Raw genomic sequence first — 57,671 nt, 5'->3', positions numbered from 1 at the left:
GATGCCGCCTGGTCCTTCGAGCAGGTGCTCAACACCTGGCTGGCTGACCAGCGCGACGCCACGCCCGACCTGCTCACCGGCACCCGCAAGGCGCTCGAGGAGTTCAGCCAGTGGGTCGAGGCCATTGCGTCCGGTGCCCAGCACGGCTGGCAAGCGGCGCATTTCAGCCGCGTCGCCAACGCGCTGCTGGCGGGCGAACCCGTGCCCGCCGCCCCCACGTGGGTCGCCGATGCCGACGCCCTGGCCGTGGCCGCGCGCCACATTGCCGCGGAGCCGCAGCCGGCCGCTCCCGCGCCGGCGCCGGAACCCGCGCAACTGCCGGAACTCGCCCAGCTGCCGGAGCTTCCGGAACTGCCCGACCTGTCGCTTTCCCCCGCAGCGCCGGTGGAAGCGGCACCCGCCGCGGAATTCGAACTGCTGCCGCCGCAAACGCCGCCGGCCGCGGCAAAGCCCGAAGCCGACGACGATTTCGCTTCCACCGATTTCCTCGACTTCGAATCCCGGCCGACGCCGGATGCCGACGCGCTCGAGGCCTTCGACCACAGCGCCGACTTCGATTTTCTTGCGCCCGCGAATGCGCAGGCGCCGGTCCAGTCGATCGCCCGCTTCACGGCGGAACCCGCCGTCGAGCCGGCACCGGCCGCCGATACGCCCGAATCTCCAGCCCTGGACGGGCTGCCCGACCTCGACTGGGCGACCGAGATCGTGCCAGCGAAGGCAGACGAGCCCGTGGCGCTTGCCGAGGAGCCCGCACCGGTGCCGGCGGAAGAGCCCGCACCAGCGGTGCCCGCCGAAGAGCCCGTGGCCGCGCCGGCCCTGCTGCTGGAGCCTGAAGAAGCCGCCGTTGCCGATGAAGCATCGGCCCAGGTTGCGGAAGCTACGCCCGCCGCCGCCGAAGAAACCGCGGCGCCGGTCGAGGCCGAGGAAACCGCCGAAGCCGCCGCTGCCTCCGGTGCCGAAGACCAGGTGAAGGTCATCGGGCCGCTGCGCATCGGCATTGCGCTCTACAACGTCTACCTCAACGAGGCCGACGAGTGGTCCAGGCAGCTCGCCACCGAAGTGGGCGAGTGGGCGCTCGAATCGCACGAGCGGCTGTCCGACTCGACCGTTGCGCTCGCACATTCGCTGGCCGGCAGCTCGGCCACGGTCGGCTTCCACAGCCTCTCGGGCATGGCGCGCCTGCTCGAAGCCGCGCTGCAGCATCTGCAGATGCAGGGCAGCGGCTCGCGCGAACAGGGCGTGGTGCTGGTGGCCGCGGCCGACGAGCTGCGCCGCCTGCTGCACCAGTTTGCCGTCGGTTTCCTGCGCGAGCCGTCCGAAGGAACGCTGCAGGCGCTGCGCGACATTGCTGCCGCGCCAATGCCGGCCGAGGCCGCCGCGCGCGTCGAGACCCGTCCGCTCCAGCACCTGGTGGCGCAGGGCAACGTGGCCGACGTGGCGCTGGACGATTCCGAAGACGCCATCGACATGGCCGATGCGGTCGACGTCGACCTGTTCCCGATCTTCGAGGAAGAAGCGGCGGAGCTGCTGCCCCAGCTGGGCCAGGCGCTGCGCCAATGGGCGCACCACCCCGACGACAGCGCGCCGCGCGCCTCGGTGCTGCGCACGCTGCACACGCTCAAGGGCAGCGCCCGGCTGGCCGGCGCCATGCGCCTTGGAGAGCGCGCGCACCGCATGGAGTCCGAGATCGAAGTGCTGGGCACCCAGGGCGGCGCCGACCGGGCCGAGATCGAGAAGCTGCTCATGCGCCTCGATGCGCTGCAGGCCACCTTCGACGCCCTGCGCGCCGCGGACGATGCCACCCAGGCCGAAGTGGCCCAGCTGGTGGCGACGGCCTCGGTGACCTCGCCGGGCGTGCAGCTGGTGCAGGTTCCTGCCGAATCGGGTGTGTCCGCCAACGACGAGACACTGGCCGCCGCCGACGAGAACGCCAGCGCGTCCGCGGAAACCGCCGCCGCGCCATCGCTGCTGCCGCGTCCGGCCCCCGCGCTGCTGGCACCGCTGCGTGCGGTGTCGAGCCAGGCCGTGCGCATCCGCACCCAGCTGCTCGACCGCCTGGTGGCGCAGACCGGCGAGGTCATCATCACGCGATCGCGCCTGGAGGCCGAACTCGGCCAGCTGCGCGGCTCGCTCTCCGACCTCACGGGCAACCTCGACCGCCTGCGCCAGCAGCTGCGCGACATCGAGGTGCAGGCCGAAAGCCAGATGCAGTCGCGCCTGGCCCAGGCCAAGGATTCGCAGCAGAGCTTCGACCCGCTGGAGTTCGACCGCTTCACCCGCGTGCAGGAACTCACGCGCATGATGGCCGAGTCGGTGAACGACGTGGCCACCGTGCAGCGCACGCTGCAAAAGACGGTGCAGGCCACGGAAGACGACCTCAGCGTGCAGGCGCGCCAGACGCGCGAACTGCAGCGCGGCCTGCTGCGCACGCGCATGGTGGAGTTCGAGGGCATCTCCGACCGCCTCTACCGCGTGGTGCGCCAGGCCTCCAAGGACACCGGCAAGCAGGTGCGCCTGGACATCGTCGGCGGCTCCATCGAAATGGACCGCGGCGTGCTCGACCGCATGACGCCCGCCTTCGAACATCTGCTGCGCAACTGCGTGGCGCACGGCATCGAGGACCCGGCGGCGCGCGAAAAGGCCGGCAAGGACGCCAACGGCCTGATCGTGATCGACCTGCACCAGGAGGGCAACGACGTCTCGGTGAGCTTCCGCGACGACGGCGCCGGCCTCGACCACGGCCGCATCGCCGAGCGCGCCCGCACGCTCGGCCTGCTTGCGCCCGGCCAGGAACTCTCGCCCGAGGAAGCCACCGAACTGATCTTCAAGCCCGGCTTCTCGACCGCCGGACAGGTGTCCGAGCTGGCCGGCCGCGGCATCGGCATGGACGTGGTGCGCGCGCAGATCGCCGCGCTCGGCGGCCGCATCGAGACGCGCAGCGTGGCAGGCCAGGGCACCACCTTCAAGCTGGTGCTGCCGCTCACCACCGCGGTGACGCACGTGGTGATGCTGCGCGCCGGCGAGGTGTCGATCGGCGTGCCGTCGAACCTGGTCGAACTGGTGCAGCGCGTGAGCAGCGCCGAGCTCGAGGCCGCCTACCTGCACAACAGCCATCCGTTCGGCAGCGAGCAGGTGCCCTTCTACTGGGCCGGCGCATTGCTGCAGGCCTCCGCGCGCAGCGAGCATCCCACGAGCAGGAACAACACCGTCGTGATCGTGCGAAGCGCGGCGCAGCGGGTCGGCCTGCATGTGGACGAAGTGCTGGGCAACCAGGAAGTCGTGGTCAAGAACCTCGGGCCGCAGCTGGCCCGGTTGCCGGGCCTGGCGGGCATCTCGGTGCTGGCTTCGGGCGCGGTGGCGCTCATCTACAACCCGGTGGCGGTGGCCGCGGTGCATGGCGAACAGGCGCGCGAGCGCCAGGCCGCTGCGCTGGCCGCGCCCGCGCATGCCGCCGGCGCCGACCATGGTGCGCCGCAGGAGCCGTTGCCGATGCTGGCCCCCGCGGCGCCGCAGGTGCCGCTGGTGCTGGTGGTCGACGACTCCATCACCGTGCGCCGCGTGACGCAGCGCCTGCTGCAGCGCGAAGGCTATCGCGTGTCGCTCGCGGCCGACGGCCTGCAGGCGCTCGAACGCCTGCAGCAGGAGCGCCCGGCCGTGGTGCTGTCGGACATCGAGATGCCGCGCATGGACGGCTTCGACCTGGCGCGCAACATCCGCGCGGACGATTCGATGGCCGGCCTGCCGATCATCATGATCACCTCGCGCATCGCCGAGAAGCACCGCGACTACGCGCGCACGCTGGGCGTGAACCACTACCTCGGCAAGCCCTACTCGGAAGAAGAACTGCTGCGCCTGGTGCGCAGCTACACCAGCGAGCCTGCCGCCACGCTGGCAGTGGCCTGAGCCGGGGCCGCGGCCGGCCGTCCTGAAGCCTAGGACGCAAGCAGCGCCTTGCGCACCAGCTCGACCTGCCGCGTGCAGCCCATCTTGGCCATCAGCGAGCCGAGCTGGCTGCGCACCGTGTGCACCGACACGCCCTGCGCGCCGGCATGCTGCTTGGGCGACTGGCCCGCGACGAGCGCCGCCAGCACGCGCGCCTCGGCAGGGGTGATGCCGAAGGCGCCGCAGAGGCTGTCGATCGAGGGCGTCGCCTGCGAACGGCCGAGGCGGATGCGCACCAGTACCAGCACCTCCTCGCCCAGGCTCAGTTGCGGCGCGGCGCGTGCCATTTCCAGTTCTTGCAGGCCTGCCGGTCCGCCGGAGATGGGCAGGCAGACCCGCTGACGCGATTGCGCCGCCAGCCGAAGGCCGGCCGCCAGCGCCTGCTGTGTCTGCGCATCCGGATGCCAGAGCCGCTGGCCGCGCGGGCGCAGCGAGCGGCTGGTGCCGAAGAACTCCTGCGCGCCGGCCGATGCGCGCAGCACTGTGCCCGCGGGCGTCACCAGCAAGACCGCCTCGCCGAAGGCCGCAAACGCGGATTCGGCGCCGCCGAGCCACAGCCGGGCGCGCTCGTCGCGGCGCGCCAGCCCCTGGCGCAGCGCCTGGGTGACGCGGCGGATCCGCGTGCTGTCGAGCAGGCGGCGCGCATGCGCGGCCGTGCTGCGCTGCACCGTGAGGCCGCCGCGCCGCTGCGGGCCCTCGTCGAGGATGCAGGCCAGCATCTGGCGCGCGCCATGGCGGCACATGAAGTCGGCGTAGTAAAGATTCTTCGAGAGAAAGGCCGGCGAGAACATCTCGTGCGTGTCGAACCAGCTTCCAGGCGCGGCGCCGAGGGTCGGCGGAATCAGGATGTCGTGGGCGCAGAAATGCTGCATGTATTCGCGCTCGGCGGCCGGTGAAACATTGACCTGCTGGAAGCTCAGCAGCTCGCTGCCGCGTTCCAGCAGGATGAAGGTGGCGCTGTCGCCGCCGATCACCTGCTGCATGCCTTGCAGCAGGTCGCGCCATGGCGGCTGCGGATCGTCCAGGTGCGCGATGGCGTCGAGCGTGCGGCGCAGTGCGAGATTCCGGTTCATGTGATGCCTCCCTGGCCTGCCGGTTTTTCCCGCGGCCATGATGCGCGCCCGCGCCGCCGGGTGTCAACGCGCAAGGGGTACCTACTACCGCTTCGCCGGTCGCCGCGCATCGTGCATTTGCGTGATGCGCCGTGCAGACCGCCCTCCCACACTGTTGAGAACGAAGGTTCGCTTTTCCGGCAAACCCGGTACCCGACGCAACCTGGAGGAAAGACCATGCACATTCGATTCACCAGAGCGGCCGTTCCGTCGGCCTGCGCAGGCCTTCTGCTGGCGCTGTCCGCCTGCGGCGGCGGAGGAGGTGGCGGGGGCGGAGGTGGCTTTCCGCCGTTCGGTCCCCCGGGCGGCGGCAACCCGCCGTCGTCCCCATCGCCGGTCACGGTGTCGGGCAAGGTGATGGTGCTCGGCCCGGTGAGTGGGGCGCTGGTCTGCGTGGACCGCAACCGCAACGGCGCCTGCGACGAAGGCGAGCCCGCGGCCGCCAACAAGACCGGCGAGGACGGCGCCTACAGCTTCGGCTACACGCCGGCCGATGCGGCCGCGGCAGCCGAGCTTGCCGCCGCGCCGCTGCTGGCGCAGGTGGACGGCGGCAATCCCTCGCTGCCATCGTTCTCCCAGCCCTTCACCATGAGCGCGCCGGCCGGGCACCGCGGGCAGGTCAATCCGCTGACCACGCTGCTGCAGGCGGGCATGGCGGCGGGCCTGGCGCCCGAGCGGGCCGAGGCGCTGGTGCTGCTGCAGCTGGGCCTGCCCGAGGTTGCCCAGCTGTACGACTACCAGGGCGTGGCCGTGGCCGACCCCGGCCGCCTCGAGGACAACGCCTTCACCGCCGCGCTGGTCACGGCCGATGCGCTGCACAGCGGCGTGGCCTTGCGGCTGGTCGATCCGGCGACCGTCACGCCGGTGGCCTCGGACCAGCTGGCCCGGCTGGACTTCGCGCGCGCCGACCACTACATCGCGCGGACCTACCCGACCGATGGCGTGCCCGATCCCGCCACCGGCAAGCTGAAGCTCACCGACCGGCGCGAAGGCCTGACCAACGGTGCACCCACCGCCCACGACACGCTCTACGGTGTCGTGCAACTGGGCGCCAGCGGCTGGGTGCGCTGCGACGAGAACGCGGCCTTCACCAGCACCTTTGGCACGCCGAGCCGCAGCGACTATTGCGGCGGCACCACGCGCAGCCTCGGCCATGCCGCGGTCACCGACATCTCCGGCCGCAAGATGGCCGAGGTGGTGGCCGAGATGCAGGCGGCCGATGGCAACAGCATCTTCGGTGTGGTGCCGGCGGCCGCTTTCGCCAATCCGGACGCCACCTTCCCGGCCGGCTCGCAGCTGCGCTACCGCCTCGGCGTGGACCTGGCGCAGCCCTATTCGATCAACCTGGCCAACCCCCATGAGACGACCGGCTTCACCACGCTGGAAGCATTGATCGCGGCCTTCCCGGCCTCGGGCGCCACCCTGCCTGCCGGCGCCGGCACCATCAGCCTGGGCGTGCTGAACGAGCAGCAGACGCGCCTCTTGCGCGCGGCCTTCACCGGCCCCGGCACGGTGCAGTACTACGCCTGCAACTTCGATTCGGCCACCAACGCGTACGACACCTGCGCGGCCACCGAGACCGGCACGGTGGAGCTGCGCACCGAGGGCGGCGCGCGCGTGCTGGCCTTCGACGGCGGCCATCCGCCGGCCGGCGTGGGATCGCTGCGCACCTTCGGCGAGTACGGCGGCAAGGTCTATGTGGTGCGCGCAACCAAGTCCGACGCCAGGTACAACGTCAACACCGCGCGCCGCCTCAACGGCGTGGCCTGGGAGGCGATGAAGCCCCAACTGGGCATCGGGAGCGCGGTATGAGGCGCAGCTCTTGGCGCGCCGCGGCCTGCGCCGGCATGTTGGCCACGGCTGCCGGGCTGGCCGCGGGCCAGGCGGCCGACGGGCTGGAAGGCGAGTGGACCGCGCGCATCACGCTCAAGAACGGCCGCCAGGTCGATGCGCAGATGCAGCTGCAGGCGGCAGGCGGCACCTGGCGCACGCTGGCGCAGAACCCTGGCGACCCCTGCGTCGGCATCCCGACACCGATGCTGTGGCGGCGCGTGGAAAGCGGCGTCTACGAGCTGCACTTCCAGGGCAGCAAGGCGCTCACCGGCTGCCGCGACAACCTCATCACCTTCCAGCAGCTCGACGCGGGCACGCTCAGGGGGCGCTCCGACGCCGGCGCGGAGATCGTGCTGACGCGCCGCTGAGCGGCGGCTGGTCCGCGCCGCGCACCGCACCGTAGCGCCGCAGCGTCTGCTCGCGCGCCTCGGCATGGTCGACCACCGGCCTGGGGTAGGTCTCGCCGAGCTTGATGCCGGCGGCTTCCAGTTCCACCGGCGATGCCGTCCAGGGTGCATGGATCGCGGCATTCGACAGCCCCGCGAGCTGCGGCAGGTAGCGCCGGATGAACTTGCCCTCGGGGTCGAAGCGCTCGCTCTGCGTCACCGGGTTGAAGATGCGGAACCAGGGCTGCGCGTCGCAGCCGCTGGAGCTGGCCCATTGCCAGTTGCCGTTGTTCGAGGCCAGCTCGAAGTCGTTCAGGTGCAGCGCAAAGTAGCGCTCGCCGCGCCGCCAGTCCAGCCCCAGGTCCTTGCAGAGGAAACTGGCCACAACCATGCGCAGGCGGTTGTGCATGTAGCCGCTCTGGTTGATCTGCAGCATGGCCGCGTCCACCAGCGGATAGCCCGTGCGGCCCTGGCACCAGGCCTCGAACAGCTGGTCGGCATGCTTGCCGTGGTGCCACTGGATCTTGTCGTACGCGGGCCGGAAGCTCTTCGACTCGCCGCCCGAATGCACGTGCGGAAAGTGCACCAGGATCTGGAAATGGAACTCGCGCCAGATCAGCTCGCCAAGCCAGGCGGCCGCGCCCGCGTCGCCCTGCAGGAAGAGCTGGTGCGCAACCCCGGCGAGCTGCCGGATCGACACGGTGCCGAAGCGCAGGTGCACGCCCAGGTAGCTCGGCCCCCGCACCGCCGGAAAATTGCGCGCGGCATCGTAGCGGTCGATGCGCTGGAAAAAGTCCTCGAACAGCGCCGCCGCACCCTGGCTGCCGGTGGGAATGTCGAGCCCGGAGAGATTGCTCCGGCCAAAGCCGAGGTCCTCGAGCGAAGGCACCGGGGTGCGATGGGCCGCGGGCGGCGGCGCCAGCGCGTCGGCATGGCTGCGCACCGGGTACGGCTTCAGGAAGAAGGCGTCCACCTTGGCGAGCCAGGCCCGCTTGTAGGGCGTGAACACCGTGTACGGCTGGCCGGTCTTGTTGAGCACCTCGTCGCGCTCGAAGACGGTGCAGTCCTTGTAGGTGTAGAAGCTCACGCCCGCGTTGGCCAGGGCGCCCAGCACCTGGGCGTCGCGCGCCAGCGCGTCGGGCTCGTCGTCGCGGTTGGCGAAGACGGCCTGCACGTCCAGGCTGTGCGCCAGCGCCGGAATCTCCTCGATGGCGTGGGCGTGCCGCACGATCAGCCCGCCGCTCAGCGCCCGCAGTTCTTCCTCGAGCTCCACCAGCGATTCCCGGATGAATTCCACGCGCCGGTCGACCCGGGGCAGCGGGTCCAGGATGGCCCGGTCGAACACGAAAACGCACACCACCTGCCGGCAGGCCCGCAGCGCGTGGTACAGGGCCGCGTTGTCGTCCACGCGCAGGTCGCGGCGAAACCACATGAGCCCTTTGGGATAGGTCTTGTCGACGGCCAGTAAAATCGGCGGCATATGGCTGCCGATTCTGCCCCGATGAACCTTACGCATCACTTCCTGATCGCGATGCCGGGGATGGAAGATAAAACTTTCAACCGCAGCGTCGTCTACCTGTGCGAACACAGCGAGCGCGGTGCGCTCGGGCTGGTGATCAACAAACCCAGCGACATCAACCTGAAGGTGCTGTTCGAGAAGATCGAACTCCACCTGTCGCGTCCCGAACTCGGCGACGCCCCCGTCTTCCAGGGCGGGCCGGTGCAGACCGAGCGCGGCTTCGTGCTGCACGAGCCGGTGTTCACCCATGCCGAGAAGCCCGAGGAATCGGTCTACGCCTCGACCATGACCATTCCCGGCGGCCTCGAAATGACCACCTCCAAGGACGTGCTCGAGGCCCTGGCCACCGGCGCGGGCCCGCGCAAGGTGCTGGTTTCGCTCGGCTATTCGGCCTGGGGCGAGGGGCAGCTCGAATCGGAACTGGCCGAGAACAGCTGGCTCACCGTGGGCGCCGATCCGGCCGTGATCTTCGATACCCCGGTCGAGCAGCGCTACGACAAGGCGCTGCTGCTGCTGGGCCTGGAAGCCTGGAAACTGTCGCCGGAAGCGGGACACGCGTGATGGCCGCTGCCATGCCAGACGTTCCCGCCCCTCCCGCCGCTCCCTCCGCCACCCCTGTCGCCGTTGCCGTTCCTCCCCACTTCCAGAGCTTCCTGGCCTTCGACTTCGGCCTGAAGCGCACCGGCGTCGCCAGCGGAAACCGCCTGCTCGGCGCCGCGACGCCGCAAGCCACCATCAAGGCCGAGGGCGACGCCCGCTTTGCGCAGGTCGAGGCCCGCATCAAGGAATGGCAGCCCGACGCGCTGGTGGTCGGCGTGCCCTTCCACCCCGACGGCGCCCCGCACGAGAACACCCGCCGCGCGCAGAAGTTCGCGCGCCAGCTGCGCGGCCGTTTCAATCTCCAGGTGTTCGAGGTCGACGAGCGCTACAGCACGACCGAGGCGCTGGCTTCGGGCGCGCGCGACGCCGATGCGGCCTCGGCCTGCATCATCCTGGAGCAATTTTTGAGGAGCCTCCCGTGAGTTCAATACCCGATGCCGAAGCGCTCTACACGAAGCTGCTGGCTGGCGTGAAGACGCTGATGCGCCCCGATACCAGGCTGGTGGGCATCACCTCCGGCGGCGCCTGGCTGGTCGAGCGGCTGCAGAAGGACCTGGGCCTGCCTGGTGCGCCCGGCGTCATCTCGTCGGCCATGCACCGCGATGACTTCGCGCGCCGCGGCCTCTCGGCCAGCGCACAGACCGCGCTGCCCTTCGACGTGAACGGCGCGGACGTGCTGCTGCTGGACGACGTGCTCTACACCGGCCGCACCATCCGCGCCGTGCTCAACGAGCTGTTCGACTTCGGCCGCCCGGCCTGCGTGCGGCTCGCGGTGCTGGTGGACCGCGGCGGGCGCGAGCTGCCGGTGGCGGCCGATTTCGCGGCCGCGAAGCTCACGCTGCCCGATACGCAGCTGCTCGCGCTCGCCCGCGCCGACGACGGCGCCTTCAGCCTCAAGGTCGAGGAGAACCGTTGATGCTCTACAAGCGAAATCCCCAGCTCAACAAGAACGGCGAACTGATCCACCTGCTGTCGATCGAGGGCCTGCCCAAGGACATCGTCACGCACATTCTCGACACCGCCGCCAACTTCACGAGCGTGAGCGACCGCGAGGTGAAGAAGGTGCCGCTCCTGCGCGGCAAGAGCGTGTTCAACCTGTTTTTCGAGAACAGCACGCGCACCCGCACCACCTTCGAGATCGCGGCCAAGCGCCTGTCGGCCGACGTCATCAACCTGGACATCGCGCGCTCCTCGGCCACCAAGGGCGAGTCGCTGCTCGACACCATCGCCAACCTGAGCGCGATGGCGGCCGACCTGTTCGTGGTGCGCCACAGCGAGTCGGGCGCGCCCTACCTGATCGCGCAGCATGTGGCGCCGCACGTGCACGTGGTGAACGCCGGCGATGGCCGCCACGCGCACCCGACGCAGGGGCTGCTCGACATGTACACGATCCGCCACTACAAGAAGGATTTTGCGAACCTCACGGTGGCGATCGTCGGCGACGTGCTGCACTCGCGCGTGGCGCGCTCCGACATCCATGCGCTCACCACGCTCGGCTGCGCCGAGGTGCGCGTGGTCGGCCCCAAGACGCTGGTGCCCGGCGACATGGCCGGCATGGGCGTGCGCGTGTGCCACACGCTCGAAGAGGGCATCAGGGACTGCGACGTCATCATCATGCTGCGCCTGCAGAACGAGCGCATGAGCGGCGCGCTGCTGCCCTCGTCGCAGGAGTTCTTCAAGACCTACGGCCTCACGCCCGAGAAGCTGCAGCTGGCGAAATCGGATGCCATCGTCATGCATCCGGGGCCGATCAACCGCGGCGTGGAAATCGACTCCGCCGTGGTCGATGGAAAGCAGAGCGTGATCCTCCCGCAGGTCACTTTTGGTATCGCGGTCCGCATGGCCGTGATGAGCATCGTGGCCGGGAACGAAGCATGAGCAGAACACTGATTACCAACGGGCGAGTGATCGACCCCGCCTCGGGCACCGACAAGAAGACCGACATCGCCATTGCCGACGGCAAAATCGCCGGTATCGGCCACACGCCGGCCGGCTTCAAGGCCGAGCGCACCATCGATGCGGCGGGCTGCATCGTCGCGCCCGGCCTCGTCGACCTGGCCGCGCGCCTGCGCGAGCCCGGCTACGAGCACGAAGGCATGCTCGAAAGCGAAATGGCCGCGGCCGTTGCGGGTGGCGTCACCAGCCTCGTGTGCCCGCCCGACACCGACCCCGTGCTCGACGAGCCCGGCCTGGTCGAGATGCTCAAGTTCCGCGCCGAGAAGCTGCAGGGCGCACGGCTCTTTCCGCTCGGCGCGCTCACGCGCAGCCTTGCGGGCGGCGTGCTCACCGAAATGGCCGAGCTCACCGAGGCCGGCTGCATCGGCTTCAGCCAGGCCGACGTGCCGCTGGCCGACACCCAGGTGCTGCAGCGCGCGCTGCTCTACGCGAGCACCTTCGGCTACACCGTGTGGCTGCGCCCGCAGGACCGCGACCTTGGCAAGGGCGTGGCGGCCAGCGGCCCGCTGGCCACGCGCCTGGGCCTCTCGGGCGTGCCGGTGTCGGCCGAAACCATCGCGATCTTCACCATCGTCGAGCTCATGAAGAGCACCGGTGCGCGCGTGCACCTGTGCCGCATCTCCAGCGCCGCGGGCGTGGCGCTGGTGCGCGCGGCCAAGGCGCAGGGCCTGCCGCTCAGCTGCGACGTCAGCATCAATTCGCTGCACCTGGCCGACACCGACATCGGCTTCTTCGACAGCCGCGCGCGCCTCAATCCGCCGCTGCGCCAGCAGGGCGACCGCGATGCGCTGTCGGCCGCGCTGGCCGACGGCACCATCGATGCGCTGGTGTCCGACCACACGCCGGTCGAGGCCGATGCCAAGACGCTGCCCTTTGCCGAGGCCGAACCCGGCGCCACCGGGCTCGAACTGCTGCTGCCGCTGGCGCTGCAGTGGGGCGAACGCAGCGGCGCGGGGATCGTGCGCGCGCTGGAAGTCATCACGTCCGCGCCCGCCCGGCTGCTGGCGGCCGCCGATGCAGGCACCGGCATCGGCCGGCTGGCCGAGGGCGGCGTGGCCGACCTGTGCGTCTTCGATCCGGGCCTCGAATGGCAGGTGCAGCCCGAAGCGCTCAAGAGCCAGGGCAAGCACACGCCGTTCTCGGGCTATCCGCTGCTGGGGCGCGCCCGTCACACACTCGTCGCCGGCCGCGTCGTGCACGGCTAGCAATGAGCACCCCCCAGTCTTCGCGCACTTCGTGTCGCTACGCCAACCCCCTTCACCAGCGGCCCGGCAGAGCCGGCTCCGCGGTGTTCCACGAACATTCATTGAAAGCTGAGAGGCTGAGCGCTACATGCTCCACTCACTGAAGGCCTGCTGGCGCCTGCTGCATGCGGTGGGGCACGCGCTGGGTGGCTGGTGGACGATCCGCTTCACCTTTCCGGGCCTGCCGCAGGAAGAGCGCAACCTGCGGGTGCAGCAGTGGTCGCGGCGCCTGCTCGAGATCATGGGCATCGCGCTCCAGGTGCAGGGCAGGCCGCCCGCGCAGGGGCCGGTGCTGCTCATCAGCAATCACCTCTCGTGGCTCGACATCACGGCCATCCACGCCGCCTGCCACGTGCGCTTTGTCTCGAAGGCGGGCGTGAAGCACTGGCCGCTGATCGGCACGCTGTCCACCGGCGCGGGCTCGCTCTACATCGAGCGCGAACGCCGCCGCGATGCGCTGCGCGTGGTGCACCACATGACCGAGGCGCTGCGCAACGGCGACCTGATCGGCGTCTTCCCGGAGGGTACGACGAGCGACGGACGCGGGCTGCTGCCCTTCCATGCCAACTTGCTGCAGGCCGCCATTTCGTCCGGCGCGCCCGTGCTGCCGGCCGCACTGCGCTTTGCCGATGCGGCCACCGGAGAAACCAGCCAGGCGCCGCGCTACATCGACGACGACAACCTGCTGACCTCGCTCTGGAACACGCTGCGCGCGCCGCCGCTCCTGGCCATCGTGCGCTTCGGCGAGCCGCAGTCCTCGCATGGGCGCGACCGCCGGGCCTGGGCCCAGGCGCTGCACGAAGACGTGCAGCAGCTGCGCCGCGAGACGCACTAGCCGCACGGGCCGGCGCAGGCAAAAAAAAGCGCTCCCGAGGGAGCGCTTAACGACGCACGGAGGCGTCGTGAGGAGGAACCGGAATTCGTCCATCCGACATTCGCCGGGCCTGCGGCCGCCGCTTGCGGGAGAAATCAATCCGTGCGCGTGGGCGGGTGCCTACAGGGCTGCTCGCTGGCGGGCGCCGGCTATCCCGATCATGAGAATTGCCAAACCCGCCCGGGTCCAAAACCTTGGACCATGCAGGTTCTACGCTGGAGAACCTGATGAGAATGCTGAGGAAAATCGTGGGTGGCGCCATCTCACTTGCAGGGGCGGCTGTGCTCGTGGCGCGGCACCTGTGACGGCGGAATGAGCTGAATGAATACTATGGTTTGTAATTAAGCGCACAGCAACACTACTGCCCGAGGGGCCGTGCGAACCGGTCGCATTTCGGCGCTCATAATGCGCCTGCGACCCACGCCAGAGGCCGCATCGAGACCCGCGGCTGCGGTCTTCGAGACCGAGCCAGCCATATTTTTCTGGCTTTCACGGGATGACATCATGAGCGTATTGCAGATGTTTCTACCGGCATCCGAACCAGCGCGCAGCGAGGCCCTCGAGCTGATACGAAGAACACACCACTTGCCGCGACACCTCGTGAGAGGCACCGGGCGAAGAGGGCTGGGCGAATCCGGACCGGGCCCGCTGGTCGGGCCGGTGCAAAGGCAGCAGCAGGCGTCGCCGCCGCAGGACTTGCAGGCAGGAACCGCGAACAAGCTTCAGGTCGAATGAAGGCTGTTTTTCCTGAAATCGGGTGAAGCATTATTCAATGGAAATCCGTGGGCGTTTGGAGTGCGCAATTCATTTGCCTTCTGCCTTTTATATCTTTTGGCTGCCACGGGAATTGGTGGAACGCATCCGTAGTTCGTAATTATTTCCAATAGAGCTCGAATGAGGTCCTTCTAATTCAGCGGGATTTCACTTGTAGACAGTATTTAATCCGCCAATAGACACTCCGCTCCCCCGATTCGGGGGGCAACCAAGGAGTGTTGCGTGGATTCGAATCAACCTGTTTTCACCATCCTCTCATTCGTGGGAGGAGGCATTCGCGGTCTTCTGTCGGCAACCATCCTGCAGCGCCTGGCCGAAAAGCACGACCATGTGCTGAAGAACACGCTGATGCTGGCGGGCTGTTCCACCGGCGCCATCATCACGAGCGAATTGCTGGCCGGCAAGACGCCGGGAGATCTCATCGAGCTGTTCACTTCCCCGACCGGCGAGATCAAGTTCTACAACAACATGAACGACCGGCCGGACAAGCCCGCGTATCCGATTGCAGATGTGATCGCCTCCCAGGCCGAACTGCATGGCGATGCGCCGGTGTCGAAAGCGCCGCGCAGCGTGCTGCTGGTTTCGTTCAACGTCGGCGGCCTGGAAACCAGGGAGGACGGCCGCGTGGTTCCCAAGCCATGGGACACGCTCATGTTCACCAACATGCTCGGTACCGAGCAGGACAGGATCGACGGCCTCGAGGGAAATGCCGACACGCCAATCGCGATCGCGGCATCGTCCAGCGGCGCGATGCCCGGGCAACTGGGCTCGGTGCTCGGCAATGTCGACGGCGCTTTCTTCAACCACGACCCGACGGTCGCAGCCATCTGCCTGGCGGTGCGCAACGGCGTGCCGCTCGAGAAGATCGTGGCCATCACGATCGGCACGGGCCTGATGCCCGACTGGGTCGCCAGCGACACGGCCGCATGGGGCGCGAAGCAGTGGATGGACGGCGACGGCAATCCGTTCGACAACACCCCGCCTTTCCTCATGAACCAGGCACGGTCGTCGCCGGTGCTCGACATGTGCCTGAGCGGAACCTCCGCCGAGACGATGCCGCGCCTGGCCAAGATGCTGCTCGGCGACCGGTATGTGAACATCAATCCCCGGCTGCCCTGCTTCATCCCCGAAAACTCGACCAATGCGCAGGCGATCGAATTGCTCCAGCGCCATGGCAACGAGGTGAACATCGATGAAGCCGTCGCGCTCATCGGAAAGTACTGGCACCAGATCACCGGCCCGCTGACACCCATCGTCCCGCCTCCGCTGGTTCCGCCGCTGGGTCCGAACAGCGCCGTGGCCGCGGCCATAGCGAAGGCGCGCGCTGCCGCGGCGTCCGCAGCCAACGAACCACCGCCGCCCACGCCCGGCCATGGAGAGTTCTTCTACATCCAGCACAAGGAGACGAGGAAGGTGCTCGACATACGTGGCCAGTCCGCGGCACCGGGGACGCCGGTGATCCTGTGGGACAAGAAGCCGGTGGACGACAAGACGCGGGCAAACCAGCAGTGGGAGTTCGTTCCTGCGGCCGGGGAGCCGGGCTGGTGGTACCTGCAGACAGCCATGCCAAGCGACATGGTGCTGACCCTCGGAGATTCGGTCGGCGCCGCGCCGCAACTGGACATGCAAGCCAGGTCCGAAGCCTCCCGGGCGCGCCAGCTGTGGAGCCTGATCTCGACGGAAGACATCGGATGGTGGTTCATCCAGTGCAAGGCCCAGGTCGTCCTGAGCGAGTACAGCAACCCCGACTCCGTGGTGCCCACCGTGATCGCTGCCGCCGATGAGGGCCAGCCCTACAAGGTTGCGGTGGGCCTTCCGCTGGACTATGCGAAGGACGGCCCGATGTCCTGGGGCTTCCTTCGCCTGGACGACGCTCTGCTTGCGGCATCGCCCAGGCGCAGGGCTTGAATCGGAGCGGGCGGCAAGAGGGCAGCAGACCGTCCTTGCCGCCGCTCGCCGCGTTCGCCTCACTCGGCCGTGGCCGGGTCGATCACGCCGTACACCCGGTCGATCCGGTCGGCCGGGAAACCGCCGAGCTCCGCATGCTTGCGCACCAGCGCCTCGTTGGCCGCTTGGTAGATGCAGTAGATCCGGTCGTCGGTCACATAGCTGTGGACCCACTGGATCTCGGGCCCCATGCTGCCCAGCACGCCGCAGGACTTCTGCGAGATGGCTTTCAGGTCGGCCGGCGTGAACTTGCCGGCGCCGGGGATGTGCCGTTCGATGAGGAATTTGGGCATGGCGATACTCCTGTCTAGATTAAATCGGTCGGAGCGACCAAGATCCATGGTGCCGATGCGAAGCACCGTTGTATTGCCCGCTGCGCCGGACTTGTTGACCGAAACCCCGCCCTCGCTTGCCGGAGGTGACCATGGATGTCTTGTCGGACGTGCTGCGGACCATCCGCCTGGAGGGCGCGCTGTTCCTGAACGGGGACATGCATGCGCCCTGGTGCTTCAAGGTGCCCAGGGGCGCGGACATGGCGCAGCTGCTCAGGCCCGGCGCGCAGGGGCTGGCCATCTGCCACCTCGTGCTGCAAGGCGAATGCTGGGCCCAGGTCGACGGCGGGGTACCGATCCGCGCGCATGCCGGCGACGTGATCGCCGTGCCGCACGGCGACTCGCATGTGCTGGGCAGCGGCCTGCACCATGCGGCGGTGGACGTGGCGCATGTGGAGAATCCGCGGGCGCCCGAACTGGAGCGCATCCGCTACGGCGCCAGTGGTGACCGCACGGTGCTGGTGTGCAGCTGGTTCGCATACGAAGGCGATGCGCCCAACCCCCTCATGGCGAACATTCCGCGCCTGTTCACCACGTCGCTGCGCAGCAGGCCGGCGGGCCCGTGGATCAAGCAGTCCGTCGACTTCGTGCTGGGCGAAGCGGCCTCGCACACGCCCGGTTCGGAGATGGTCGCCGCCAAGGTGGCGGAGGTGCTGTTCGCCGAAGTGCTGCGCGGGTACATCGAATCCATGCCGGCCAACAACCCCGGCTGGCTGGCGGGCCTGCGCGACCCCCATGTGAGCCGCTGCCTGGCGCTGATGCACGGCGATCCCGCGCGCAACTGGACGGTCGACGCCCTGGCGCACGAAATCCACGTCTCGCGCAGCGTGCTGGCGGACCGCTTCGCCGAACTGGTGGGCGTGCCGCCCATGCACTACCTGGCGCGCTGGCGCATGATCCTGGCCGCCGGCATGCTGCGCAAGGACCAGGGCAACCTGGCACGCATTGCCGAAGGTGTCGGCTACGAATCGGAAGCGGCTTTCAACCGCGCATTCAAGCGCGAGTACGGGGTGTCGCCCGGGGCCTGGCGGCAGAACGGGGCGCGGGCCTCGATGCCGGATGCGGCGCCGTGGTGCTTCGACAGGAAGCGCAAAAGCGTGAAATACCCGCTTGGGTATTGAGTTCCCTGGATCGGAAAAAAAGATATCAACAAATGTCAACGTGTCGCGCGGGCTGGTCGACAGCAATCCGGCACATCGGCATTACCTGACTGTTTCGTCGACTCTGGCGACGACCCCAAACGTGCGTCGCGCGACGGGCTCTGACATGGCCTCTGTCCGAGGGAAAACGCCGGGTTGGAGGGGGTTGATTCCGGTAAAAGCCCGCAAGCCAAAAGGCCGCCAGCGCCCGCTTTCCCAAATGGCTGAATTTCTTTCGCCAATGTGTGAAGTATTCGACGTTCGCACACATTTGTGAACAATTGTCCGCCACGGCAAAAGCCGCGGCCTCTCCGGCAAAAGTCCGGACACCCCCCCACGCCAAGAATCCCGCCCCATGCAAGCGCAAGCCTGTGTGACCCGTGCACCGGGTCTCGCTGGCGAGTCCTCGAGAGCCGCCTGCGGCCCTCGAGATTTCCCAATGTGCGACCCGGGCTGTTCGCCGAAGGCGAAGGCTCGCCCGAGGTCCGGAGTCAAGGAGCAAGGACAAATCATGGAAGCTGTTTACAAGTCTGGTGGCGCGTCCCGCAAAGCGGCGGCGGAAACCCCTCTGGTTCTGGATCGCCCGTCGATCGTCACGCTGAAGATCGCGCCAGAGAGCGTGCTCAAGTTCGAGCGCCGCGGCGACGACCTCGTGCTCGTGCTGCGCGACGGCCAGGAAGTCGCCGTGCGCGGCTTCTTTGCCGAGTACCCCGACGGTGGCCGCAATGACCTCGTGCTCGAAGACGGCGCCGGCGTGCAGTGGTGGGGCCAGTACACCTCGCCCTGGAAAGACTTCCACTTCACCGAGATCGAGTGGGACGACGCCGGCGGCGCGTTGCTGCCTGACGGCGTGCCGGGCTGGCTGCTGGGCGCGCTCGGCGTGCTGGGCGTCGGTGCCGCTGCGAGCGGTGGTGGTGGCGGCGGCGGTGGTGGCCCGGCCTTCATCCCGCCGTTGCTCCCTCCGCAGAACCGCGGCCCCGAAGGCCAGGCCGAGCCCGTCATCACCGAGCAGGACAAGCCCGTGCAGGGCCAGGTGAACGCCACCGACCTCGACCGCGACGTGCTGAACTACACCGTCGCCAAGGGCCCCGAGCACGGCACCGTCACCGTCGACCCGTCCACCGGCCAGTTCGTCTACACGCCCAATCCCGGCTACGAAGGACCCGACAGCTTCGAAGTGACCGTCAGCGACGGCAGGGGCGGCACCACCACCGTGAAGGTGCCCGTGACCGTCTCGCCCGTCAACGACGCCCCCACGGCGCCCGACTACACCGAGACCACGCCCGAAGACACGCCCGTCAGCGGCCGCGTGACCGGCAGCGACCTCGACAGCGGCGACACGCTGACCTACACGAAGGGCAGCGATCCGTCGCATGGCACGGTCACCGTCAATCCGGACGGCACGTACACGTACACACCGGACCCGGACTTCCATGGGACGGACAGCTTCACGGTGACGGTGAGCGATGGAAATGGCGGGACGACGACGAGCACGGTCACGGTGACGGTTGATCCGGTGAACGATGACCCGAAGGCACCCGACTACACAGAGACGACCGATGAGGAAACGCCTGTCAGCGGGCAAGTGGTCGGCACCGATGTCGATGGCGATGCATTGACGTACGCGAAGGGCAGCGATCCGGCGAACGGCACGGTGACGATCAATCCCGATGGCACGTATGTCTACACGCCGAACCCGAATTTCAATGGCACCGATACGTTCACCGTCACGGTGAGCGATGGCCATGGCGGCACGACGACGAGCACGGTGACGGTCACGGTCGATCCGGTGAATGACGCACCGACGGTGCCCGACTACACCAAGACCACGAGCGAAGACACGCCCGTCAGCGGCCAGGTCGTCGGCAGCGACGTCGACGGCGACACGTTGACCTACGTGAAGGGCAGCGATCCAGCGCACGGCACGGTCACGGTCAACGCGGATGGCACGTACACCTACACCCCAGGTGCGAACTTCAACGGCACCGACAGCTTCACTGTCACGGTGAGCGACGGCCACGGCGGCACGACGACCAGCACCATCACGGTGACGATCGATCCGGTCAACGATGCGCCGACGGTGCCCGACTACACCAAGACCACGAACGAAGACACGCCGGTCAGCGGTCAGGTCGTCGGCAGCGACGTCGACGGCGACGCGCTGACCTACACCAAGGGCAGCGATCCAGCGCATGGCACGGTCACGGTCAACGCGGATGGCACGTACACCTACGTCCCCGGCGCGAACTTCAACGGCACCGACAGCTTCACTGTCACGGTGAGCGACGGCCACGGCGGCACGACGACCAGCACCATCACGGTGACGATCGATCCGGTCAACGATGCGCCGACGGTGCCCGACTACACCAAGACCACGAACGAAGACACGCCGGTCAGCGGTCAGGTCGTCGGCAGCGACGTCGACGGCGACACGCTGACCTACACCAAGGGCAGCAACCCGTCGCACGGCACGGTGACGGTGAACCCCAACGGCACCTACACCTACGTTCCCAACGCCAACTTCAACGGCACCGACAGCTTCACGGTGACAGTGAGCGACGGCCACGGCGGCACGACCACCAGCACCGTCACCGTGACCATCGACCCCGTCAACGACGTCCCCGTGTTCGTCGACGGCGGCGGCACACCTGTGGACACGGCCACCGGCTACGTCTTCGGCTACGACGAGAACCGCCCCGCGGGCACCGTGCTCGGCACGGTCCGCGCCACCGACATCGACAGCGCGAACGTCACCTACAGCATCCTCTCGGGCAACGACGACGGCTACTTCGCCATCGACCCGGTCACGGGCGAGATCAGCCTCACGCCGGCAGGCGCCGCGGCCTTCGTCAACGACTACGAAGCAGGTGCCAACGCCCACGCACTGGTGATCGGCGCGACCGACGGCACGGCCACGACGACCATCCCCGTCACGCTCAACGAGCAGAACCTCAACGAGGCGCCAGAGGCTCCCGACCAAACCAAGACCACGAACGAAGACACGCCGGTCAGCGGCCAGGTCGTCGGCAGCGATGTCGACGGCGACACGCTGACCTACACCAAGGGCAGCAACCCGTCGCACGGCACGGTGACGGTGAACCCCAACGGCACCTACACCTACGTTCCCAACGCCAACTTCAACGGCACCGACAGCTTCACCGTCACGGTCAACGACGGCCAGGGTGGCACGACCACCAGCACGGTGACCGTGACCGTCAACCCGGTGAACGACGCGCCCACGGCCACGGCGACCGACGCCGGCATCATCTCCGAAGGCAGCCTGCCCGGCGGCATTCCGGCTGCGGGCGAGCCGCCGGTGCAATCGACCGGCAAGATATCCATCGCGGACCCCGACAGCCTGGCGGGCGACCTGTCGGTGTCGCTCAGCGGCCCGACCGGCGTCACCTCCGGCGGCCAGCCGGTGTCGTGGACCTGGGACGCGGGCACGCACACGCTGACGGGCAGCGTCACCGTCGGCGGCGTCACCACCGAGGTGATGACCGTGGCCGTGGGCAATGTCACCGCCACGGGCGCGGGGCAGTTCGAGGCGGGCTACACCGTCACGCTGAAGGCGCCGATCGACCACCCGGCGGGCAACGGCGAAGGCGTGTCGAACCTGCACTTCGAAGCCGTGGTGAGCGATGGTCAGGCCAGCGGCGCGCCGGTGGGCTTCGACGTGCCGGTCAAGGACGATGCGCCGGTGCTCGTGAACGGCGAGCAGGCGGTCGACGTGGCGCCGATCGATACCAACCTCATGGTGATCCTGGACCTTTCCGGGAGCATGGGGCAGGAAACCCCGACACGCCTCAACCGTGCGAAAGAGGCTGTCCAGAATCTGATCGACGGCTACGACCTGTACGGCGACGTGCGGGTGCAGCTCGTCACCTTCAGCACGACCGGGGCGTCGCAGCAGGCCTGGATGACGGCGGCCGAAGCCAAGGCGCTGGTGCAGAACCTGCAGGCCAGTGGCAGCACCAACTACGACGCTGCCCTGGCTGCGGCGATGAACGGCTTCTCGGCCACCGGCAAGCTGGACGGGGCCCAGAACGTGTCCTACTTCCTCACGGACGGCGAGCCGACCCTGGGCGACGGCAACACGGAGCAGTTGGCGAACAGCAGCAACAGCAGTACGGCCGACAGGGGCATCCAGGCCGGGGAAGAAGCGATCTGGACGAACTTCCTCAGCACCCACCAGATCAACTCGTTCGCACTGGGCCTGGGCTCGAGCCTGAACGCGGCGGCACAGGCCTTCATCGACCCCATCGCCTACAACGGCAACACCGGCGCGAACACCAACGGTCAGATCGTCACCGACACGAGCCAGCTGAACGACATGCTGCAAGGCACGATCAGCGTGCCGCCCACCGTCAGCAACCTGCTGACCGGCGGCCTCGGTGGCTCGTCGGGCTTCGGTGCCGACGGTGGCCATGTTTCCGAGCTGACCATCGACGGCACTACCTACGCCTTCGACAGCAGCACGGGCCTGATGACGAAGACCGGCCCGGCCACCGGCAGCGACTACAGCTACAACGCGGCGACACACCAGGTCACCATCGCCACGGCGCAGGGCGGCAAGCTGGTCGTGGACTTCGACACGGGCGAGTTCAGCTACCAGGTGGCACCGCGCACCAGCACCTCGCAAAACTACGACGAGACCCTCAGCTACCAGGTGGTCGACCGCGACGGCGATGCGAGCAACGCGGCCACGCAGACGCTGCATGTCAACTACACGCCTTCTGCGGGTGCAGCGGGGGCGGCAGCGCTCTTCAGCTCGCCCGATTCGCTGGGCCTGGCCGGCGTCGACGAAGTGACGGTGTCGCTCGAGCAGCAGCAACAGCACGAGGCGCCGCATTTCCCCTTCGGCGACAGCCCGGCGTGGGAAGGGCTGCAGCTGTCCGACATGCTGCAGGGCTTCGGCGCCGCCGAGTCGCTGCATGCGCTGCTGCAGGCCGCGTTCCCGCCGGCCTTCGGGGGCACGCAGGCGTCTCCCTCGGCGCTGTCGCTGGCGTCGTCGCCCGATTCGTTCGCGGCCTACGCACCGCCCGTGGCGCCTTCGCTCGACGACGAGCTTCACATGGGCCTCGCGCTTCACCACTGACCGACCGGCGTGCCGGCGCCGCTTGCGGCGTCGGCACCTTGTTCGTACGTCTTCACGCATGCTTTTTTCTCCTCATCTTCCGTCCGCTGCCGCGGGCCTGTTCTTCATGCTCGCCGGAACGGCTGCACTCGCACAGGCGAGCGCTCCCACCCCGCTGGGCATGGCCGAGGCCGTGCGCCTGGCCGCCACCTCGCACCCGACCGTGCGCAACGCCGTCGGCCAGGCGCTGCAGGCGGGCGAGGGCATAGCAGCCGCGCGCTCGGGCTACTACCCGCAGGTCAGCGCGGGCCTCAGCGCGCGCACGGGCAACCGCCAGCTCCAGGCCGACGGTCGCCGCCAGGTGCACCAGGCCTCGCTGTCGGTGACCCAGCTGCTGTACGACTTCGGCAAGGTGTCGAGCGCCGTGAGCGAGGCCGAGGCCTCGGCCACGGCCGCGCGCGCCAAGCTGCTCGTGGCGGTCGACGACGTGGTGCGCGACACCGCGCAGGCATGGATCGAAGTGCATCGCCAGCAGGCGCTCGGCGAGATCGCGCAGGCCCAGGTGAAGGGCGTGCAGTCGCTGGCCGGTCTCGTGGGCGAGCGCCAGGCCAAGGGCGCCACCAGCCAGTCCGACGTGGCGCAGGCGCAGTCGCGCCTGGAAGCCGCGCGCGCCCAGCAACTCAACACCGCGTCACAGGCCGAGCGCTGGCGCCTCAACCTCATGCACCTGACCCAGGGCCGCACACCGGCCGACATCGCGGGCGAAGCGCCCGTGCCGCTCGCGAGCGCCTGCGCCGCGCAGCCGCAGACGGCCTTGCTCGTGCCGGCCGTGCAGATGGCGCAGGCCGAGCGTGACATGGCGCAGGCCGCACTGCGCGGCGCCGATGCGCAACTGCTGCCCACGCTGTCGCTCAACGCCGCCATCAACCGGGGGCTCGAATCGGGCGCGCGGGCCGCCGGCCAGTCAGCCAACGAAAGCACGTTCACCGTCAACTTCACCGCGCCGCTGTACGAAGGTGGGCGCAGCCAGGCCCGCCAGCGCGCCGCCGCGCACGCGGTCGAAGCGGCAGAGGCCGCGCTGGGCTATGCAGAACTCAGCGTGCGCCAGCGGCTCGAAGACGCGCGCGTGCAATCGCAAGGCCACGCGCAGCGCCTGCCCGTGCTCGCCGCGCGCGTTCACAGCACCCAGCGCACGCGCGACCTGTACCGGCAGCAGTACCTGCAGCTGGGCACGCGCTCGCTGCTCGACCTGCTCAATGCCGAGCAGGAGTTCCACGGCGCGCGCTTCGAGCAGGCCGAGAGCGCGCACGAAGTGCAGCGGCTCGCGGTCGAGTGCCTGTACCAGTCGGGCCGCCTGCGCGAGGCCTTCGGGCTGGTCGATGCGGGCGAGCTCGTCGCCGGAGGCCAGCCATGACTGCGACCACCGTGCCCGAACTGTCCGCCGCGCGCGGCCCCGAGCTGCTCGCCGGCTGGGTCGATGCCGTGCTCGCCGTGGCCGCCCACTACCACCTCGACACCTCGCGCGAGCGCATCCGCGGCGCCGCCGCATGGAGCGACCACGAAGACATCGGCGAGCGCGTGCGCCAGATGGCCCGCCAGGCCGGGCTCACCGTGCGCCAGGTCGCGCCGCGCCTGGACACCCTGAGCCCCTGGCGCCTGCCCGTGGTGCTGCAGCTGCGCGGCGGGCAGGTCGCCGTGGTCACCGCCATTTCCGAGCAGGGCCTGCGCGTGATGCTGGGTGGCGACCAGGGCGCGGAAACCGTCTGCACCGTGGACGAGCTGCAACCCGCGCTCGAAGCCATGGCTGTGCTGCGGCCCGCGCAATCGGCGCCCGACTCGCGCGTCGACGCCTACATCCGCCCGGTGGAGCCGCACTGGCTGCGCCAGATCGTGCTGGCCGACTGGCGGCCCTACGCGCACATCCTCGTCGCGTCGCTGGCCTACAACCTCATGGCGCTGGCCGGCACGCTGTTCTCGATGCAGGTGTACGACCGCGTCGTGCCCGCGCAGTCGCTGCCCACGCTGCATGTGCTGTTCGGCGGCGTGCTGCTGTCGATCGCGTTCAGCTGGGTCATGCGCGGCGCGCGCATGCGCATCACCGACGTGGTGGGCAAGCGTGCCGACCTGCGCATTTCGGACCGCGTGTTCGGCCACGCGCTGCGCGTGCGCGGCTCGGCTCGCCCGCGCGCCACCGGTACCTTCATCTCGCAGCTGCGCGAGCTGGAGCCCGTGCGCGAAATGCTCACCTCGACCACCGTGGCGGCCGTGGCCGACCTGCCGTTCTTCTTCGTGTTCTGCGTGCTCTTCTGGTTCATTGCCGGCTGGCTCGTGCTGGTGCCGCTGGCCGCGTGCGTGCTGCTGCTCGTGCCCAGCCTGCTGGCGCAGCCGCGCCTGCGCGCGCTGGCCCAGGCGGGCATGCGCGAATCGTCGCTGCGCAACGCCATGCTGGTCGAGGCGGTGCAGGGCATCGACGACATCAAGGGGCTGCAGGCCGAGCCGCGCTTCCAGAACCAGTGGAACCACTACAACGCGGTCAACGCCGACTCGGGCCTGCAACTGCGCGCGCTGCTCAACACCCTGAGCAACTGGACGCAGACCGTGCAGGGCGCCGCCTTCGCCTTCGTCGTGTTCTTCGGCGCGCCGCTCGTGATGGACGGCCACATGAGCACCGGCGTGCTCGTGGCCGCATCGATCCTGTCGACCCGCATGCTCGCGCCGCTGGCCGGCGTGACGCAGGTGCTCAACCGCTGGCAGCAGGCCAAGGTGGCCGGCGAAGCCCTCGACCAGCTCATGAAGCTCCCGGTCGACCACCCGCCCCACGAGACGCGCGTGCATCGGCCTGCCGTGCAGGGCGACTACACGCTGCGCGACGCCGTCTTCAGCCACGACGGCCAGACCACCGCACTGCACGTGAAGGCGCTGCACATCGGCGCCGGCGAACGCATCGCCGTGCTCGGGCGCAACGGCGCGGGCAAGTCGACGCTGCTGCAGGCGCTGTCGGGCCTGATGGAGCCGCGCGCGGGCAGCGTGCTGCTCGACGGCGTGTCGATGGCCCACATCGACCCCGCCGACGTGCGCCGCGACGTCGGGCTGCTCGCACAAGACGCGCGCCTGTTCCACGGCACCCTGCGCGAGAACCTGCAGATGGGCACGCCCCACGCCACCGACGCCGAACTGGTGGCGGTCCTGCAGGCCACCGGCGCCTGGGCTTTCGTGCGCCGCCTGCCCACCGGGCTGGACCATCCGTTGCTGGAAGGCGGGCGCGGCCTTTCGGGCGGACAGCGCCAGAGCCTGCTGCTCGCGCGGCTGATGCTGCGCCGCCCCGGCGTGCTGCTGCTCGACGAGCCGACCGCCTCGCTCGACGAAGTGGCCGAGCGCGAAGTGATCGAACAGCTGCGCGCGCTGGCCGCCGGCCGCACGCTGGTGCTGGCCACGCACCGCCCGGCCGTGCTCGAGGCGGTGGACCGCATCCTCGTGGTGGACGGCGGCACCGTCGTGCTCGACGGGCCGCGCGACCAGGTCATGGCGCGGCTGCGCCAGGGCGCGGTCGCATCGCGCGAGGCGATGGCCTCCGCAGGCGGTGGCAAGGAGGGGCAGGCATGAACGCCGTGACATTGACCAAGGCGCAAGTACAGGCGCAGACGCGGGCACCGGCCGCATCCACCGCCACCGTGTGGGGCCCCGGCGGCGCCGACGACTTCGACGAAGCCCGCGCCAGCGGCTCCGCGCGCGTCGTGTGGTTCGTCGCGCTCTTTCTGCTCGCGTTCTTCGTGTGGGCCTGGTGCTTCGAGATCGACGAGGTGTCCAGCGGCATGGGCAAGGTGATTCCCAGCTCGCGCGAGCAGCGCATCCAGTCGCTCGAAGGCGGCATCCTGGCCGAGCTGCGCGTGCAAGAAGGCCAGATCGTCGAGAAGGGCCAGGTGCTCGCGCAACTCGACCCCACGCGCGGCGAATCGAACGTGGAAGAAACCGCCGCGCGCTACCGCGCCGCGCTGGCCAGCAGCGTGCGCCTGCGCGCCGAGGTGCAAGGGCAGGGCAGCCTGCAGTTCCCCGCCGAGCTGAAGGCCTACGCGCAACTGGTCGATTCCGAAAGCGCGCTCTTCCGCTCGCGCCAGGGCAGCCTGCGCGATACCGTGTCCGGCCTGGGCCAGGCGCTTGCGCTCGTGCGCAAGGAACTCGACATCACGCGCTCGCTGCAGGTGAGCGGCGCGGCCAGCAACGTCGAGCTCATCCGCCTGCAACGCCAGGCCGCCGACCTGGAGCTGAAGATCGCCGAGGCGCGCGCCAATTACATGGTGCGCAGCCGCGAAGAGCTGGCCAAGGCCGATGCCGAGGTGAAGTCTTTGTCGTCCGTGGTGCGCGGGCGCGCCGACTCGCTCGAGCGGCTCACGCTGAACTCGCCCGTTCGCGGCATCGTCAAGAGCTTGCAGGTCACCACCATCGGCGGCGTCGTGCCGCCCAACGGGTCGCTCCTGACCTTGGTGCCGCTGGACGACCAGTTGCTGGTCGAGGCGCGCATCTCGCCGCGCGACATCGCCTTCATGCGGCCCGGGCAGGAGGCGCAGATCAAGATCACCGCCTACGACTACGCCGTGTACGGCGGCCTCAAGGGCCGCGTGGTGACCATCGCGCCCGACACCCAGCGCGACGAGGTGAAACCCGAGATCGTGTACTACCCCGTGCTCGTGCGCACCGACTCCGACGCACTCACCGACAAGGCCGGCCGCCGCATGCCCATCGTGCCCGGCATGGTGACCACCGCCGACATCCGCACCGGCCGCAAGACCGTGTGGGACTACCTGACCAAGCCGCTGAACAAGGCGCGCGAAGCCATGCGCGAGCGCTGACCCGCGCACGCTCATCTCTCCCAAGAAACCCATCTGACCCAAGAGGACGCTAGCCATGAAAAAGACCCCGCACGCATCACCCGCCGCTGCCGCCTTCGTGCTCGCCGCCGCGCTGCTCGGCGCCGCCGCCCCTGCGGTGGCCCGCGACAACCCCGTGGACCCCGTGAGCAACCCCGACAAGCTGGACTACCGCGACGTCGAGGCGCGCCGCCCCGACTTCAAGGAGCCCTTCCTGCGCGACGGCGTGGTGTCGCGGCCCGAGCGCTTTCGCGAGATCAAGCCCGGCATCACCCAGGCCCAGGTGCTCGCCGTTCTCGGGCAGGCGCTGAAGCAGCAGCGCGGCGCGCTCGGCACCGAGTGGGACTACCACTTCAAGTTCCAGATGCCCCAGTCGGCCAACTACCTCGTGTGCCAGTACAAGGTCGTGTTCGACGACAGCCAGGCCGTGCGCAGCGCCGTGTGGCGCCGCCGCCAATGCCTGGATCTGCTGCCGCGCTGAGCGCCGTCGGCAGTCGCAGTAACACCGGCCGGCAGCCCATGCCTGGCGACTCCACGCGCGCGCCCCGTCCCTACGAGGCCTTCGTGTACGGCAACTCCGCCGACGAGCCGACGCGGCTGGCCGAGCGTTGCCTGGAGGTGATCGAGGGCACGCTGAAAAGCGTCGACCGCGTCGTGGCCTGCCTGCGCGCCGCCGAGCTGGAGCACGGCATCGGCATCCCGGCCATGACGCGCGCCCAGATCGCCGACGCTGCCGAATGGCACCGCGCCAAGCTGCAGGGCCTGCTGGCCGTGAAGCTGCAGCTCACCAACCGCGGCGGCGATATCCATCTGGTGGACGACCTGCACCTGGTTGTGCGGCTCAAGTCGCGCCTCACTGCTCGGGCGCGCGGCGCCTGTGCCCCACGCCCTTCATTTCGCTGCTCCCCACACGTGCCCCCCAAATGAACCGGACGATGTTGCATCGTCGCGGGCGACTCTGGTCAATTCGCTGACGACTCGGGGGGAGATCTGCGGTTCGGCAGTGCACTGATGGACGTATTTGGACGTCAGCGTGGTGCTTCGACAGGAATCGCAGCTATGTCAAAAATCCGCATGGATATTGGATTTTTTGGTCTGACAGAAAAAAGATACCGACAAAAGTACCGATAAATTTCAATGCAAGGCTTGGATGCATCACATGAGGACGCTTCAGGCCGATTTTGTCGACGCTGCGGTCGACGGGGCTTCCGAGATCAAACTTCCGCCCGGCGGGAAGCAGCCGCCCGGTGGGCCTGCACATGGCGCCTCCGCCGGAAGAGCCGTCGCTGTCATCGGATCACGGCGATTCTATTCAACTCGAGCCGTAGCCTATTTCGCTTAGTCGACGGTCGTCCGCAACGCAATACTCAGCTAGGCTCGCTGCTAATTCTGCCATATGCCTAGCGTCGCGAACTTAAACAAGCGCTCATAAGCCATCCTCAGTCTATCGTGCCCCGGGTTCCGCTTTGAGCGATTTTCCAGCAGAAGTGCGTAGCGATTGGCAGTGCTTCTGGCTTCCGCAGCCGTGCCATGGCGACGAAGTACCTCCGTATAGCCCTCTGCAAGCGTGACTACTGGGTAGGTATCATCACTTTCGATAATGTCGTCAAGCTTTTCGAGGATTTGTTTGGCCTCATCGGCAAGGCCGATGGCAATCTGTGCCATTTCAGTATGCGCTGCGGTTAACAAAAGCTGCTGCCCTAGCGCATGGAGGGTGTGCGGCATTGGGTACGCAGAACAGGCAATTTTCAGCTTCTCCAGCGCCCCAGGGTGGTCGTGAAAATCTCGCAAGGCCAATCCGTATTGCAACCAGAAAAGGCCGTCACTCTCAAATTTTTTCTCTAGCTTGCGATAAGTTTGAATTATGCGGTCTTCGTGACCCTTAAGTGTTTCGTACAAGAACGTGTGATTTATCAGGCTCTTGTAAAGTACCGCTTCGCTTTTGGGAATGTTTTGAATGACCGGCGCCTTATAGTCGGCAAACGCTTGGAGCAAGCCATTGATTGCCTTCGCAGCAAGTGTAGGATCAATTACGCGGTCGATAAGATATTTTGCATACACCGGGTGTCGCGCCGACAACTTCCCGTAATTCATATGAATTATGCCTGCCAGATCATCTGCAAAAGCAGTGGCATTCCTTAAGATCGACATCTTATCCAGTGCACGATCTACCAGCGACACTGGTGCGTCACACCTTCGGTCAGTAGCAAGTGCAATCGTGACCAAAAAGAGCTTCTCCTCTTGCGAAGAAATGGCTGCGTATTCGCCTTCGATGATCTCCTGAAACCCGCGACCGAGCGTAGCTTCCATCAAGGCAATAAGGAGTTGCTTCTTCGACTTTTCGACGAGCTCTCTAATTCGGTTCTTCTCACTCATTTTTCCAAGGCGCGTCCACGATCCATATTTTTGCAGTTGCGCCAAGATCTTCTTTGCGTCCTCACTCGTGAATTCTCTTACCAGAACTGGCTCGAAGTACAGGTCTTTCAAGGTGTGCTTGCCTCGCCGGTTCCATGTTCCTTCTCGTTCCGCGCCGATTACCAGGGTCTTTTTCAAGCGCAACGACTTCAGAGCGTGTGCCAAGTGTTCTGTGGAAAACTCAATATTGTCGATTGCGACGATAACCTCTTTTGCATGCTTGGCAGTTTCTTCAATTGCGATCAAAGTCTCCAACAGAGACGTGGGTTCGCTATTTATGAAGAAAACTTGTCGCACAGGATCCCCCGAAAAATGGAGGCATAGCTGCATTAGCAAGGTCGTTTTGCCTGAGCCCGCTGGGCCAAGAATCGGAAGCAGCCGTGTAGTTTGCGTCGCATGTAGATTCTCCAACAGCGAGATACTAGAGTCAAAAACCTCGAGCTGTGCAGGAACTCCCCGAACAATATCATCCCAGCTTGGCTTAAATCCTTTATAGAACGCCTTGATTGTGCTGTCGTCCGTTACAGAGGGCACCGGCAAAGTGTCGCGTCGCACTGGAATAACATGCTCAAATAGATTGGCGAATTCACTGGGCTTGCTGGCCGCCATTAGGCCGCGCAACTGAGGAATATTTTCTTGCGCAATCTCGTTCACTGTGGGGGGTGACGGCAATTCCTCTTGGAGCCAGGAGGCGAAGTCTTCGATTTTTCCCTGAATAAACTCGATCTTGTATTTTTTTAAGCTCCTAATCTGAATTTCCGTCGCTGACTTCGCGATCACATAACTAATGCCGTGCGATCCATGGTTAAGGGCCTGGTATCGCTCGATGTGAAACTTCAAGAGCGGCTCATTAAGCTGTGTTCCAATAAAAAGCATCGGAGTTCTCACAAAATCAGACCCACATTGCGAGTACCAAGGAAGATGTTCATTGGTGCCGCGCGCGTATTCGGATGGTGAAAATATGATGCCATCCTGAAGCCTGTCAGCGGTTCCATTCAGCTTGATGTACTCTAGCTTCTGAAAAAATACATCCTTCTCAATGACGGGATCCTTGGATGCCAGCTTATTTACTTTCTGCTGGCTGTGCTTCGCAAGGGCGAAGTCCAGTCCATCATCGATGTTCAGCGTATAAATTCGACGCCAAACGTAGCTCGCAATCGTGTTGTATTGAGAGGAGGGCGTAACATGTCTGAACGAGTTTTCTAGCAGCTGATCCAGCCGCTTTCCTAGCTGCTCACGCCCAGCTTCGTAAACAACGTCTAGTGATTCATCCTCGTATTTCATTCCTGCTTCCGAGGCTATTAGCTTTGCAAGGTCAATAGCCCCGGGCACTGGAGCCCCTCCAGAGGTTGTGCATCCGTATGAAGCGCCAGCTCCAAGAAACAGAGTGAGATTCCCTTTCTTGATTTCTTGAAGAATTTGTTTATTCATAGTTCGCCTTTAGTCTTATTCCCGGAACTCATGTGATGTTCGTGCGGCTGAGTATGTCGCACCAAGCTTGGAGGAAACCCTCTAGGTGTCGATTGCTAAGAAATTTCTTCACCAACGCGAGTTGATAGTCAATGGCCATTCATGGTGGCGCGCGCCTCGGCGGCATTGTGTACATCGACGCTAGCCCTTCAGCCCGAGCGTGCCAATGCGGCGCGTCGGCTTGACCGTGACCTAGGCCACTCCTAGCAGCGCTTCTTCCACTCCTCGCGACGCAGCTGATGCGACGGTGCAAGCTTGCCTGAATTTTTTACGCTGATGCGTGATTTCATTCGCAAGCACCACAGCGGCGCGATCGTCGCCGTACGACATCACTACGCTATCGGGGGTGAACCCCAAGACGGCGCGCTGCGTTGTCACTTCCACCAGCGCCAAGTGACTTCCGTCTCACTCGCTCAGGGGAGGGAGGAACGCCGGGGCATCCAGCGCTTTGGCGATCAGCTTAAAGCCGAGTTCGTCTTCGCTAGAACGGCAACTTTGATCGAAGGGGGCGCGTCCCCTCCTTCTGGGTGAAAATGAACTTCATTGCACGCTGAAGGGCACCCGAAGCCTTGGTGTAATCCGAAACTGCAGCGCGAATCTCATCAAGGTGCACATCGGAAAGCTGAAGCCGACGAAGTGCCAGTGCAAGTAGAAACTCCAGAATTGCCTCCCCAGATTCCTGGGTTGCGCGGGAAAGTGCTCGCAGAACGACAGACTTCATAAAGTCACTCGCTGCATGATCGGCACGATAGTCCAGCTCGGAAGGGTATGCACATCGCAAGAGCGCCGCTTGTAGAACTCCGTCGTTGAATCGAGTGAAGTTCTCTGGAGAGAGGACTACGTGGCGGAAGCTCGAGGAGGAAAGGCGGCGCTCGTCAGGTAGCTTGTCATGCTCTCGCGCTCGTTGAAGCAATACAGCAACAGTGGCCAACACTTCGGCATGGCAGGGCTGGGGCTCAAAGTTTTCGGGCCAGTATGCGAAGCCAGCCCTAAGCCGCATCGGACTCTGGGCGTCAGGTCCGTGGGGAAGCATCGCAAGCTCATGCAAGTTCGCGATGCTTCCGAGCAGTCGCCCGCGCTGCTGCAGCTTGGATGGAAGTGCGCGCAGATCTCTGAAGGGCGCGTAGTACCTTGAAACCTCGGCGTTGAACGATTCTTCCAATTGAGTGCCGACAGCTGCTTTTCCAAACTTGGCGATTTCATACTGAACTACCTTCGAGTGGCGCAAGTTTGTGTCCAGCGATGTCAGCTCACTCCGATTCTCGGCAACTTGGAACCCGACTATATACAGGCGCGGTCCCTCGTGTTTGTCTCGCAAGGTGCGGCTTATCTCCAGCAGTTGGGAGCCTTTGCCGACAACGGCTGCACAGATGATCACACCGTCTGTGGGCTTAAGATTTCTCGTGGCAAGTTGGTCGGACGAAAGGATTAGCGAAACTGAAAGCTTCAATTTAGAAGCACAAAACTCTTGAACTTGGCTGGCTAGAGCGCGCGAAGGAGCATCGTTCTGGAATACAACGGCTTGAGTAGCAGCCTTGACCGAGTGAAGTAGTCGTGACTGGAGCCACGTTTGAAAAGCAGGATGGGCGATCAGATTTGCACCATCGACGTACAAGGCCCGTGGTCTTGAAGCACTCCTAGCGGGTCTCCGGTAGATATCGAATATCTGCTTCCCTGCGAACTCGCAGAAATGTGCGACTTCATCGTCACTGCGGTGATGCAGATCCGTAAGCAAGACCTTCTTGGAAGGCTCCTGCTCGGGTAGAAAGGTCTCGCCTTTAATCCTAATGCTAAGCTGCGCTGGACCTGAAGAAGGCTTGGTAGCTGGAACATCGAGCGCAAGCAATGCGCCGCTCTTGAGCCGCGTCGCAGTTTTCAGAGTTACCAATGTCACGACTTCATCCACAGCGACTTCCTTTTTGACGATCCACTTCTCGTGAAGTGACATGGATGTGGATGCAGAAATCAGGCAAAGGGAGGTCGCCCTCATCGGTCGGCGTACGTTGTCGAATCCTCCGTACGAATGGAAACTCTCAATATGAAATGGTTGCCTCGATCCACAAAGGATCAATAGCTCTCTCAATGCATACGCCACGGTCGAGATGGCCATGGTATCGACGAACACCGTTTGGAGTTCTGCGAAGCGTTGTGTTTGAGCTGAGAACTGCTTGAAGAAAAGAGCCAATGCTACAAAGCCGACGATGGCTGATGACTTGAGCGCAAGATCTGGCTTCAGGAAGAGCGTGTCGCGGGAGCCGGAGGGCTTTTGATACGCGTAGCCGGGCGGCGCGCGAAGTATGACTTCAGAAGGGTCGAAGACGGCCTGCAATCCGGACTCCATCCATTCCTTCACGCCTCGTTCTACGACAACCTTAAACGGCGTCTGACGGGCACGGAAAGCCGAGTCGAGTAGCGTCAAGGAAGCTGTGCCTTTCGCCAGACTGAAGGAGCAGAAGAATAGAGGAATGCGGCCCTTTATTCGTTCTTGAGCGACTTGGCTTGGTTCTGCCTTCAACTGACTGAGCAAGTCGATCGATCGATCTTCCTCAAGTCCAATCACCACTATCGCGTCCGGCAGGCTTGGTCCTTGACACATCGCGAGCATTAGCTCGTCGAGTACGCCGCGCATGATGGGCCCGGGTTGCTTGTAGGCAAAGGCAACTATCTGATCCGCCAACGAGCCAGATCTAACGGGATGAACGAAATGGAAGAATCCTGTTGGGCTCTGCATCGTCACGCTACCTTGAAACAGATTGAGTAGCTGGTACCCGCGATCTCGGCAGGGCGCCGAAGGCTAGTGAACCTGTTCTTGGGTAAAAATTCGGTCGTGTCAGAGCGAGAAAAGTCCTGATAGAGACTGAGGCGTCCTGTCCGAAGCGTCATGAATGCATTGAGGCGCTTCAATGCCTGCAGAGCCATCGACAATCCCTGTCCTTTGAACTGGCTCGCTTTGGTCGTGGCGTGCTTCTGAAAGCATGTCTGCACCGCAGAAAGTTCTTGCTCGTGAGAAATCTCGGAGTAGTCTCTACATCCTGATTGCTCCGAAAGCCAGCGCAGTCCAAGTCCCGGTCCCGTGTCGAAAACGGAGATCTCGAGCAGCCGAAATGATGCGAAGGGCGTCTGCTCTATCGCAGAGTCAGGATGTTTAGCCTTGGTAGTGAAGGCCTGTTTGATGAGGTAGGCTTTGAAGGCGGCGTCATCACCCGCGACCTCAACGAGTGACTTAACGTCGGTGACAGTGAGAACTCGAAGTGCGATTCCCCGCAGGCCCTTTTCGTATCGCTCTCCCGCTGCGTCGAAGGATCCGTGCTCATCTGCATTGAGAAACAGCTGATAGAGCAATCCACTCAGATAGTCTAGTTGTCCTTCGTTTAGCGCATCGTCTCTGATGCTCAGCTGACTCAGCACACGTGTCAACAGAACTCTAAAGTCCGTCACCTCTCGCACTTCGCCAGCGCGAGGACGTGCATACAGCGGGGCGAGAAACTCATTTTTCGCGCCGATGAAGCAGCAAAGTGCAGCGCCGTGACCTCGCAAAGTGTCCCGATAGGCTCCCGTTTGCATTGCTTGTATACGAGGCACCATAACTTCAAGTGCTTCGAAGCGACTAAATGGCTGACTTTCGCAGACTATCTCATTGGCAAAGTAGAGCGCCGCCATTCCGGTGACGGTTGAGCCGAAGCGCTCCCGCGATGCCTTTTGGAGGGCGAACGATTCCGGAAGGCGGAGTGAGCGACTGGAGTCCTCGAGACACGCCCAGGTGGCAATTACTTGAATCGCCTGAGCGGTGGCGCCCAAGCCGCCACCCCAGCGAAGTTGGATTGGCATTCGCATAGCTTGCCCTGGGGACTGTCGGACCTTCTTAAGAAAGTCTTCCAGGGGCTTGGCGAGATAGTTCGATGGAAAGATGAGCACTTGCTTTGCCAAGAAGCTGGGATATTGCGAGATCTTATCCAGTACCTCGTGGCGGCGAGTGAATATGGTGTGCGGCGGCCGCTGCTCGAGCTTCTCAAGCTTGCCGCCCATGGGCAATCCTTTGTGAGAATGTCCAGCGGAAATGTCCGCGATGAACTGTTGTCATTGCATGCATGGGCATTTACCGCTACCTCTCAGCTGCTGAACTTCAAGCACTCGGACGCGCCTCATGGCGTCGCTGCAGGATCGGCTGCCGGTCTCGGTGACGCGTGTCCGATCGAGGAAACCTGCACCTGTCGTGCGCAGCCTGTCCGCGGCGCGCATCGGCGCGCATCGGCGCGCAGGTGAGGGCACTGCGCATGGCGGCTGATGTGTCTGCCGGGGCTTTAGCGAAGGCCTCTGGGATTTCTTCCTCGATGCTCTCGCGCATCGAGCGCGGGTTGGTCTCGCCCTCGGTGGAGACCCTGGAGCGTCTCTCGAATGGTTTGGGCGTGCCGACGTCGCGGTTCTTCGGGGACCAGGCGCGCCGCACTGACTTTTGCCATGTGCGTGCAGGACATGGTGTCTTGGTCGATCGCATCGGCGCGGTGGCGGACTACCGCTATGAGCTGCTGGGCCACCTGCTGTCGGGCAACCTGTTCGTGGAGCCCTATTTGGTCACGATGCTGCCCGGTGCCGATCCCTACGTGACCTTTCAGCATCCGGGCCTCAAGTTCCTGTACTTTCTGTCCGGGGAAGTCAGCTGCCGCTATGGCGGCAGGACTGCGGAGGTGAGGGCAGGGGATTCGCTGCTGTTCGATGCGACCGCACTGCATGGGATCGAGGCCATTCAGACCCAGCCGGTCTCATACCTGTCAGTGGTGTTCACGCTGCGAGAGTAGGCTGCTCTTGGCGGCACTGCCGCGCAGCGGGGCGACGCGGATGCCCATTCGATGGTCCCTCTGTCACCTTCCGGCGTAATGGAGCCACCCATTTCCGGCATATTGGAGCCGGCTGCAACGAGGTTGAAGAGCACCATCGAAGGTCTCAAGCTTGAGCGGTTTTGGCCTCGCTGGCAAGGCGCTGGCGGATCACAGTCGGAAGTTGACGCGGGGCCCGGTAGCTCTTGCCGTCGAGCACCAGGCAATAGGCGTTGTGGCGCATGCGATCGAGCGTTGCGCTGGCCAGCAACTTGTTGGCTGGGAAGGCCTGCTTGCAAGGAGTTCGCGACAGCATGGGCGGTCGAGGAGCGCGCGGGGGAGGCGGGCTCTCTTGCCGGCGCGTTGTCATCTTCCTACCAATCTTGATACCGCGCTCGTGCGCCGCACAGCGCAATCGGCATCAGTCGGCCGGAGCGACGAGCGCCCGCCGCCGCTGAAGGTACTGGGGCTGAGGATCCTGTTTCTCTGGCGCCTTCAACTTCTTCCCGTCGTACGGTTCAAGCTGGTTCCGGAGCGCACGATCACTTCCGACTTTGTCCCAATCGATGCGAATGGTGAGGTCGTCCTCTATCAGTAGCTGCCCCTTCTCGAATGCGCGGTCGACTAGTAGTGAAAGGCAAATGCCGTTCGATGGGTCCAGCCGAATGCTTTGGTCGGCGCTCCAAGGAACGATGTGTGACGCGACGAGAAAGTCTTTCGTCACAATTCCAGTAATCGCACACTGGTGTCCATAGTTGGCCTTGACCGCTCCAGCGAACGCCTTCTGTGCGCTGCCTCTGGTCTTGATCGTCGCGGTCGAATCGGGAACCTCGTAGCTCTTCTCCTCGATCTGTTCGCGAAAGGCTTCGACCTCATCAGGGTCCGCTTCAAGTGTTTCGGCAGCCGCGTCTCCTTGAGGGACCGCGGGGAATCGCGCTTCGAGGATCTGCAACAAGGCGTCGACAGAAGCCGTGATCTGCGGCGGAAGGGGCGCGGACTGTACCCACGCGGCATGATTCTGAGTTGGATCGAAGAACAAACCATGACCGGGATGCCGCAGGTAGGCGATGAGTGCGCGACCTGTATCCATGTCAAGCGCTTCGATCACTGCCGGGTGGTCGCCGGATGCATCGAGCTGCGATAAAGCATTCGCAACCTGTGGACTCAGTGCTGTTCCGCCGCTTTGAAAGAGCGACCATGCAAGAGCAGATGTTCGAGACGTCTTCGCGGCAAGAGTTTGGACTTCCTGCGGCACGAGCCCCAGGTCGGCCCACGCATACCCACTGCTTGGATTCCTGAGATATGCGCGCAGGTGCAATTTCCTGGACTCGTCCCGAAGCTTGATTGCCAATAGGTATGGCTGTCCAGCACCGCGACTAGCGAGGAGCCCCAGCTCGTTCTCGGCATCCACAACATCCAGATGAGATGGATCACCGGGAATCGTCTCAGGCGTGGCGTCGCTCGGAGCGAGTGTCATCTTCCATACCTGGGGTGCACCCGAGCTCGTATCCCACTTCAGATGGGGACGGTCCGCGGATTTGAAGACGAATGCGCCCGAAGCGGTTTCCGCTGGCCACCATTGGTAGGTGAGTGGTATCGGGTCTGTCGCACTTGCGGAAACCGAGAACAGATTCGCCACCTCGTCCAAGAATTCCTTCTTGCGAGAAAGTTGAATGAAGTCCTTTGTATACCCACCGCCACGCACCTGACGACCGTAAGTAGCTTGATGTGCTGCGGGACCGTAGTAAACCACCAGCACCCACTCAACAGGTTGTACGGCCATTCAAACCCTCCCGACGATGATCGCTTCGGGCGACTGGTGTGCTTCGACTTCTCGTCGACTCTGGGCCGCGAGCGAGCGGTGAGTCGTAAATCGGATGATCTCTGCGCCAGGGAACAAGTCGTGAACCGATTCGGTGTCACGATTGGACATCACCCATCGCACCCCTCGACGAGACAGATCAGCGCAAATTTTTGCAAGCTCAACGAGGTCGGCCATCTCAAAGGTCTTCGCAGTGTACTTGTTGAATTTCGCGGTCGGCTCTTTCTCCACGTCCGGTCGTGAGAAGACAGGCAAGTACGGCGGGTCAAGGTAAACGAAATCGCCGCGCGTGGCGGTGTCGAGCACATCACGGAAGTCAGCAGCAACGATGCTTGCACGGGCCAAAACAGCGCCGATGGACTTCATCGTCGCGTCATCTATGCCCTTGAACGTTCGATCACCCCAAGGCACATTCATGGCTCCGGTTCGAGAGTTTTCCCGCCACAGGTGGTTCCACGAAACCGCGTTCAGGTAGAGGAAGCGCGCCGCCTTTTCAACAAGCCCAGTGGGAACGGTCGACCGTACTTCGTAGTAGAACTCCTTGGAGTCGTTCGCCAAGTACCAGTCAAGCAAAGGGCGAAGCTCAGATTGGTGGTCCCTGAGTGCGACCCAAGCCGCGACTAGGTGCTCGTTGAGGTCCGCAAGCAGCGAGCGACCGGAGACGCGGGAGGCACATGCAAGGAAGACCGCGCCGCCGCCCAAGAAGGGCTCGTAGTAGTTCCCTATGCTGGCAGGTACGTGCGGAAGAATGCGCGGAAGGAGTCGCGCCTTGCCGCCCACCCACCGAATGAAGGGCTTCATCGGCATCGCCTCGGCCTGAACAGCGTGCAAAATATTGGGCGGCATGTCCAGAGTTGGCAGCGTCATTCTCTTTGTGATTCCATCGTTCAACTGTGTTTCGATGGCTCATGATATCCTGTAAAAATTCCCAGTACTGACGCTAGTCGCTCACCTTCTCCCCGGTCCCGAGATTCATATGTCCGACGTTCAACTCATCTGGCCGAATAAAGACCTGCAGCTGCGGGCATCGGGAGAGACGGACTCTGAGTGGGTGCAGCCGGATGATCGCCGGCTGTTAATGCCACTCAAGTTCGAAGCGCTCACGCCGACCCCTTTAAACGCCCAGGCGAACGTGCTTGCCGTCGGCGATGGTCTGGACGCTCTTGAGGCGCTGACCTCGCAAACGACCGTCCTGGATGGTGGCATCCGGCTCGTGTACATAGACCCGCCCTTCAACACTCAGATCAACTTTCGTCAGTACAACGACACCATGCAGCGGCCGATGTGGCTCAGCATGATGCGCGACCGCCTGGCGGCGCTGCGCCCGCTTCTCGCGGAGGATGCTAGCGTTTGGGTGCATCTTGACGATTCAGAGGTGCACCGCGCGCGAGCAGTGATGGACGAGGTTTTCGGTGAAAACGCATTTGTCGCCTCAGTCGTTTGGCAGAAGAAGACCACACGCGATTCCCGCGCAGCCTTCTCATCGAACCACGACACGGTCTTGGTGTACGCCCCGAGCGGACCCAAAAAGTGGAAGACTTCGCGGAATCTGCTGGTCAAGGACGAAGCACATTTACAGAACCGCGACGATGATCCGCGCGGACCCTGGTCCGACGCGCCCTTCACGGCGCCTGGGTTTCGTAAAGCACAGCAGTACGACATCGTCACGCCGACCGGGCAAATATTGCGGCCTCCACGAGGTCGTTCTTGGTACGCCACCGAGCAGACCTACCTCGATCTGCTTGCAGATGACCGCCTTTGGTTCCCAAAGGGCGGAGACGGATCTCCCCGATTGAAACTGTTCGCGCATCAACTCAGAGGGCTCGTTCCGTTCACGGTGTGGGGGCCGCCAGACACTGGAACGAACGACGATGCGAAGCGGCACCTGATGGCAATGTTTCCGGACATCGAGGTGTTCGACACCCCCAAGCCCGAGTCGCTTCTGGAGCGGATTATTCACATTGCGACCAATCCGGGCGAACTGGTCGTCGACATATTCGGCGGCAGCGGAACTACTGCCGCTGTCGCACACAAAATGCGCCGTCGATGGGTCATTGCCGAGCGAAATGCGCAGACCGTCCGCGACTTCCTATTACCACGACTGCAACTTGTGATCGACGGTACCGACCCAGGAGGCGTTACGGAGGCTACCTCCTGGGCCGGAGGTGGCAGCTTCGGGGTTGTCCATGTTTCACCGCGATTCGGGGCGCTTTCCAGCTCCAGTCGAGCTGAGGCTATCAAGCGGCATTTGGCGGCACTGGCGAAGTCGCGCAGCCTGTCGTTGAACCGCAAAAGGGCGTGCTCAGCTACGGTCTGATGGAGGGGATGGTCGGATTGCAGAACGCTACCGCAGGGTCGCATGAGGCCCGCGGCCAGTCAGCCTGAAGCGGCGATCGGCAAATGGCGATTGTGCATCGGCCTATGCCGCCAGCCGGTGCTCGTAGTACGGCCGCTCGCGGTCCTCGAGCACGGCATACGAAGCCGCCAGATTCGCGCGATCCGGCCTCAGCCACGCATCGACGTTCTCCGGTTTGATGGGGATGATGCAGCGGTCGTGGCCCACCGCCGCAATCTCTGCCGGAGGTTCATCGGAAATGGCAGCGAACGAGAGCAGGTCGGGTTCGCCCGGCGCCGACCACGCGGACCAGAGGCATGCGACCAGCATGTCCTGCTGCGGCCGCGGCCTGAACTCGAGCACCACATCCTCGCCATCCCGGTTGACGTGCTCATAGAAGGCATTGGCGACCATGAGCCCGTGCGACAGACCGAAGACGTCCTTCCAGAACCCTTCCAGGTTGTCGCGTCGGGCGTTGTAGGTGCCGGGATAGAGGGCGTCGAATCTCGCGGGCTTGCCGGCGGGCCGGCATTGGTAGCGCATGGGCTTGACGACCCGCTGCCCGTCCTCCCAGATCATCACGGGGACATACACGCCCGGAAAGATTCGCGCGTCGCGCGGCTCGAGCTCGACTCGCTTGAGATCCGCCAGCTTGCCGAGTCCCCATTCGACCTTCGCCGTGGCGATCCGCACGTCGTCCGTCGCCTTCTTCGTGGTTTTGACCTGGAGCTTGCGTTCGGCGTCGGCGAGCCGTTTGCGCTGCTTGAAGAGATCCTGCTCGAGCGCCGTGGCCTGTTCGGCGTTGAAGGCCTCGATCAGGCCCTTGATCTCTCGCTCCTCGTCGGACTCCGGGTTCATGAACGCCGCGTCGACCGCCTTCGGAATCTTGATCCTGGGGTTGCCCTGACGCTCGTAGTACAGCTTGGCGAACGCGCGAAGCGACAGGACGCCGCCGAACTGGCGGAAGAACCGCTTGTAGTCGGCGCGGATCTGGGCTGAGTAGCACATGCGTTCCATTGTGGCGCCGGTCCCGGCTTCGCCGGACGGGGATTTTCCTTGGGAGTGCAGGCCGGTCGGATTTCACAAAGCGGCATGGCCAGGGCAAATTTGTAAACCTTCTTGCTCACTCCCCTGCACCGGATGGATACTGTTCATCCATACAGTATCCGGAGTCCTTGTGGCCATCCCCCTGTCATGGGCCGATGGCGATGAAGCGCCGTCGGCCCGCGAAAGTTCACCGCCGCCGGAGCGGCCACGGCGCTCGCACGTCGTGTTGCCGCACGCGGTCGAATCGGTCGTCTGGCGCGGCGATGCGCTCGGCACGCCGGTCACGTCGACCGTCCGCACCGGCTTCGAGCGCCTGGATGCCGAACTGCCGGGCGGCGGCTGGCCCTGCCAGTCCCTGACCGAAGTGCTCCAGGTCCAGCCCTCGGTGCTCGAATGGCGGCTGCTCGCGCCCGCCATGCGCACGCTGGTCGCGCAGGGCAGGCAGATCGTGGTGATCGGCCCGCCGAAGGCCCCGCACCTGCCGGGGCTGCGCCACCTCGGCCTCGACGAACGCCACCTGGTCTGGATCGCCGCCGACAAGCCGGTCGAGCGCCTGTGGGCGACCGAACAGCTCATCAAGGCCAATGCCGCGGGCATGCTCGTGAGCTGGCTGCCGCAGGCCCGCCAGGAGCAGATCCGGCGCCTGCAGGTCTGCGCCCAGGACTGCGACGGACCCGTCATCCTGTGCCGGCCAGCCGCGGCCGAGCACGAGTCGTCGGCCGCGCCGCTGCGGCTGCATGCGCGGTTCGGCGTCGACTGGGAGCTGCGCATCCACCTGCTCAAGCGCAAGGGGCCGCCGCACGAGGGGGAACTGACGATTCCCTCGGTGCCCGGTGGCCTCGAAGCCATCCTGACGCCGCGCCTTCGCCACCCGAGCCGCCTGATCGCGGCGCGCCAATCCCGGGAGCTCTCCCATGCTGTGGGCAGCCCTTCTTCCCGACAGCCTGCCGGACGCCCCGCAGCCGCGCACTGAGGCGCTCGATGGCCTTGCGACGTGGTGCCTGCAGTTCACGCCCCGCGTCGCGGTGCTCGAAGCGCTTCTGTTGTGCCCGGCGGTCGTGATGGAAGTCGAACAGAGCCTGCGCCTGTTCGGCGGCAAGCGCCGTCTGGTCGAGCGCGTGCGCGAGGAATGCCCCGACCTCGGCGTCCGGCAGCTGAGCTGGGCGCCGACCAGCCTCGCCGCGCTCGCGGTGGCTCGGGCCGGCCTGTCGAACGGCTTCGCCAAGCCGCTCACCCAACTGCTCGATGCGCTGCCGATCGAAACCCTAACGCAGGTCGCCGCCCATCAGGCGACGCTCGCCCGACTCGGCTGCCGGACCTTGGGCCAGGTGCGCGCCTTGCCGCGCGGCGGCCTGAGCCGGCGCTTCGACGCGCAGCTGCTCGCCACCCTCGACCAGGCCTACGGGCTGCGGCCGGAGACCTACCCCTGGGCGCAGCTGCCGGAGACCTTCCGCGCCAGGCTCGAGCTGATGGCGCGGGTCGAGCACGCGCCCGCCATGCTGTTCGGGGCCCGCCGCCTGATGCTGCAGATGGCCGGCTGGCTCATGGCCCGGCGGTCCGGCGTGACCGCGTTCACCTTGCGCTGGTGCCATGACGCGATGCGCGCCAGGACCGCCGGCGACGGCGGCGAACTCACCGTCCGCACCGCCCAGGCCACACGCGACACCGAGCACCTGATGCGCCTGCTGGCCGAGCACCTGGGCAAGGTCGAGCTGCTGGCGCCCGTGGGCGACCTGGAGCTGCTGGCGACCGAAGTGCAGTCGCTGGAGGAGAAGAGCCTCTCGATGCTGCCCGAGGCCCGGCAGTCGGGCGAGAGCCTCGCGCTGGTGCTCGAGCGCATCGCCGCACGGCTCGGGCCCGACCGCGTGCTGCGTCCGGTCATTCTGGAGGACCACCGCCTGGAGTGGATGTGCCGCTGGCGCCCGGCGCCCGAACCGGCGCCACGGGTGCGGTCCCGCACGGTCGATGTGCCGCAGCCGACCTTCATCCTGCCCAAGCCGTTGCGCCTCGCGACCCAGGCCAACCGTCCGATCTACCAGGGCGTGCTGCAGCTGCTGGCGGGTCCCCATCGCGTCGAGGGCGGATGGTGGGACCGCACGACGCAGGAAGGTGAAGAAGGTGAGGGCGGACAGGAGACCACGCGGCAGGCGAGCCGCGATTACTGGGTGGCGGTGAGCGAGCACGCCGGCGTGCTGTGGATCTTCCAGATGCGCCTGGCGCAGGACGAGACGGCCTGGTTCCTGCACGGCACCTTCGCCTGAGAGGCCTCCCATGGACCTGCCCGACTACGCCGAGCTGCGGTGCGTGAGCAATTTCAGCTTTCTGCGCGGCGCGAGCCAGCCGGACGAACTCGTCGAGCGCGCGAAGCAGCTGGGCTACGCGGCGCTCGCCATCACCGACGAATGTAGCCTGGCCGGTGTCGTGCGCGCGCATGTGGCTGCGAAGGACCATGGCCTGAAGCTGCTGATCGGCAGCCAGTTCCTCGTCGAGCCCGACGAGCAGGTCGGCCCGGAGGCCGCGCCCTTCACGCTCACCGTGCTGGCCTGTCATCTGGAGGGCTACGGCAACCTCTCGGCGTTCATCACCAAGCTGCGCCGGAGTTCGGAGAAGGGGACCTACAAGCTGGCGCTCGCGCAGATCCACGGCGCCGAACTCTCCGGCTGCGTGGTGCTGGCCTCGCCCCGGCGCATGGCCACGCCGGCGCAGCTGGGCTGGCTCGGGGCCTGGCTGCTGCGCGAGTTCCTCGGGCGCTGCTGGTTCGCCGTGGAGAAGCTGTGCCTGCTCGACGATGAGATGTGGCTGTATCGCCTGAGCGAGATCAGCGCGGCGACGGAGATTCCGCTGGTGGCGGCGGGCGACGTGCATTTCCATGTGCGCTCGCGCAAGCCGCTGCAGGACGTGATGACCGCGACGCGCCTGGGCAAGCCGCTGACCGACTGCGGCCTGGAGCTGCAGCCCAACGCGGAGCGGCATCTGCGCACCCGGCTGCGGCTCGCGCAGACCTATGCGCCCGAGCTGCTCGCCGAAACGCTCAAGGTGGCGGCGCGCTGCAGCTTCAATCTTGAGGAGCTGCGCTACCAGTACCCCGACGAGGTCGTCCCCACGGGCGAGACGCCCGCCGGGTACCTGCGCCGCATCACCTACGAAGGGGCCGGCCGCCGCTGGCCCGATGGCATCCCCGCCACGGTCCAGGCGCAGATCGAGCACGAGCTCGCGCTGATCGCCGAGCTGAAGTACGAACACTACTTCCTCACCGTGGCCGACATCGTGATGTTCGCGCGTTCGCGCCACATCCTCTGCCAGGGGCGCGGCAGCGCCGCGAACAGCGTGGTCTGCTACTGCACGGGCGTCACCGAGGTCGACCCGGGCCGCATGAGCGTGCTGTTCGAGCGCTTCATCTCCAAGGAGCGCAACGAGCCGCCGGACATCGACATCGACTTCGAGCACGAACGGCGCGAGGAGGTGCTGCAGTACCTCTATGCCAAGTACGGGCGCGACCGCGCCGCCATCACCGGGGTGGTGATCAGCTACCGGCCGAAGAGCGCGATCCGGGACGTGGGCAAGGCGCTGGGGATGTCGCTGGAGACGGTGGACGCCCTCGCCAAGGGGCACCAGTGGTGGGACGGGGGGGCGGTGCGGCCCGAGCGGCTGCAGGAGCTCGGCCTGTCTGCGGATTCACTGCAGGTGCAGCAGCTGCTGCATCTGACCGAACAGCTGATCGGCTTCCCGCGGCACCTGAGCCAGCACACCGGCGGCTTCGTGCTCACGAAGGGGCCGCTGTGCCGCATGGTGCCGATCGAGAACGCCTCGATGCCGGACCGCACGGTGATCGAATGGGACAAGGACGACCTCGATGCGCTCGGGCTGCTGAAGGTGGATTGCCTCGCGCTCGGCATGCTGACGGCGATCCGCAAGGCGCTGGATTTCATCGGTCTGCGCAAGGGCTGCGTGTTCGGCATGCAGGACATCCCGGCGGAGGACAGCACCACCTACGACATGATCTGCAAGGCCGACACGGTCGGCGTGTTCCAGATCGAGAGCCGCGCGCAGATGAGCATGTTGCCGCGGCTCAAGCCACGCTGCTTCTACGACCTGGTGATCGAGGTCGCGATCGTGCGGCCGGGACCGATCCAGGGCGGCATGGTGCACCCGTACCTGAACCGGCGCCAGGGCCGGGAGCCGGTGGTCTATCCGAGCGAGGCGCTGAAGGAGGCACTTGGACGGACCCTGGGCGTGCCGGTGTTCCAGGAGCAGGTGATGCAGATCTCCATCCTGGCGGCCGGCTTCACGCCGGGCGAGGCCGACGGCCTGCGGCGGTCCATGGCGGCGTGGAAGCGCAAGGGCGGGCTGGAGCACTACTACTCGAAGATCGTGGACGGCATGACCGCACGCGGCTACGAGGAGAGTTTCGCGAAGGCGATCTTTGAGCAGATCAAGGGGTTCAGCGAGTACGGTTTTCCGGAAAGCCATGCCGCGTCGTTCGCGCTGCTGGTCTACGCCAGCTGCTGGATCAAGTGCCATCACCCGGCGGAGTTCCTCGCGGCCATGCTGAACTCGCAGCCGCTCGGGTTCTATTCGCCGTCGCAGCTCGTGCAGGACGCGAGGCGCCATGGCGTCGAGGTGCGGCCGGTCGACGTGATGTACAGCGACGTGGACTGCACCTTGAAAGACCTGGCTCATGAGCCGGCCGTGCGGCTCGGGCTGCGCATGATCGGCGGGCTCAAGTCGGCCTCGGCGGGGCGCATCGTCGAGGCCCGCGTGCAGCAGGTGTTCGACAGCACGGAGGACCTGGCGCTGCGCGCAAGGCTGGAATTGCACGAGATGAAGCTGCTGGCCGCGGCCGATGCGCTGATGAGCCTGTCGGGCCACCGGCGGCAGCAGGTCTGGGAGGCGGCGGGGCTGCGCGCGGCGCCGGCGCTATTGCGGGACGCGCCGGTCGACGAGGATTTCCTCGAACTCGACGCGGCGCCCGAGGGCGAGGAGATCGTGTTCGACTATGCCTCCACCGGACTGACCTTGCGCCGGCATCCGCTCGCCCTGCTGCGCGAGCGCCTCGCGCGGCGTGGGCTTATGACAGCGCGGGATCTCGAGGAGATCGAGAATGGGGAACATGTGAGCCACTGCGGAATCGTGACGTTGCGGCAGCAGCCCGAGACCGCGAAGGGAACGATCTTCCTGACCTTGGAAGACGAAACGGGCGTGGTGCAGGTGATCGTGTGGAAGAGCCTCAGGGACGTGCAGCGCCAGGAACTGCTGGGCGCGCGGCTCATGGTCGTGCACGGCACGTGGCAGCGCGAGGGGGCGGTGAAGAACCTGGTTGCGACGCGGCTGGAAGATCTGACGCCGCTGCTGGGGCGGTTGGCGGGGGCGACGGTGCGCAGGGATTTCCGGTAGCAATCGATGCATTGATGGGCTACCAGCGGCGGCCACCCACATAGTGACTGCCCTTGCCGCTGCGGACGCTTCCGCCGACACGCCGGCCCGGCGCGAACGCCAGCATCTCGGCAGGTGGACCGCCCCGGGGTACATGGCGGCCGCTTGATCGCGGCCTGCCGTCCATCCGAAATGGCTTGGTTTACGGCTGCCGATAGCAGCTGACCTCGACTCGTACGGGCCGTGCGGCCACTGCGTTGAGGAAGCGGTGTGGTTGTTGCACCCGCAGTTCCGGGCCGACCACACCTCCCTGAAATTCGTGGCGCTTCCTTGCCGAACATACGTGATCCCGTACGAGGTCAAAGCCTCGTGGGGTCGCGGCACATGGCGTGGCTGGATCGAAGATGAGATCGGCGCTACGCCGTGGGTGGCAGCTTGCGTTTGGCTTTGGCGACCTCGGAGGAGAATGCAGCTTCGTTGAACGGCCATGGTTCTGGTGGCAGGCTCGCGGCGAACGAAGACGGGGGCGACACCGTGAACTCATGGGCGATGGCATCAATCAGTTCATCGGGTGCCCCCTCCAGATTGTCGAAGAGCGCATAGTCATTGACCAGGCCAGCAAACTTCTCGCCTTCCGGTGTAAGGCAGTTGTAGAGAATAAAAACCAACTCGATCCAGGAGAGTTGCGCGCGCACAAGCGCGACGTAGTGCCACTTCTGAACATCGTCGAGTTCAGAGGTGTCGATCCACCGCAGCAGACGGTATAGGGTGCGAAAGACGGCATCCAACTCCGATCGATGCGTACGGATAACTTCTTTGTATCCCCAGAGCGCGATCATGAAAACGTTGGAGAGGTTGCCCTTCTCTTCTGCGTCGCCGGTTGCGGACGCCCTGCGTATTTCCCCAAGATGGATCTTCGCTTCCTCTTCATCGAGGGCCCCAAGGCCTTCGGCACGTTGATGCCTCTGCATCGCAACCACGCTCGAGAAGCGCTGCTCGTACATGGTTGTCAAGGCTTGACGTCCTTCGCCGCCGAGTTTGCTTTTCGTGGCCGAGAGAAGGGAGTGATAGTTGGCTAGCCACGAGAACAGCGACTGCTCGAATCTCTGGAGCACCGCACTTCGATGGGCACTGCGTATTTCTTCAAGCGAGGCCTGCAGCTCCTTCCTCTGCAGCATGAGCGTCAGGAAGATCAACGTGACTGTGGCGATCCCGACGAGGGGGTTGATAAGCCCGCCGACGTAGTCTCCAAACGCTCCCCAATCGCCGGGATCGCGGGACATTTTTTGCCCGCCAAAAGCATGGAAGTACACCAACAGGACGACGAGTGCGGCGAGGATGACGATGGCAACGATCCAATACGCAGCCATGAGCAAATGCTCGCTCATGGACGTCTTGGGGACAGGCGCATTGGTGGAGGTCATTCAAAGAACGGAGTAGTAAATCGCCAGCTGCGACGATTCAGCAATTCAATCATGGTCATAACCGGTATCGGTCGTGAGCATCACGGCGTCGGCTTCCACCCCATGGTGCGATTCAATCGGCGCGGCGCCTCAGTTTGGGCTTCGGCCCGGACCGGGGGTTGCGCCTAAAAAAGAGCCAGTGTGTCGATCCGTGCCGCACGAACGTGGCCGGCCGAAATCCCATCGTGACGAGCGTAACGGACTGTATCAAAGTCGGCTGCTTTTGGGCAAAATCCGCCAGAAGGAGGCACTCACCAATGTCCCGCCGCAAAAAAACCAGCCCCGCCGAAGACGTGGTCGACCTGATCGCGCTCTTGCCTTGGTATGTGGGGGTCATCCTGGCTCTTGCCGGATATCTGCTGCTCCACCGCATCGCGATCGCGCCTCTGCCCAGCGCCCTTGGCCCCGGCGCGTTGGGCAACGCGATGGTCGGAACCATGGGGCGCGGCCTTGCAACTGCCGGGCAGTACATCGTGCCGATCTTCTGCCTCGCCGGCGCAGCCATCTCTGCTTGGCGCCGTCACGCGAGGCGTTCGTTGATGGACAACGTCGCCCGCTCAGACGGTCCCGACATCCTTGACGACATGAGCTGGCGGGAGTTCGAGATTCTCGTGGGCGAGGGATTCCGCTTGCAGGGCTACCAGGTCGCAGAGAACTTCGAGGCGGGTCCGGACGACGGCATCGATCTCACCCTTCGCAAGAACGGAGAGAAGTACCTGGTGCAATGCAAGCAATGGCGGGCCTTCAAGGTCGGCGTGCCCGTGGTGCGCGAGCTCTATGGCGTCATGGCGGCCGAGGGGGCCGCCGGTGGATTTGTTGTCACTTCCGGTCGATTTACGCCGGAAGCCGAAGCGTTCGCCAGTGGTCGCAACCTTCGCCTGCTCGACGGCCCGCAGCTGCACCGGTTGTTGAAGCAGGCCCGAGGCAGCTCTTCGGCCAAGCCCGCCGCCGACATCAGGGCGACGGAGCAGGCTAGCAACGCAGCGCCCCAAGCGGCGAAGACAGCAGCCCCGAGCTGCCCCAGGTGCGCACAGCCCATGGTGCGACGCACGGCGAGAAAGGGAGTCAACGCAGGCCAGGAATTTTGGGGGTGTTCGAGCTATCCGCGTTGCCGCGGCACCGCTTGAGCATGGGCACAGGCGTCCACGTTGCTCGTCGATCTGGAGAACGTCCAACCTTCGCCGCAGGAGGTGGAGGCTTGGCTCGGCAAAGCCGCCAGTGAGCTTGCCAAGGCGGCGCCGACGAGCTCACCGCCGACCGACAGGCTCGCGGCCTGAGCACATCGCCGCTGGCAAAATCGCCAGCATGCATGTCAAGCAGATCGAAGATCTTCCCATGGCCACCAGCGCTGAGCTGTACCAGCTCAGCTGGGTCATCGAGCAACTCATGGCCGACCCCAGGCGCATCGTGCAGGCGCGTTCGCAGCTGCACATGGGCCAACTGGTGAGGTACTGGGACTGGGGCACTGGCAAGCTGCGTGAGGCTCGTATCGCAGCGATGAAGGACCGGCAAGTCACGCTGATCGACGAGCAAAGCAAACAGCGCTTCAGCGTGCTGTACGCGGCCGTCGTGCCTGTCGAGGATCAGCAGGCAGGCGCGTCACCCTCACCGGCGACTGCAGCGCCGCTGAGGCCGCCGCCGGAGATCCATCACAAGCAGGACTTTCGCGTCGGCCAGCGTGTGAGCTTCACCGACCAAAGCCTGAAGCGCCACGTCGGAGAAATCGTTCGGCTCAACCAGCGCACAGCCACCGTTCACTGCGACGGCCGTGCGTGGCGCGTGGCGTTCGGTCTGCTTCAACACGTCACCGACGTCACGCCCTAAACGGTCCAGGCGTCAACAACGGCCTCGAGCGGACTATTACTAAAGGCCGGTGTCCGAGGAAACCAGAAACCGAACTGTTGAGGTCGCGGTTTCTGCGCGTTATCGGTGACCACGCGACTTCTCCGACGACGCGACAAGAACTGCTTGGTTTGAGCGTCGCAACTCGCCGCCTTTCCACGAGGGCGCCAGCGTCTCTTTCATGCCTTCGAACAGCGTGGGGAGTGTGATCTTCAAGCAATAGCACAGCGTGGCCAGCGTCAATAGCGAAGGGTTGATGTGTCCTCGTTCTATCTTGGAGATGCGCGAGCGCTCCACCTCCGCATCGAAGGCCAGTTCAACCTGCGTGAGTCCTGCCTGCTCGCGGAAATACCTCAGGTTTCGCCCGAGAGCCAGGGTCACTGCGTTGGGCAACCTGCCCCGCGCAATGCCAGATGGCGTCTTGGATCGTGTGCCTGCATTCATGTCCGAGCAGGCTCGTTGAATGTGCTTGTGGAGGAAACGTCTTAAACGACACATAATCCCGCTGTGCATGTTTTTAAGAACACGGTGCAGCAACGATGCGGAACCAGAGCAGCTACCTTCAGATTCAATGCCACCGGCGATTTCTCGGCGGTGGCCTGCGCGTGATCAGCGGGTGGGTATGACGCGCAAAGAAGCCGCCTCGCCTTTGCCAACGGTCCGCCCCTTGCGGCTGCCGGTCTCGGTGACGCGTGTCCGATCGAGGAAACCCGCACCTGTCGTGCGCAGCCTGTCCGCGGCGCGCATCGGGGCGCAGGTGAGGGCGCTGCGCATGGCGGCCGAGGTGTCTGGCGGCGAACTGGCCAAGACCTCGGGGATTTCTGCCTCGATGCTCTCGCGCATCGAGCGCGGGTTGGTCTCGCCGTCGGTCGAGACCTTGGAGCGCCTCGCGCAGGGCCTGCATGTGCCAACCTCGCGCTTCTTCAGTGATCAGGCGCGGCGCACGGACTTTTGCCATGTGCGTGCAGGACATGGTGTCTTGGTCGATCGCATCGGCGCGGTGGCGGACTACCGCTATGAGCTGTTGGGCCATCTGCTGTCGGGCAACCTGTTCGTCGAGCCCTACCTGGTCACATTGCTGCCGGGCGCCGATCCCTATGTGACCTTCCAGCATCCGGGTCTCAAGTTCCTGTACTTCCTGTCCGGGGAGGTCAGCTACCGTTACGGCGGCAAATCGGTGGCGGTGGGGGCAGGTGACTCGCTGCTGTTCGATGCGACCGCACTCCATGGGATCGAGGCCATTCAGACCCTGCCGGTCTCTTACCTGTCAGTGGTGTTCACGCTGCGAGAGTAGGCTGTTCTTGGCGGCATTGCCGCGCAGCGGGGCGACGCGGATGCCCATTCGATGGTTCCCCCGCGAATCTGCTACGTGCCGAATTCACCTCTCTGTCCGTAGCTTTCTCTCGATGTCCGGCGTGCCGAACACTGAGGAAGCCCTCAAACGACAATCGACAGCGGAGATCTTCAGTTTGATTGAGCCGAGGAAATTTATACAGCGGCCGTGTGGCTTGCTTCGCGAGCGGAATGAATTTTCGATTTCGATACCTTGGACGCGGCGGTCGCGGGACGACGTCGAAACTCCGAGGGCAAAGTCCTTGTGCGGCTATGAGGGCGGGAATTAACCGGACGCTGCTGCGTGTCGCATGAATCTTCTGTGCCGAAGAATGCCTCCCTGTCAACTACCATAAACATGCGACCTCGATAGTTCTCACTCTACGTTAACAAACGATTTTTATATGGGGACATTCCCGGACTTCATGGCATCGCATGTGCATTGGATTGGTCAAGCGCCTCACACTGCGCCTGCAGTCAATCTGGCTGCGCCACCAAGAGGAGATGCTCATGGCAGGAGTTGGAACCACGGCCAAGACCGGCGAACGTTGCCCCGAGAGCGGAATTTGGCAATCAATGGATTCGCCATCGACCACGGCCCCTATTGCCAAAGGAAATGTGATGCCACCGCATAACAACAAGGCGGTTACCTGGAAGCTCACGCAGTTGGCGTAGCGCCATCGAGCCGAGCGATAGGGGTCGCCGGCTTTTTTCCCCCTTCAATCCACCATCTGGGGAAGTGTTCCTTCGTAGCAGGGAGTGCGCTGCTGGGGCCTGGCCACCGCGGGATGCGCCGCTCGCAGAATAACCGGTCGTGCGCATGACCGTTGATGCGCCGGCATCTGCAGCCGCGGTGGCCTCGGGCTGGTCGGAATTCCTGCGGTTGTCGCCCAAGTGGCTAATTGCTGCTAGCGATTCTGGTAACAACTCAGAAAGCGCACACCTCTTTGGCTGTGCGCCAGATTGCTAGTTGCCATGGCAACTAGCAATTCGGTGGCACCCCCCGTCACTTTGGCCCTGCACTCGGAGGCAATCACCCTCCATTGCTCACCGGACCTGTGAGAATTTTGCCCACGGCTGTGTCGTGACGACTGACTGCGAGTGATGTGCGCCCTACAGTAGCCGTCAAACGGCTGGATTATTGGCGGCCGAGCGTTCGGCAATGCCACGTGCCCCAAGGCTTCGCACCGCTGCCAGGATTTCAAGCTGAGCCGCACGTGGACGCGCCTTGCCTTGTCGAAAGCTCATGCGGCAGGATCGGCCCGATGATCTCGATCAAGGAGCCCTTGGAATGCCTCGCAAAATTACATTACCTGCGTGGGCTGCCCAGCAGTTCAATCCTGCGCCGACCGAATACACACTCAGGGCCTGGGCGCGTAGCGGGCGGATTGTGCCGGCGCCATTGAAGATAGGCCGAACCTACTGGGTTGAGCCGACAGCAAAGCACATTGCTGAGGTCATGGCAGGCAACCGGTTGGTGAGCCGGCTTCGGCTATTAAAGCCATGAGATACGCTCTGGGAAAAGGAAAGAGAGAGATGGACGAAAAAGCGGCTCGCACCATTCAGACCATCCTCGTGGACGGCACATTTACTCTGGCAGGCTTGGCAGCGGCGGCACTTGGCATCTGGTACGTCTGGGAAGGAAATGCTGGACTGGCCGCTACGGGGCTCGGAGGAGGCTTGGTGCTCCTGTTCGCTGCGACCATCCACCGCTTCGAGTCGCTGAAAGGCCTTGGCATGGAGGCCAAGACCAAAGAACTGAAGTTCCAAGTTGACAAAGCGGAACGTGCTCTCGCGCAATTGCGGGATCTCGCGGAATTCACCGGAACAAATCTCCTGCGGATGATCAGTGCTGGCGGCCGGCACGGCAGCGCTACCAGCATGGACAACTCCTATAAGGTTTCGCGAGACGTGAAGAAGCTATTTGCGGACGCGTCAAGTAAACCAGAGACCGTTCGCACGGCACTCGAATTCTGGGCCCGATACGCAGCCATTGACATGTTCTCTACGAAACTTCGGGACATGCAGAGCACGTTCGAAAGTCGTATTCGACAGATGGGAGAAGACGCAGCTAAGCTCCAAGGAAATGACTGTGCAGACCTTGTGCGTCGCAGCCAAGCTCTCCGAGAGTTTCAACTTGGCGCACAGAAAGGGCTAGGCTCCTGGGAGCTTCACGAGTTTCCGAGTCGGCTGAGGCGGATTGTGGAAGAGGCGCCTGATCTTCTGTCCGTCCAAAGGGAACAGTGGCGTGCCGATTTCGCACCTGCGATTACTCAACTCCAGTACCTCGCGGACAACCTGGACTATGGGGACCACGAGTACTGGGGCGAGATTTCGCGTAAGCGCGGTTAGCCGCCATCGGCTGGTAGAGCGCCTCGCGCAGGGCCTGCATGTGCCGACCTCACGCTTCTTCAGTGATCAGGCGCGGCGCACCGACTTTTGCCATGTGCGTGCAGGACATGGTGTCTTGGTCGATCGCGTCGGCGCCGTGGCGGACTACCGCTATGAGCTGTTGGGCCATCTGCTGTCGGGTAACCTGTTCGTCGAGCCCTATCTGGTCACATTGCTGCCCGGTGCCGATCCCTATGTGACCTTCCAGCATCCGGGCCTGAAGTTCCTGTACTTTCTGTCCGGGGAGGTCACCTACCGCTATGGCGCGAAGTCGGTTGCGGTGAGGGCAGGTGACTCGCTGCTGTTCGATGCGACCGCACTCCATGGGATCGAGGCCATTCAGGCCCAGCCGGTCTCTTACCTGTCAGTGGTGTTCACGCTGCGAGAGTAGGCTGTTTTTGGCGGTCCTGCCGCGCAGCGGGGCGACGCGAATGCCCATTCGATGGTTCCCGCCGAACTCGCTGCGTGCCGAATTCACCTCTCTGTCCGGCACTATTTCTCGGTGTTCGGCATGCCGAACACCGAGAAAGCCTCGAACGGGTATCGACAGCGGCGGTCTTCCTCTTGATGGAGCCGTGAGGAAACTTATGCAGCGGCCGTGTGGGCTTGCTCTGCGAGCGGAGTGAGCTTTCGGTTTCGGCAGCCTGGACGCGGCGGTCGCAGGACGAGGTCGAAACGTCGAGGGCAAAGTCCTTGTGCGGCTACGAGGGCGGGATCGTTCCGTCTACCTCCGTAATGTTCGGCATGCCGAACATTGATGGTGGTCGTCGAGCTGTCGATCGACGGCACCGCTCCGGGAGCTGCGAAACGGCGAGGGGAGTTCGACGCTGGAATTCCGAGGGCAAAGTCCTTGTGCGGCTATGAGGGCAGGATAGACTGACGTCAGACATTGTTAACAGCCATGGCGTTGCAATGACCAAGACCTCTCGATCAAGCCGCGTGATAGCCACTCGGGTGTCGCCCGAGACGAGGGCACGCTTCGCCGCGCTGGCCGCGCGGCATCATCTCAGTGCGTCGAGTCTGCTTGCGAAGATGGTCGACGAAGTGCTCAAGACCAACGGCGAAAGCTGGCTGGGCTCGGGTGGACAGTGGCCTGCAGGCGAATCGGAAAACCGCCCCGGCGTGGCGGACCGCCTCACGCTGCGGCTTCGCAAAGGCGATCGCGCGCTGGCGGCAGAGCGAGCCCGTGTCCGTGGAATGAAGACAGGCAGCTACCTGGCCTTGCTGATCCACAACCATGTGCATGACGCGGCCGTGCTGCCGCCGAACGAACTGGACCAGATCAAAGTGACCGGCGCCCGACTGGCCGCGTTGGGGCGGCAGCTTCGAATGTTCGGCATGCCGAACACGCTGTCGGAGTCGGTGGCGTCGGACCTGGGCGAGGCGATCGCCTCGGTCCGTCGGGAAGTCGAGGTGGCACGCGAAGCCACGGCCGCCGTCGTGCGCCGCAACCTGATCAGCTGGGAGACAGGCGCCGGGAGCCGCCATGCCTGAACAGACGGCGCGCCTCGGACGACGCGGCCGCGGCGCAGCCGATGGGCCGCGCGACATGGAACTGGACATCGTGAGCTACGGTCGGCGAGGACCCGGCGGCACGCTGCGCCTCGGCACCGACCAGATCGCGCAGATCCAGCGCACGGTGGGGCGCACGCCCGAGGTGATGGTGAAGGTTTCCGGCGGCGCACGGGACGTCGGTGGCGTCGAGGCCCATCTGCGCTACATCGGCCGGCACGGCAAGCTGCAGCTGGAAACCGACGAGGGGCTGGCGCCGCAGGGCCGGGGTGCCGCCAAGGAGATCACGGCCGACTGGCAGCTGGCGCTTTGCAGAAGCCAGTACAAGCCCAGACCCGCGCTGGGGCAGAAAGACAGGCGTGCGAAGCTGGTGCACAACATCGTCCTGTCCATGCCCGCCGGCACGCCGCCGGACAAGGTGCTGACGGCCGCCCGCGACTTTGCGCGCGAGAACTTCGCGCTGCAGTATCGCTACGCCATGGTGCTGCACACCGATCAGCCACACCCGCATGTGCACCTGGTGGTCAAGTGCGAGCACGAGTTCGAGCCTGGCCAGCGCCTCTACATCCGCAAGGAGACATTGCGGCAATGGCGCGAGCAGTTCGCCGCCCTGATGCGAGAGCAGGGTGTGGCGGCCAATGCCACACCGCGCCAAGTGCGAGGGCAGACCCGCAAGCCGTACAGGGATGCGATCCATCACCGGCTCCGCGCGCTTCGGGCATTCGGGCAACTGTCGCCCAGTGACCGGACCAGGCATCGACCGCCGAAGACCTCGACCTTCATGCGTGCCAAGCTGAACAGCGTGCTCCATGCCTTACAGACAAAGCGAGGCACCCTGGATGCCGGCAAGGAGACCATGCAGCGCACCCGGCGGGAGGTGGTCGCAGATTGGCGCGCCACAGCAGATGCGCTTCGAAGACGAGGCGAGGCCAATCTGGCAGCCGAGGTGGATCGCCTTGTCGACCGCATGCCTCCTATACAGACAGATGGACAGCGCATGGCCGAGCGCTGGAGGGAGGCCGAGAGAATTCGAGCGCTGGAGCGTTCGGATGCCAAGTCACCTGGGGTACCTGTTCGGTGAGCCCAGGACTCTCGGGCCGACGAAATCCAATGCAGGGCGGTGGCTCTGCGCTTCCAATGAGCGCTGTCGACTTCACTGGAGGGTTGCAGTGGCAGTCTCGCCGCCTGAGCGTGGTGGCTGCTGTGCCCCGGCTAGCGCTTTGCCCCTGCCAAAGTTGCTAGTTGTCTGAAGTCGCGAGTCGTTGCACGCTCGGCGCATCCATGCGGGAGACAGGTTTCGGAGGGCGCTGGATTGGACTGCAACTGGCGAACTGAGTCCGGAGGTCAACGCCGATCTGGTTTCGCTGCCGGGTGTGCTCTCGTCCGGGTTCTTCAGGCCAGAAGTTCACCGTTGGTACGCACCGCTACCTGAAGGCCGAATCTAATTCAAGGAGTTGTCATGCAATTCGAACCCCATGCCGATCACCGCCATGTTGATCTGTCGAGCGCGACAGGCCCCGCGTTTTTTCGCATGGCCGATGTGGTGCGCATCACCGCACTGAGCCGCGCCACCGTGTATCGAAGAATTGCCGAAGGCAAGTTCCCGCCTCCCGTGCACTTGGGAGGACACGCCTGTGGATGGCCTCGTGCAGCGCTCCAGCGCTGGGTCGAAGATCCGGAGGGGTACTCGGAAGCTTCCGGGACCCGCTGATTTCAAAAATGGAGCCTGGCCACGTCTTGGCTGGTTGGCGTCTACCGGGCAGGATCAGGCCGATGGAGGAAGACGCTGCCTCCCTGAAGCAGCACGCCTCCCTGACTGCTGCTGATCGTGCTTGCCGACGCCGTGTCCGTCTGGATGGGTGAAGGGGGATTCATAGCGTCCACAGGTTTCACCGTTTCCACCGCGGTGAGTGGCGCTGTCACAGCAGGCATCACGGCGCTGGCCGGCCAGGCCGCAGTCGCTCTCATCAACAACCAAGGTGATCTGGCGGCCGCTCTGCACGATCTGGGCAGCAGCGCCAATGTGAAGAATCTGCTGACGGCCATCGTCACCGGGGGTGTGCTCGGGGTGATGGTCGTCAACGTTAGTATCCCAAGGCAAAACACCAGTGGCTTGGCTAGCGCAACCGTCATCCGATAAAACGAAAATTCAAGAAACTGCTATGAGGTACGAACCAAGACGCATTGGAGTCCACAAGGGTTGGGAGCGATTCTGGGGAGCTGCCTGCAAGGGGAGCGATGGTGAGTTGGCGTCT

Annotated in this window: 44 protein-coding genes and 1 pseudogene (1 of these 45 running past the window's edge); 33 read left to right on the top strand and 12 right to left on the bottom strand. The window is 64.9% G+C overall.

What is annotated here, in order from left to right:
• Positions 1–3,903, top strand: the 3' portion of a protein-coding gene (locus EJO66_RS09660; RefSeq protein ID WP_125965176.1) for a hybrid sensor histidine kinase/response regulator. 2,169 nt of this gene lie to the left of the window's left edge; the window shows 3,903 of its 6,072 coding nt (coding positions 2,170–6,072); its start codon lies beyond the left edge, outside the window; its stop codon occupies positions 3,901–3,903.
• Positions 3,904–3,932: 29 nt separating this feature from the next.
• On the opposite strand, the gene EJO66_RS09655 is transcribed toward EJO66_RS09660, so the two are convergent.
• Positions 3,933–5,015, bottom strand: a complete 1,083-nt coding sequence (locus EJO66_RS09655; RefSeq protein ID WP_124958688.1) for a helix-turn-helix transcriptional regulator — start codon at positions 5,013–5,015, stop codon at positions 3,933–3,935.
• A gap of 216 nt (positions 5,016–5,231) precedes the next feature.
• Here EJO66_RS09655 and EJO66_RS09645 point away from each other — a divergent pair, with 216 nt between their 5' ends.
• Positions 5,232–6,866 (top strand): hypothetical protein, encoded by a 1,635-nt coding sequence (locus tag EJO66_RS09645; protein ID WP_164547804.1) that lies wholly within the window; start codon positions 5,232–5,234, stop codon positions 6,864–6,866.
• On the top strand, positions 6,863–7,255 hold the full coding sequence (locus EJO66_RS09640) for a hypothetical protein (RefSeq protein ID WP_125965174.1): 393 nt from the start codon (positions 6,863–6,865) through the stop codon (positions 7,253–7,255). The genes EJO66_RS09645 and EJO66_RS09640 overlap by 4 nt, the downstream gene beginning before the upstream one ends.
• Here EJO66_RS09640 and EJO66_RS09635 read toward each other — a convergent pair.
• The gene (locus EJO66_RS09635; protein WP_125965173.1) at positions 7,206–8,753 is read right to left on the bottom strand and encodes a cryptochrome/photolyase family protein; all 1,548 of its coding nucleotides are present in this window, start codon (positions 8,751–8,753) and stop codon (positions 7,206–7,208) included. The genes EJO66_RS09640 and EJO66_RS09635 overlap by 50 nt on opposite strands.
• On the opposite strand from EJO66_RS09635, the gene EJO66_RS09630 reads away from it, so the two are divergent.
• From EJO66_RS09630 to EJO66_RS09595, 7 genes are all read left to right on the top strand, one after another.
• Positions 8,754–9,353 carry a YqgE/AlgH family protein gene (locus tag EJO66_RS09630; RefSeq protein ID WP_124958683.1) on the top strand — a complete coding sequence of 200 codons (600 nt, stop codon included), beginning with the start codon at positions 8,754–8,756 and terminating at the stop codon, positions 9,351–9,353.
• A gap of 11 nt (positions 9,354–9,364) precedes the next feature.
• Positions 9,365–9,814, top strand: a complete 450-nt coding sequence (ruvX, locus tag EJO66_RS09625; protein WP_124958682.1) for a Holliday junction resolvase RuvX — start codon at positions 9,365–9,367, stop codon at positions 9,812–9,814.
• The gene (gene pyrR / locus EJO66_RS09620) at positions 9,811–10,308 is read left to right on the top strand and encodes a bifunctional pyr operon transcriptional regulator/uracil phosphoribosyltransferase PyrR (RefSeq protein WP_124958681.1); all 498 of its coding nucleotides are present in this window, start codon (positions 9,811–9,813) and stop codon (positions 10,306–10,308) included. Before ruvX ends, pyrR begins: the two co-directional genes overlap by 4 nt.
• Complete coding sequence (locus EJO66_RS09615; RefSeq protein ID WP_015867378.1) at positions 10,308–11,270, top strand: aspartate carbamoyltransferase catalytic subunit; 963 nt, start codon at positions 10,308–10,310, stop codon at positions 11,268–11,270. Before pyrR ends, EJO66_RS09615 begins: the two co-directional genes overlap by 1 nt.
• Positions 11,267–12,553 (top strand): dihydroorotase, encoded by a 1,287-nt coding sequence (locus EJO66_RS09610; RefSeq protein ID WP_124958680.1) that lies wholly within the window; start codon positions 11,267–11,269, stop codon positions 12,551–12,553. The genes EJO66_RS09615 and EJO66_RS09610 overlap by 4 nt, the downstream gene beginning before the upstream one ends.
• Positions 12,554–12,680: 127 nt before the next feature.
• Positions 12,681–13,427 (top strand): lysophospholipid acyltransferase family protein, encoded by a 747-nt coding sequence (locus EJO66_RS09605; RefSeq protein ID WP_124958679.1) that lies wholly within the window; start codon positions 12,681–12,683, stop codon positions 13,425–13,427.
• A gap of 1,035 nt (positions 13,428–14,462) precedes the next feature.
• Positions 14,463–16,148, top strand: a complete 1,686-nt coding sequence (locus EJO66_RS09595) for a patatin-like phospholipase family protein (protein WP_125965172.1) — start codon at positions 14,463–14,465, stop codon at positions 16,146–16,148.
• A 59-nt stretch (positions 16,149–16,207) separates the two neighbouring features.
• On the opposite strand, the gene EJO66_RS09590 is transcribed toward EJO66_RS09595, so the two are convergent.
• Entirely contained in the window at positions 16,208–16,480 is a 273-nt protein-coding gene (locus EJO66_RS09590) for a DUF4242 domain-containing protein (protein ID WP_124958676.1), read from the bottom strand.
• A gap of 131 nt (positions 16,481–16,611) precedes the next feature.
• Here EJO66_RS09590 and EJO66_RS09585 point away from each other — a divergent pair, with 131 nt between their 5' ends.
• The 7 genes from EJO66_RS09585 to EJO66_RS09555 all read left to right on the top strand — a co-directional run bounded on the left by EJO66_RS09585 (position 16,612) and on the right by EJO66_RS09555 (position 28,527).
• A complete protein-coding gene (locus EJO66_RS09585; RefSeq protein WP_124958675.1) occupies positions 16,612–17,640 on the top strand; it encodes an AraC family transcriptional regulator in 1,029 nt (342 codons plus the stop codon).
• Positions 17,641–18,169: 529 nt separating this feature from the next.
• Entirely contained in the window at positions 18,170–22,756 is a 4,587-nt protein-coding gene (locus EJO66_RS09580) for a tandem-95 repeat protein (RefSeq protein WP_164547806.1), read from the top strand.
• 58 nt (positions 22,757–22,814) lie between these two features.
• A complete protein-coding gene (locus tag EJO66_RS09575) occupies positions 22,815–24,149 on the top strand; it encodes a TolC family outer membrane protein (protein WP_125965170.1) in 1,335 nt (444 codons plus the stop codon).
• The gene (locus EJO66_RS09570; RefSeq protein ID WP_124958672.1) at positions 24,146–26,338 is read left to right on the top strand and encodes a type I secretion system permease/ATPase; all 2,193 of its coding nucleotides are present in this window, start codon (positions 24,146–24,148) and stop codon (positions 26,336–26,338) included. The genes EJO66_RS09575 and EJO66_RS09570 overlap by 4 nt, the downstream gene beginning before the upstream one ends.
• Positions 26,335–27,582 (top strand): beta-barrel domain-containing protein, encoded by a 1,248-nt coding sequence (locus EJO66_RS09565; RefSeq protein WP_124958671.1) that lies wholly within the window; start codon positions 26,335–26,337, stop codon positions 27,580–27,582. Before EJO66_RS09570 ends, EJO66_RS09565 begins: the two co-directional genes overlap by 4 nt.
• A 55-nt stretch (positions 27,583–27,637) precedes the next feature.
• Positions 27,638–28,081, top strand: coding sequence for an outer membrane protein assembly factor BamE domain-containing protein (gene bamE / locus EJO66_RS09560; protein ID WP_124958670.1), 444 nt, complete (start codon positions 27,638–27,640; stop codon positions 28,079–28,081).
• A 38-nt stretch (positions 28,082–28,119) separates the two neighbouring features.
• Positions 28,120–28,527, top strand: coding sequence for a hypothetical protein (locus EJO66_RS09555; RefSeq protein ID WP_124958669.1), 408 nt, complete (start codon positions 28,120–28,122; stop codon positions 28,525–28,527).
• A gap of 456 nt (positions 28,528–28,983) precedes the next feature.
• On the opposite strand, the gene EJO66_RS09550 is transcribed toward EJO66_RS09555, so the two are convergent.
• The 3 genes from EJO66_RS09550 to EJO66_RS09540 form a co-directional block, all read right to left on the bottom strand.
• Positions 28,984–31,446 carry a P-loop NTPase gene (locus tag EJO66_RS09550; RefSeq protein ID WP_125965169.1) on the bottom strand — a complete coding sequence of 821 codons (2,463 nt, stop codon included), beginning with the start codon at positions 31,444–31,446 and terminating at the stop codon, positions 28,984–28,986.
• 520 nt (positions 31,447–31,966) lie between these two features.
• Positions 31,967–34,114 carry a hypothetical protein gene (locus EJO66_RS09545; protein WP_125965168.1) on the bottom strand — a complete coding sequence of 716 codons (2,148 nt, stop codon included), beginning with the start codon at positions 34,112–34,114 and terminating at the stop codon, positions 31,967–31,969.
• A 104-nt stretch (positions 34,115–34,218) separates the two neighbouring features.
• The gene (locus EJO66_RS09540; protein WP_125965167.1) at positions 34,219–35,511 is read right to left on the bottom strand and encodes a hypothetical protein; all 1,293 of its coding nucleotides are present in this window, start codon (positions 35,509–35,511) and stop codon (positions 34,219–34,221) included.
• A 248-nt stretch (positions 35,512–35,759) separates the two neighbouring features.
• Here EJO66_RS09540 and EJO66_RS09535 point away from each other — a divergent pair, with 248 nt between their 5' ends.
• Positions 35,760–36,281 carry a helix-turn-helix domain-containing protein gene (locus tag EJO66_RS09535; protein WP_125965303.1) on the top strand — a complete coding sequence of 174 codons (522 nt, stop codon included), beginning with the start codon at positions 35,760–35,762 and terminating at the stop codon, positions 36,279–36,281.
• 145 nt (positions 36,282–36,426) lie between these two features.
• Here the strand turns inward: EJO66_RS09535 and EJO66_RS09530 are convergent, their stop codons facing one another.
• From EJO66_RS09530 to EJO66_RS09520, 3 genes are all read right to left on the bottom strand, one after another.
• Complete coding sequence (locus EJO66_RS09530) at positions 36,427–36,615, bottom strand: hypothetical protein (protein WP_276311969.1); 189 nt, start codon at positions 36,613–36,615, stop codon at positions 36,427–36,429.
• 105 nt (positions 36,616–36,720) lie between these two features.
• Positions 36,721–38,082, bottom strand: coding sequence for an HNH endonuclease (locus EJO66_RS09525; protein WP_125965166.1), 1,362 nt, complete (start codon positions 38,080–38,082; stop codon positions 36,721–36,723).
• Positions 38,083–38,988 (bottom strand): DNA adenine methylase, encoded by a 906-nt coding sequence (locus EJO66_RS09520; RefSeq protein WP_125965165.1) that lies wholly within the window; start codon positions 38,986–38,988, stop codon positions 38,083–38,085.
• A gap of 109 nt (positions 38,989–39,097) precedes the next feature.
• Between EJO66_RS09520 and EJO66_RS09515 the strand changes: the two genes are divergently transcribed.
• Positions 39,098–40,438: a site-specific DNA-methyltransferase gene (locus tag EJO66_RS09515; protein WP_125965164.1), complete on the top strand. Its 1,341-nt coding sequence runs from the start codon at positions 39,098–39,100 to the stop codon at positions 40,436–40,438.
• Positions 40,439–40,540: 102 nt separating this feature from the next.
• Here EJO66_RS09515 and EJO66_RS09510 read toward each other — a convergent pair whose 3' ends face one another.
• Positions 40,541–41,464, bottom strand: coding sequence for an SOS response-associated peptidase family protein (locus EJO66_RS09510; protein WP_164547812.1), 924 nt, complete (start codon positions 41,462–41,464; stop codon positions 40,541–40,543).
• A 262-nt stretch (positions 41,465–41,726) separates the two neighbouring features.
• On the opposite strand from EJO66_RS09510, the gene imuA reads away from it, so the two are divergent.
• The 3 genes from imuA to EJO66_RS09495 are packed head-to-tail and all read left to right on the top strand — an operon-like array spanning position 41,727 to position 46,897.
• Entirely contained in the window at positions 41,727–42,476 is a 750-nt protein-coding gene (gene imuA, locus EJO66_RS09505) for a translesion DNA synthesis-associated protein ImuA (protein ID WP_240648560.1), read from the top strand.
• Complete coding sequence (locus tag EJO66_RS09500; RefSeq protein ID WP_125965161.1) at positions 42,418–43,764, top strand: Y-family DNA polymerase; 1,347 nt, start codon at positions 42,418–42,420, stop codon at positions 43,762–43,764. The genes imuA and EJO66_RS09500 overlap by 59 nt, the downstream gene beginning before the upstream one ends.
• A gap of 10 nt (positions 43,765–43,774) precedes the next feature.
• Complete coding sequence (locus EJO66_RS09495; protein ID WP_125965160.1) at positions 43,775–46,897, top strand: error-prone DNA polymerase; 3,123 nt, start codon at positions 43,775–43,777, stop codon at positions 46,895–46,897.
• Positions 46,898–47,292: 395 nt separating this feature from the next.
• Here EJO66_RS09495 and EJO66_RS09490 read toward each other — a convergent pair whose 3' ends face one another.
• Positions 47,293–48,264, bottom strand: coding sequence for a putative phage abortive infection protein (locus EJO66_RS09490; RefSeq protein WP_164547805.1), 972 nt, complete (start codon positions 48,262–48,264; stop codon positions 47,293–47,295).
• 332 nt (positions 48,265–48,596) lie between these two features.
• Here EJO66_RS09490 and EJO66_RS09485 point away from each other — a divergent pair, with 332 nt between their 5' ends.
• The 3 genes from EJO66_RS09485 to EJO66_RS09480 are packed head-to-tail and all read left to right on the top strand — an operon-like array spanning position 48,597 to position 50,163.
• Entirely contained in the window at positions 48,597–49,466 is an 870-nt protein-coding gene (locus EJO66_RS09485; protein ID WP_125965158.1) for a restriction endonuclease, read from the top strand.
• A gap of 21 nt (positions 49,467–49,487) precedes the next feature.
• Positions 49,488–49,616, top strand: a complete 129-nt coding sequence (locus tag EJO66_RS33195; RefSeq protein ID WP_262984536.1) for a hypothetical protein — start codon at positions 49,488–49,490, stop codon at positions 49,614–49,616.
• A 28-nt stretch (positions 49,617–49,644) separates the two neighbouring features.
• Positions 49,645–50,163, top strand: a complete 519-nt coding sequence (locus EJO66_RS09480; protein ID WP_125965157.1) for a hypothetical protein — start codon at positions 49,645–49,647, stop codon at positions 50,161–50,163.
• 99 nt (positions 50,164–50,262) lie between these two features.
• On the opposite strand, the gene EJO66_RS09475 is transcribed toward EJO66_RS09480, so the two are convergent.
• On the bottom strand, positions 50,263–50,625 hold the full coding sequence (locus tag EJO66_RS09475; RefSeq protein ID WP_026284333.1) for a helix-turn-helix domain-containing protein: 363 nt from the start codon (positions 50,623–50,625) through the stop codon (positions 50,263–50,265).
• A 277-nt stretch (positions 50,626–50,902) separates the two neighbouring features.
• On the opposite strand from EJO66_RS09475, the gene EJO66_RS09470 reads away from it, so the two are divergent.
• From EJO66_RS09470 to EJO66_RS09430, 8 genes and pseudogenes are all read left to right on the top strand, one after another.
• Complete coding sequence (locus tag EJO66_RS09470; protein ID WP_125965302.1) at positions 50,903–51,475, top strand: helix-turn-helix domain-containing protein; 573 nt, start codon at positions 50,903–50,905, stop codon at positions 51,473–51,475.
• A 1,284-nt stretch (positions 51,476–52,759) separates the two neighbouring features.
• Positions 52,760–53,020, top strand: a complete 261-nt coding sequence (locus tag EJO66_RS09460; protein WP_338067567.1) for an excisionase — start codon at positions 52,760–52,762, stop codon at positions 53,018–53,020.
• 29 nt (positions 53,021–53,049) lie between these two features.
• Entirely contained in the window at positions 53,050–53,865 is an 816-nt protein-coding gene (locus EJO66_RS09455) for a hypothetical protein (RefSeq protein WP_125965154.1), read from the top strand.
• Between the two features lie 13 nt (positions 53,866–53,878).
• Positions 53,879–54,295 (top strand): annotated as a pseudogene (locus tag EJO66_RS09450) (cupin domain-containing protein); the annotation flags it as partial.
• A gap of 521 nt (positions 54,296–54,816) precedes the next feature.
• A complete protein-coding gene (locus tag EJO66_RS32945) occupies positions 54,817–55,398 on the top strand; it encodes a hypothetical protein (RefSeq protein ID WP_240648559.1) in 582 nt (193 codons plus the stop codon).
• The gene (locus EJO66_RS09440) at positions 55,391–56,497 is read left to right on the top strand and encodes a relaxase/mobilization nuclease domain-containing protein (protein ID WP_125965152.1); all 1,107 of its coding nucleotides are present in this window, start codon (positions 55,391–55,393) and stop codon (positions 56,495–56,497) included. The genes EJO66_RS32945 and EJO66_RS09440 overlap by 8 nt, the downstream gene beginning before the upstream one ends.
• A 378-nt stretch (positions 56,498–56,875) precedes the next feature.
• On the top strand, positions 56,876–57,127 hold the full coding sequence (locus EJO66_RS09435) for a helix-turn-helix transcriptional regulator (protein ID WP_124961944.1): 252 nt from the start codon (positions 56,876–56,878) through the stop codon (positions 57,125–57,127).
• A gap of 117 nt (positions 57,128–57,244) precedes the next feature.
• A complete protein-coding gene (locus tag EJO66_RS09430; protein ID WP_125965151.1) occupies positions 57,245–57,556 on the top strand; it encodes a DUF637 domain-containing protein in 312 nt (103 codons plus the stop codon).
• Positions 57,557–57,671 lie beyond the last annotated feature (115 nt).

Origin of the sequence: Variovorax beijingensis (genome assembly GCF_003951285.1) — a bacterium.
GTDB classification, from domain to species: domain Bacteria; phylum Pseudomonadota; class Gammaproteobacteria; order Burkholderiales; family Burkholderiaceae_C; genus Variovorax; species Variovorax beijingensis.
The sequence above is the reverse complement of the archived record's forward strand: the minus strand, read 5'-3'. Positions and strand labels throughout refer to the sequence as shown.

Excerpts from the sequence above, each read along its gene's own strand:
- EJO66_RS09655 (WP_124958688.1), bottom strand. The coding sequence starts at position 5,015 with ATGAACCGGAATCTCGCACTGCGCCGCACGCTCGACGCCATCGCGCAC.
- EJO66_RS09545 (WP_125965168.1), bottom strand. The coding sequence starts at position 34,114 with ATGCGCGGCGTACTCGACGAGCTAATGCTCGCGATGTGTCAAGGACCA.
- EJO66_RS09520 (WP_125965165.1), bottom strand. The coding sequence starts at position 38,988 with ATGACGCTGCCAACTCTGGACATGCCGCCCAATATTTTGCACGCTGTT.
- EJO66_RS09490 (WP_164547805.1), bottom strand. The coding sequence starts at position 48,264 with ATGAGCGAGCATTTGCTCATGGCTGCGTATTGGATCGTTGCCATCGTC.
- EJO66_RS09460 (WP_338067567.1), top strand. The coding sequence starts at position 52,760 with ATGCGGCAGGATCGGCCCGATGATCTCGATCAAGGAGCCCTTGGAATG.
- ruvX (WP_124958682.1), top strand. The coding sequence starts at position 9,365 with ATGCCAGACGTTCCCGCCCCTCCCGCCGCTCCCTCCGCCACCCCTGTC.
- EJO66_RS09500 (WP_125965161.1), top strand. The coding sequence starts at position 42,418 with ATGCTGTGGGCAGCCCTTCTTCCCGACAGCCTGCCGGACGCCCCGCAG.
- EJO66_RS09610 (WP_124958680.1), top strand. The coding sequence starts at position 11,267 with ATGAGCAGAACACTGATTACCAACGGGCGAGTGATCGACCCCGCCTCG.
- EJO66_RS09475 (WP_026284333.1), bottom strand. The coding sequence starts at position 50,625 with ATGAATGCAGGCACACGATCCAAGACGCCATCTGGCATTGCGCGGGGC.
- EJO66_RS09640 (WP_125965174.1), top strand. The coding sequence starts at position 6,863 with ATGAGGCGCAGCTCTTGGCGCGCCGCGGCCTGCGCCGGCATGTTGGCC.
- EJO66_RS09580 (WP_164547806.1), top strand. The coding sequence starts at position 18,170 with ATGGAAGCTGTTTACAAGTCTGGTGGCGCGTCCCGCAAAGCGGCGGCG.
- EJO66_RS09585 (WP_124958675.1), top strand. The coding sequence starts at position 16,612 with ATGGATGTCTTGTCGGACGTGCTGCGGACCATCCGCCTGGAGGGCGCG.
- EJO66_RS09575 (WP_125965170.1), top strand. The coding sequence starts at position 22,815 with ATGCTTTTTTCTCCTCATCTTCCGTCCGCTGCCGCGGGCCTGTTCTTC.
- EJO66_RS09485 (WP_125965158.1), top strand. The coding sequence starts at position 48,597 with ATGTCCCGCCGCAAAAAAACCAGCCCCGCCGAAGACGTGGTCGACCTG.
- bamE (WP_124958670.1), top strand. The coding sequence starts at position 27,638 with ATGAAAAAGACCCCGCACGCATCACCCGCCGCTGCCGCCTTCGTGCTC.
- EJO66_RS09570 (WP_124958672.1), top strand. The coding sequence starts at position 24,146 with ATGACTGCGACCACCGTGCCCGAACTGTCCGCCGCGCGCGGCCCCGAG.
- EJO66_RS09605 (WP_124958679.1), top strand. The coding sequence starts at position 12,681 with ATGCTCCACTCACTGAAGGCCTGCTGGCGCCTGCTGCATGCGGTGGGG.
- EJO66_RS09535 (WP_125965303.1), top strand. The coding sequence starts at position 35,760 with ATGGCGGCTGATGTGTCTGCCGGGGCTTTAGCGAAGGCCTCTGGGATT.
- EJO66_RS09550 (WP_125965169.1), bottom strand. The coding sequence starts at position 31,446 with ATGAATAAACAAATTCTTCAAGAAATCAAGAAAGGGAATCTCACTCTG.
- EJO66_RS09645 (WP_164547804.1), top strand. The coding sequence starts at position 5,232 with ATGCACATTCGATTCACCAGAGCGGCCGTTCCGTCGGCCTGCGCAGGC.
- EJO66_RS09515 (WP_125965164.1), top strand. The coding sequence starts at position 39,098 with ATGTCCGACGTTCAACTCATCTGGCCGAATAAAGACCTGCAGCTGCGG.
- EJO66_RS09525 (WP_125965166.1), bottom strand. The coding sequence starts at position 38,082 with ATGGCCGTACAACCTGTTGAGTGGGTGCTGGTGGTTTACTACGGTCCC.
- EJO66_RS09615 (WP_015867378.1), top strand. The coding sequence starts at position 10,308 with ATGCTCTACAAGCGAAATCCCCAGCTCAACAAGAACGGCGAACTGATC.
- EJO66_RS09495 (WP_125965160.1), top strand. The coding sequence starts at position 43,775 with ATGGACCTGCCCGACTACGCCGAGCTGCGGTGCGTGAGCAATTTCAGC.
- EJO66_RS09510 (WP_164547812.1), bottom strand. The coding sequence starts at position 41,464 with ATGTGCTACTCAGCCCAGATCCGCGCCGACTACAAGCGGTTCTTCCGC.
- EJO66_RS09435 (WP_124961944.1), top strand. The coding sequence starts at position 56,876 with ATGCAATTCGAACCCCATGCCGATCACCGCCATGTTGATCTGTCGAGC.
- EJO66_RS09455 (WP_125965154.1), top strand. The coding sequence starts at position 53,050 with ATGGACGAAAAAGCGGCTCGCACCATTCAGACCATCCTCGTGGACGGC.
- EJO66_RS32945 (WP_240648559.1), top strand. The coding sequence starts at position 54,817 with ATGACCAAGACCTCTCGATCAAGCCGCGTGATAGCCACTCGGGTGTCG.
- EJO66_RS09440 (WP_125965152.1), top strand. The coding sequence starts at position 55,391 with ATGCCTGAACAGACGGCGCGCCTCGGACGACGCGGCCGCGGCGCAGCC.
- EJO66_RS09530 (WP_276311969.1), bottom strand. The coding sequence starts at position 36,615 with ATGCTGTCGCGAACTCCTTGCAAGCAGGCCTTCCCAGCCAACAAGTTG.
- EJO66_RS09590 (WP_124958676.1), bottom strand. The coding sequence starts at position 16,480 with ATGCCCAAATTCCTCATCGAACGGCACATCCCCGGCGCCGGCAAGTTC.
- EJO66_RS09480 (WP_125965157.1), top strand. The coding sequence starts at position 49,645 with ATGCATGTCAAGCAGATCGAAGATCTTCCCATGGCCACCAGCGCTGAG.
- EJO66_RS09555 (WP_124958669.1), top strand. The coding sequence starts at position 28,120 with ATGCCTGGCGACTCCACGCGCGCGCCCCGTCCCTACGAGGCCTTCGTG.
- EJO66_RS09635 (WP_125965173.1), bottom strand. The coding sequence starts at position 8,753 with ATGCCGCCGATTTTACTGGCCGTCGACAAGACCTATCCCAAAGGGCTC.
- EJO66_RS09630 (WP_124958683.1), top strand. The coding sequence starts at position 8,754 with ATGGCTGCCGATTCTGCCCCGATGAACCTTACGCATCACTTCCTGATC.
- EJO66_RS09540 (WP_125965167.1), bottom strand. The coding sequence starts at position 35,511 with ATGGGCGGCAAGCTTGAGAAGCTCGAGCAGCGGCCGCCGCACACCATA.
- EJO66_RS09565 (WP_124958671.1), top strand. The coding sequence starts at position 26,335 with ATGAACGCCGTGACATTGACCAAGGCGCAAGTACAGGCGCAGACGCGG.